The sequence below is a fragment of the Bacillus sp. FSL P4-0334 genome, from assembly GCF_038004825.1.
Classification (GTDB): domain Bacteria; phylum Bacillota; class Bacilli; order Bacillales; family Bacillaceae; genus Bacillus; species Bacillus velezensis.
On record NZ_JBBORX010000001.1, the window covers coordinates 2561155 to 2618825 of the forward strand.

The window sequence follows — 57671 nt, forward strand, 5'->3', positions numbered from 1 at the left end:
TGTTTCCTGAAGCGCTTGATATTGCTGAAGTCAAATCAAAAATGACTGAACATCCTGCTGAAGCGCCTTTTGTCATTGAATCAGCGAAAAACAGTGACGGAATGCTGTCGCTTCATTCATTGCCGGATGAGCTTTATGCAAAAAGAGAGAATTTTACGATCTCTCCTGAAGCGCTTGAGTCCGCGATTCAAGCCAGTGCGTTTTTTGTCAGCGGAGAAACCTTCCCGGAATTGATCGGAATGGGAGCGGCGGATGTCTATCACCCTCTCGCTCAAAATTTTTATGTCTATACTCAAAAAGAGAACCGGCAGAACAGCCGTGATGTAACGTGTCATATGACGTTTACAGATAAAAACGGAAGCATTCTGGCAGAGTGCAGAGATGTGAGATTCAGATATGGTCATGAAAAAGACACTGTTCAGACGGACGACGAACTCATTCGTCTCCTGCGTCAATTGGAAACCAATGATATTGATCAGAAGGCTGTATTGAAACAATTAATGGGGGAAGAATGATGAACGGAAAACGTGAACAACTCAGCGATATTCTTGATCTGATTCAAACAGGACAAATGTCGGCTGACGAAGGCTATGCCCGTGTGACATCCATTCAGAATCAAAAATCACGGGCATCGAACCATCCGCTTTTATATTACAAGCCGGAATGGACAGAATCGTTCATTCCGAGTAAGAAGAGCGTACCCTTGACGGGATTGCTCCTGATTTTTGCAGAAAATGAACGGCAAATACAAGAATTGAGCGGTTTGTTTAAGGACTGTACTCTCTTGTTTGTCATCCGCGGAAAAGAATTTGCTGTTTTACATGATGATGCGATTTGTATGAACCACGTGAAAAAAGACGATTATCTAAAGCTGTTCCGATACATTCATGATCATTATCAGCTGCCCGAAAAGATTCTTCACTTGTGGTCTGATTCTCAGGCTGACATGAGTAAGGGAGGTATACAGAAACAATTGGAAAACGGATTGTTTTCTCTTCTGTATATTACACAGGCGCTGATTGAACTAAAATGGAAAAAGATAATAAAGCTGACGCATATTTTTCAAACAGAGAATAAAGAACAACTGCCGCTGCATCATGCTCTCGGCGGATTGGTGAAAACCGTTCACCAGGAACACCCCAATTTTCACTATCAGATTATCAATATCACGCAATCAGAGGGTGAGGGAGCCGCTCTTCCAGCGATAGCGGATATATATCAGAGAGAGTGTGACGAAAAACGGGATATCCATTTTGAAGTGCGCTATGAAAACGGCAGACGTTTTACGAAAAGCTATAATAAAGCCGGCTCATTCGATTTAACCCAGCCGCTGAAACATCATGGGAATTATCTGATTACAGGAGGCCTGGGCGGTCTCGGTTATATTCTGGCAAAACATCTGTCGGAAAAATGGAAAGCGAATCTCATATTGACAGGGCGCTCTGATTTAACTGAAGAGCAGGAGAAAAAGATCGAATATTTAAGAAGTTCAGGTTCAACAGTTGAATATATCCGATCTGATGTTTCAAAACAAAGTGATGCTGAACGGATGTTTGCTTTTGCAAAAGAGCAGTTCGGCACCTTACATGGAGTATTTCACAGTGCCGGCGTACTCCGTGACTCTTTTATCTTAAGAAAGACAAAAGAAGAAATTGATCAAGTCACAGGTTCGAAAGTTTATGGCACGCTGTGGCTGGCGGAAGAAATCAAAAAAATGAAAGTTGAATTACTTGTCTTGTTTTCATCCACATCGGCAGTCTTCGGCTCAGCCGGCCAATGTGACTATGCTTTCGCCAATGCCTGTTTGGATCAGTATGCAGCAGTTATGACCGCAAAAGAGTCTGCCGAAAGGATAGTGTCAGTCAATTGGCCGCTATGGACTTCCGGCGGGATGAATATTGACGATGAAGGAATATCCTACATGAAACAGGAACTCGGTCTTGACCCGTTAGATGACAGTGACGGAATACAGGCTCTGGAGAACAGCTTGTGTCAATCATCTGAACAGCTGATTGCCCTGAAAGGCCGAAAAGAAAAGATTGAGGATGTGCTGAAGCGTGCCGGCACAATCAGCTTACATTCAGACCAGCAGAAAGATGCCGATTTGCAAAACGATGAATTAAGACAAAATATCATCAGTTATCTGAAAAATATAATGTCAGAGGAATTGAAATTACCGGTCTCACTCATAGATGAAAAACAATACCTGGAGAAATACGGCATTGATTCAGTAATGATCATGCGTCTGACCAAAAAGCTGGAGCAAAGTATCGGCAGATTGTCGAAAACATTATTTTTTGAATATCATTCAATATCTCAGTTAGCTGAATATTTCCTGAGTCATCACAGCGAACGAATGATGAAACTGCTGAAACCGGCCGGCACATCTGAACTTGTCTCATATCAAAAAAAGCAAAAAAGAAAACCAGTGGAAACAAAAGCGCCGGTACGCTCTGAAGGAGAAGGTTCAAAAGAGCACATTGCGGCCGATCCCCTTTCTGCTGATATAGCCATTATCGGTGTCAGCGGCAGATACCCGGGTGCGGAAAACATCAGGGAGTTCCAGAATGTGCTGATGAATGGACGGGATTGCGTAAGCGAAATTCCTGATGATCGGAAAGAAATGCTGGAGGGAAGCTGCTATAAGTGGGGAGGTTTTCTGAAAAATCCAGACCGGTTTGATCCTTTATTTTTCCGGATATCACCGAAAGAAGCGGCTTTTCTTGATCCTCAGGAACGTCTCTTTTTAGAGACAGTGTACAATACCATAGAGGATGCGGGTTATAAACCTTCAGATCTGACCCGCAAAAAGGTCGGAGTATTTGCAGGCGTCACATATGGAAGCTATCAATTTTTCGGCGTTGAAGAATCACTTAAAGGAAATGAACTGGCCGTCGGGTCTCCATTTTCTGCAATAGCAAACAGAATATCGTATTTCTTTAACTTTAAGGGGCCGAGTATGGCGGTTGATACAATGTGTTCATCCTCTCTTAACGCCATTCACTTAGCCTGTGAAAGTATACGAAGAGGAGAAAGCACACTTGCTGTTGCGGGCGGGGTCAATCTTACGCTTCATCCCAATAAATATACATTATTAAATCAAAGCCGCTTCTTTGCAAGTGATGGCCGATGCCGGACATTCGGCGAGGGCGGTGACGGTTATGTACCGGGAGAAGGAGTGGGATCCGTACTTTTAAAGCCGGCGGCGGAAGCGGTAAGGGACGGAGATCATATTTATGCGCTGATTAAAGCGACAGCGGTCAATCACGGAGGGAGAACAAACGGTTTTACGGTTCCTAATCCAAATGGTCAGTCTGAACTGATACAGGACGCGCTTCAGAAAGCTTGTATTGATCCTCGTACAATTAGTTATATTGAAGCTCACGGAACGGGAACTTCTCTTGGAGACCCGATTGAGATCACCGGGTTAACAAAAGCGTTTCGGGAATTTACGGAGCACACTCAATATTGTTCCATCGGTTCTGTCAAATCAAATATCGGCCATCTTGAGGCCGCAGCGGGAATTGCCGGTTTGACAAAGGTTCTTTTGCAAATGAAACTGAAAAAACTGTTTCCTTCCATACATGCGGAGACGTTGAATCCAAATATTGATTTTAAAGCCTCTCCCTTTTATGTACAGCGGTCATTGCAAGATTGGAAGAAACCGAAACTGCAGGAAAACGGAAAAACAGTAACTGTTCCGAGAAGAGCGGGGATCAGCTCATTCGGAGCGGGAGGAACGAATGTTCATATCATTATAGAAGAATATGAAGAAACAAACGTCTCAACAGAACATGTTGAGAACGAACCGCATATTGTCCTGTTATCTGCCAAAGACAATGAACGTCTTCTTGAGTATGCCGAAAACATGAGAGATTTTATCCAGCGTTCACTAAGTCCTGAAGTAAAGGATAAGCAGCCTGATATGAAAGAAAAGGTGTATGAAGTACTCAAACCGTTTGTTTCGGAATTGCTTCATATCCATCCGGAAGAAATTAATATTGCTGATCACCTGAGTGAATTTGGCGTAGGACCTTTGGAATTAAGCCGGATGGCGGATTTTATTAACGAAATGTTTCATATTGAACTCACGATGTATGAATTAACTGATTGCCCCTCCATTCAAGCGGTTACTGAATACTTATTGAAGGAATATGCCGGAGCGATAAGAAACCTGTTCCCGAATGAAGTGATGGAAGGCAGCCAATCGGAAAGCGTCGTTTTACGGGATCTGGCATACACTACACAATCGGGCAGAGAAGCGATGGAGGCCAGAGCGGCGATTATCGGTACCTCTCTTAAAGAAATGAAAGATAAATTATTTGAGTTTTGCCGCGGTGACAAGCAAGTTCCAGGCGTATATGTTCATCAGCAATCAGCAGATGCATTTGCTGAAAAAATGAAGGCGTTAACGGAAGGCAGAGCAGGTGAATTGTTTGTAAAGACCATTATTGAGAACGGTGAAGCGGAAAAGCTGGCTCAATTATGGGTTTGGGGGGCGGATATCGACTGGAAATCCGTTCATCAACATTTACAGCAGCCGGGTAAACGGATCTCAATTCCGACTTATCCGTTTGCAAAAGAACGTTATTGGGTTCCGTTCAGGACTGAGAAGACAGAGATCCCTCAGCATTCTTTTCAACATCACTTGCAAAAAAAATGGAGGGAAAATCCGTTTGTTAATCCATCCGAAACAAAAGAGTACGGACTGACAGTAGCATTTGTAAATCAAGACACAGAATCAATTGCCCGCACCATTTGTTCGGATATAGATCAGGAGAATCTGATTGTCATAAAACATCACTCTTCATTTATAAAACACTCTGATCAAATGTTTGAGTGTTCTTTATTAGATGAAAACCACGCATACGACGTTATCCGTGAGATCTTCTCGGGCGGTGAGCGGCAGGTCCAAAATATATTTGATTTCTCAGATATCGGAAACCAGAGTGACAATCAGAACGGCATCCCATATGGTAAATTCTTATTTATACAAGAAATAATTAAGCGGAGTAAAAAGGAAACACCATTATCCATTTTACAAATCACCAATGGCTTGCAGGTATTTAAAGCGGAAAAACCAAAGCTGACGGGTGCAGAATCAGCGGCTTTTCTGAAAGCCCTTTCTGCGGAATACGGCTTTGTTCATGTGAAAACAATAGATATAGACAGCATGAAAGAAACGCATGAGCTGAAACAAATCTTTGAGAATGAAAGGGCGCAATGTACCGGAGAGAATGAAGTATGCTACCGCAGCGGCGTCAGATATGTTCCGTATTTTGAAGAAGAAAGAATCCATACCGGCGCGCCTGTTTCATTTCCTGCGGATAAAGCCATCGTGATTACCGGCGGGACAGGGGGCATTGGCAGAGCAATAGCTGAAGATTTGGTGAAACGGGGAGTGAAAAAACTCGTGCTGACGGGTACGCGTCCATTACCTTTGCGAAGTGAATGGGATCATTTGCTGAAAGAGGGCAGACAGGACGAAAAGACAGTCAGCAATATAAAACTGTTTCAAAGTTTTGAAGAGAAAGGTGTCAACTATCTGTATTACAGCGGTTCTCTCACAAATGAAGAGAAGCTGCGTTCATTCTTTCACCAAGTAAGCCTTGAATTTAAAGATATAAGCGGTGTCATACACTGTGCCGGACTGCACAGCGGCGGAAATCCGGCCTTTATTCATAAAAGAATGAGTGAATTTAAGACGGTGTACGGGCCGAAAGTCACTGGACTTCAGAATTTGGAGCGGATTTTTAATAATAGGCCGCTGGATTTCTTTATTCTATTTTCATCAATTGCAGCACAGTCACCCAAACTGTCGAAAGGAATGACTGATTACGCGTCTGCAAACGCATATATGGACTATTTCGCGGTTTATCATTTTCAAAAGGGGAGAACGTATTTCACGTCCATCAATTGGCCGAGCTGGAAAGAAGTCGGAATGGGTACTGTGACGAGTCCTTTATATGATGAATTGGGATTGGACTCTCTTTCCACACGGGAAGGACTGGCGATTTTGTATCATGCACTGGAGAAAAAATCGGCCAATATCATTCCTATCGTGAAAAAAGGAACAGTGTTTCATGCAGACAGTCTCCTGAACATCAATAAAACCGGCGGAGCTTCGGTTCCAGTCCGAAGACAGGAGACTCCCGACACTTTTGATCATTCAGAAGGGCTTGTCAGTGAACTTTCTGCCGTATTTGCCGAGGAATTGAGCATTCCCCTTGAAAAGCTTAACCCAAATACGGATTTTCAGGAATACGGTGTGGATTCTATACTTCTTGTCAGCATTATACATCGAATAGAAGCAATGATTCAGAAAAAAATTGACCCTACTGTGCTTCTTGAACACAACACGGTTCATGGTCTTGCGGAATATATCGGTAAGACGGCGCCGCCGTTGAAGAAACAAATCGAACAGACTGATTCTCAAAGCAGCAATCAGCAAGATATGCAAGATATGCAGTCTGTGACGAGCCGAAATACAGAACCGCAGACGGCTTCCTCTGCAAAGATAGCTGTTATCGGAATCGGATGTAAGTTCCCTGGAGCGGCTGATAAAGAGGAATTTTGGGACAATCTGAGAAAAGGGAAGAATCATATTAAAGAAGTACCTGATTCCAGGTGGAATATAGAAGAAAATTACTCTCCGGTCAAACAAAAGGGAAAAAGCATCAGCAAATGGGGAGGATTTATCAATGGAATCGGCAGCTTCGATCCGGAGTATTTCCGCATGGAAGAGGAGAAAGCCATCCAAACGGACCCGCTGATAAGACATTTCTTAGAAACGAGTGTACAGACTGTACGGGATGCCGGTTATGAAGAAACGGAATTATCGGGAAAAAAAGTCGGCGTATTTGTCGGTTCCAGAATGGGCGGTTACGGTCACAAACTGCCGAAAGAAAGCAGCAGCCACATCGTCGGGCTTAGTCAAAACTTTATTGCTTCACATGTGTCGCATTTCTTTAATTTTCACGGTCCAAGCATGGTTTCTGATACCGCTTGTTCTTCTTCATTAGTCAGCATTCATTTAGCCTGCCAAAGCATAAAAAACGGTGATTCAGAGATGGCGCTGGCAGGAGGAGCGGATCTGCTTTTGGATGAAATTCCTTACCTGATGTTAACAGAAGGAGGAGCTCTTTCGCCGGACGGTCAGTGTTTTACTTTTGATGAAAGGGCAAACGGTTTTGTACCCGGAGAGGGTTTTGGCGCTGTTCTGTTAAAACCGCTGGAGAAAGCGAAAGCTGACGGTGATCGGATATACGGTATCATTGAAGCATCAGCTATTAATAACGACGGTGCGACAATGGGAATTACGACCCCCAATCCTAAGCTTCAAGAGCAGGTTATTCAAGATGCATTTGAAAAAGCCGATATCACTCCCGGATCAGTCAGCTACGTCGAAACTCACGGCACAGGCACGATGATTGGAGATCCGATTGAGCTTCAGGCTCTGACAAAAGTATTCCGAAGAGACACAAACAAAACGCAATTTTGCGGAGTAGGAAGTGTGAAAACCAATATCGGACACTTATTAAGCGCTGCCGGAGCGGCAAGTTTCATTAAAGTGATTTTATCAATATGGCATAAGGAAATCCCGCCTACATTGAATTGTGAAACGCCAAATCCGCGCTTTGAATTTGAAAAGTCGCCTTTTTATCCGAATACAGAGCTGAGAAGCTGGAAGGATGGAAAACGGAGGGCGGGCATCAGCGCTTTCGGTTTTGGCGGAACAAACGCCCACCTTTTGGTAAGCGGCCTGGATGATTCATATCATTCCGTCAGAACTCCGCTGCCGCCTGCTGAGTTTGTCAGAAAAGAGTACTGGCCGGATTCAAATCGGAAAAAACAAATCAAACAGAATAAAAAACGGCTTCTTGAAATTATTGATGAAACAGAGTAGCACCTGCTCTGTTTCTTTACTTTGTAAAAGAAGAAAGGTTGTCGAGTTGCATGAGGTTCAGCGTATTAGTCAAACATGACGATTATATTGTTTCAGACCATGTCCTTCATCAAGTGCGTACGATACCCGGCGTAACGTATCTGGATTTAATAACACGATTTTTAGCTGAGAAAGGGATATCACCCCGAAGTTTTGAAATCAAACATGTTTTATTCCGTGAACCTGTTGCGACGTCAGTCCATTTTGATAAAAAAGTCACCTTCCAGTTTACGAAACAAGAAAACGGCTGGCTTGTTGAAACAACAAGCAGGAAATGGGTCGCTGAAAAGGCGGAAGGTGAAGCGTCAGTCAACTTGCAGGCGGAAATCATAAGAAAAAATGCGATAAAAGAAAAGACAATTTCAATCGAAGAATTAAAGAAAGGGGCCGTCCGGACTTCGGATGCTGAATCCGCCTATCGTAATTTGCGCAGGGGCGGCCTGATTCATAAAGATTTTATGAAATTGGAAGGTACAGTATATGAAGGTGAAAATTATATTCTGGGAGAGGTCAGTTTAAGCGGACTTTCAAAAGAATATACAGATGACTTTTACATGCATCCCGCATTTTTGGATGGGTCTCTCAGCTTGTTGGGAATCCTTACATCAGACTTGCCGGATGAAGGAACAAATGCGTTTATCCCTATATATATTGAGACATTCCGGGCACTGCATAAAACAACTGGGTCTTGTTTTGTGTATATTAATAAAACCAGTATAACGCAGCCGCCTTCTAAAGACATTTTATATGCGGACATAGAAGTATACAGGCCTGATGGAGAGCTTGCTTTTTATTATGAGCGATTCGGTGTGAAAAGAGTCAGAAATGAAAAATCAATACAAAGGCTGGAGCATTCCCAAAAAGCTAAAGAGGTCGGCAGCGTAGCGAACAATAAAGAAATGATCAGAAATAATTTGATCCAAGAGATAGCCGGCATGATTGAAAAACCTGCTGAAACAGTGAAGAATGATATTTCCTTTTATGAGATGGGCTTGGATTCTAAACAATTATTAGACTTATCCAAAAAATTAGAACTGATGTTAGGTTCAAAGCTGTACCCGACTTTATTATTTGATTACTCCACAATCGGTGAATTGACGGAATTTCTGCAGGAGAAATACGGAGCTAACATTACAGACTCTATCTCTGATACAGTTCAGCACCAAGACAGTCATAAAACATTAACAGATGAGCTGTCATCCATTATTGGAGAGGTTACAAACACACCGCCAAATAAAGCGGACAAACACCAATCTTTTTACGAACTGGGTCTTGACTCAAAACAGCTGCTGCATATATCGAAAATGCTCGAGGAAAGATTGGATACACAATTGTATCCGACATTGCTTTTTGATTATAACAATATTCATGATTTAGCGGCTTATTTAGAAGAAAAATATGATGTGCGTAATACGCCGGCCGCAGCTTTTAAAGAAAAAACGCAAACGAAAGAGCCGTCTGAAAAGCCGGTGCTTGAATCTTTATATTTACAAAAAGAATGGATAGAATCGCCATTAAAGTCCGGAGAAGTACCTAAGGAAAATACACTGATTTTCGATTTCGACAGTTCATTGAGTGATGAAATCCGAAAGTACATCGGCAGTGAAAATGTTATTTATGCGGAAGCCGCCGCTGAATATGAAATGGTAAATGAAAAGCATTATAAATTTAATCCGGAGCAGTCTGCTCATTACTCCAGACTGTTAGAAGATATGAAAAAGTCCGGAGCATTTCCGGCGTCAATCATTCATTACCTGTCAAAAAAAGCTTATACTGAGGCAGCGTTAGATCTGACTCACAGCTTTTATTCAATTCTTTATTTGAGTAAAGCTTTGATCCATCAAAAAGTAAAAGAAAACATCAACATTCTGTACGTACATGACAAGGGTCAATATACAAATCCGGTTTACGCCGCGATTGGAGGCTTTTTTAAAACGCTGAATGCGGAGCAGCCGAATATAAAGTGTAAAACGGTTGAGATTTCTTCAAGACAAACCATTGAAAAAGCACCTTTGCTTCTCAATGAATTAAGTGCCGGACATCATCAGGCTGTGAAATATGACGGCGATCAAAAAAGGCGGGTGACAGCATACAAAGACGCTTCGCTGCAAACAGGACAAAAGGCCGCAAAGTTTGCAAAAAACGGGGTGTATCTCATCATCGGAGGATTAAGCGGCATCGGCTGGATTATTTCAGCGTTTCTTTATGCAAATCACGGAGCCAGCGTTATCATTGCCGGGCGATCGAAAATGACAGCAGACATGGAAGAAAAATTAGACAGCATCCGATATGACGGGGCAAGCATTTCTTATATCCAGGCTGACATGTCAGATAAGCAGCAGGTCATCAAGTTAGCGGAAAAAATTCGTGCTGATTTTTCCGAAATCAACGGGGTCATTTACAGTGCAGGCGTGTTAAAAGACTCTCTCATTATGAATAAAACAGACGCGGAAGCTCAAGCGGTGCTGCAATCAAAGGTCAATGGTGTGATTCATTTGGATGAAGCGCTCAGAGATATGCCTTTAGACTTTTTTGTTTTGTTTTCTTCCATCTCCTCAGAAATCGGAAGTCTGGGTCAAGCCGATTACGCTTACGCCAATCGTTTTCTGGAGCATTTTGCCGAGTGGAGGGAATGTATGAGAAAGGCGGGGGGAAGATCAGGAAAAACCATCGCTGTAAATTGGCCTTTCTGGAAAGACGGAGGCATGTCAGTTGATCCCGGCATTCAAGATATTATGAAAAGGGAGTACGGACTTCACCCATTAGAAAATACTGCCGGAATCAAAGCTTTTGAACACTCGCTTCTCGGCCGAGGCCACCAGCTGATCGTGTTATACGGAGAAAAAGAAAAAATACAAAACGATTTCAAGCCGTTATCCGCCCGTTCAGCACCGCCTCTGGTAAGAGATTCAGCGATTGCAGCCGATTTTGATGCTTCGTCAGTCGTTACGGAAGAAACCGAGAGTCCTTTCCGAATACTCGGCACGGCTTCCAATCGTCATCTCGACGATTATTTGCATTATTGGAGCAGACTGAAGAAAGGAGCCCTTCAGCACAATCAAAGCGATGCCGCAAAAAAACTCATCGCTTTTTACCAGACAGAAGAAACGGAAACCGTTCATTTTCTGGCAAACACAGAAAATGCCCGGCATATGGAAATATTGATGAGCGGTAAGGGTGAAACAATTTTACTGATTTGCGGTTTTGCTACCACTGCTTACATGTGGAAAGAACAAATGAAGGAGTGGGCAGATCAATTTAATGTAATTGTCATACACACACCGGGTTACGGGCTGAGTGAGGGGAGCGCCGATTTTACACTGAGCGGGCTGGCTCAGACTTTTATCGAAGTGCTGAACGAGATAGGGGTTGCTTGGCCGATCCACATTGCGGCAGCTTCTTGGGGAGGCATGATAGGGCAGAGGATAGCCTATGAATACCCTGAAAAAGTAAAAACGCTCATTCTTTCCGGAAGTTACACCGCATACGAAGAAGACCCTGAAAGCAGTGTCGAGGAAAAACTGAAAAATGATTTTATAGCTATAGGAAAGTCGCATGAATATGAAAGTTTATACAGTAATCAATTCTTAAATGCTTCTATTGAACGTTTTATGAAGATACATCAACAAGAAGGCTATTCTACGATCGGCTTTTTAAAAGACATTCATACAAGAACGCTTATCCTTACGGGTGAGAAGGAAAGCGTAGTTGATCAGAAAGAAACAAAAAGGCTGCGGAAACTGCTGAGCAATGCAGAATTAAAGAAAATTAAGGGAGCGGGGCATCTTCCGAACATCACACATCCGGAAGAATTTAATAAAGCGGTGTCAGAATTCATCAAGAAATCAGTAAGTAAGGGATGAAAACGATACATACAGTACAGGGGGAGAAAACAATGAAACAAACATTAAGCAATCCGGCATTTGATATGAAACAAATTAACGCTCTTAACGGCCATTATCAGACGATGATAGACAATGGAGATCTGCAATGTGCGAGTTATATGATGTCAAGAGGAGGTGAGGTTTTTGCAGCTGAGTCGTTAGGGGAATTTACCGGCGGACAAAAAGAAAAGCAAACATTTCAGCTTGATACAATCAGAGAAATCGGTTCTTTGACAAAAGTGTTTACCGCTGTAGCCGTCATGCAGCTCGTCGAAAAAGGTTTGCTCGATCTGAAAATGCCGGTCAAGCTCATTTTGCCAGCGTTTGATAAACCGGGTTTCGGAGAAATTAAAATTTTGCACCTTTTGACTCATACGGCGGGATTAAGTTTTGAGCTGGATATTCAAAAGGCTGAAGGCATTGACTTAACGAATGAGGAAGAATGGATAAACTATCTGGTTCGTACGCCTTTGGAGTACGGAGTGGATGAAGCATGGAACTATTCCAGAACCGGCTTTGTTATACTTGGCATCATTATTTCAAAAGTAACAGGCGTATCCTACGAACAGTATGTAACAAAGCATATTATTGAAGCGCTCGGATTAGAAAGAACGTATTTTTATGTGCCTGATGCTTTAAAAGAAGAAGTTTGTGTGATCAATGAGCACGAGTGCGTACAGCTGGAAAAAAGTCATCACCCGTATTTTCCGAATAAAGCGACAAGCGGTCTGTACTCTTCATTGCGAGATATTTGGAAGTTAGCTGAAATGTTTAGAAATAAAGGCAGATTGAAAGATAAGAAGCTGCTTGGAAGAAAAACAGTCGAAGCGATGCTGAGAAATCAAATAAAGCCCGGTCTTCCTTTTTACTTCTTCGGAGCGCCCAGAGAGGAAGGCGGCTTTGGTTTAGGCATTAATTTGTGGCCGGCCGGTGACCATTATTTCATGACAGAAGGCACCTTCTCACATCTTGGAATGGGGTGGTGCGGCATGTTTTCTGATCCAGCCGAAGATTTTACGTATGTATTTTTCACTCCGATTTCCGAGTTTCATCCTCATGCCGTGCTGACGCCGCTGAATATCGTGTGGGCGGGTATTGAATAATTAGACAAAAGCATCGTCCCGTCTGTTCGGCAGGCGGGACGATTGCTAACTGCCCGTTTTTATCCCGCGGCATCTTTTCAAAGCCCGCCCCTAAGTTAAATAACTTAATTTACACTTTGTAATTTTTTTTAATTATAGTACAGTAGAGCATTTTTATAATACAGTTTAAAGTCTTTTATAGTACAGTTTGGCGCAATATGATCTTAAGTTTTATAAGCGGTTTCAAAATGAGGTTATAAATGATTGACGGCTTTGTTTAATTACTGTAAACTATGGTTGTTGATCATATTGTACTAATAAAAAATCTTTTTTTATTAGTACAGTTTAAACGTCATTATCTTTGCTTAAGCGCTATGTGAATTTCTGAATGATTAATTTTAGAATTGCAGAGCATGATAAGACTGTTTTTAATACGGATGGCTAAACGGTATCCTAACCCTGTTAAATCAAAAGAAGAGGTGGTTTAAAAAATGGCTGCAAAGACAAAAACTTCAATTGTTGATAGCAAAAAACAATTTGATGCTATTCATAAGCAGTTTGAAACGTTCCAAATTTTAAATGCTGAAGGAGAAGTCGTAAATAAAGACGCAATGCCTGATCTTTCAGATGATCAGTTAAAGGAATTAATGAGAAGAATGGTGTATATCCGCATTTTAGACCAGCGTTCAATTTCTCTTTCCCGTCAAGGACGTTTAGGTTTCTATGCACCGACAGCGGGCCAGGAAGCTTCTCAAATTGCATCACACTTCGCGCTTGAACAGGACGATTTTATCCTTCCGGGTTATCGTGACGTTCCTCAGCTGATTTGGCACGGTCTTCCTTTACACCAGGCATTCCTGTTCTCAAGAGGCCATTTTAAAGGTAATCAGATGCCTGAGGGAGTAAATGCTTTATCACCTCAAATTATTATTGGTGCTCAAATTATCCAAACCGCAGGTGTAGCTTTAGGTCTTAAAAAGCGCGGTAAAAAAGCGGTAGCTATTACTTACACTGGTGACGGCGGAGCTTCTCAAGGTGACTTCTATGAAGGAATGAACTTTGCCGGAGCATTTAAAGCGCCAGCGATCTTCGTTGTTCAGAATAACCGCTATGCGATTTCAACTCCTGTAGAAAAGCAATCATCCGCACAGACAATTGCCCAAAAAGCAGTTGCCGTCGGTATTACAGGTGTTCAAGTAGACGGAATGGATGCACTTGCCGTTTACGCTGCAACCGCAGAAGCACGCCAGCGCGCAATTAACGGTGAAGGTCCGACTCTGATTGAAACTCTTACATTCCGTTACGGACCTCATACAATGTCCGGTGACGATCCGACTAAATATCGTACGAAAGAAATAGAAAATGAATGGGAGCAAAAAGACCCGCTCGTACGTTTCCGCAAGTTCTTGGAAAACAAAGGACTATGGTCTGAAGAAGAAGAGAACAAAGTGATTGAACAGGCCAAAGAAGAAATCAAACAAGCTATCAAAAAGGCTGACGGCGAATCAAAACCGAAAGTAACAGAGCTGATTGAGAATATGTTTGAAGAGCCGACGTTCAACTTGAAAGAACAACTTGAAATTTACAAAGCGAAGGAGTCGAAGTAAGCCATGGCGCAAATGACAATGATTCAAGCGATCACTGATGCGTTACGCACAGAACTGAAAAACAATGAAAACGTTCTGCTTTTCGGGGAAGATGTAGGCGTTGCCGGAGGCGTATTCCGTGCAACTGAAGGCCTTCAAAAAGAATTCGGTGAGGACCGCGTATTTGACACGCCGCTTGCTGAATCCGGTATCGGCGGTCTGGCTCTCGGTTTAGGCCTGCAAGATTACCGTCCTGTTATGGAAATCCAATTCTTCGGATTCGTATATGAAGTAATGGATTCAATCTCAGGACAAATGGCTCGTCTCCGCTACCGTTCCGGCGGACGCTGGACTTCTCCGGTGACAATCCGTTCTCCATTCGGCGGAGGGGTTCATACACCTGAACTTCACGCTGACAGTTTGGAAGGCCTTATCGCTCAGCAGCCGGGTATTAAAGTTGTTATCCCATCCACTCCTTACGATGCAAAAGGACTGTTGATTGCCTCTATCAGAGACAATGATCCGGTTGTTTTCTTAGAGCATATGAAACTTTACCGTTCTTTCCGTCAGGAAGTTCCTGAGGAGGAATACACAATTGAGCTAGGCAAAGCTGATGTGAAACGCGAAGGTACTGACCTTTCTATCATCACATACGGCGCGATGGTTCATGAGTCGCTTAAGGCTGCTGAAGAGCTTGAAAAAGAAGGCGTTTCTGCTGAAGTTATCGACCTTCGCACTGTAAGTCCGCTTGATATTGATACGATTATTGCTTCTGTTGAAAAAACAGGCCGCGTAATTGTCGTGCAAGAAGCTCAAAAACAAGCCGGCATCGCTGCCAACGTTGTAGCTGAAATCAATGACCGCGCGATTCTGAGCCTGGAAGCTCCGGTTCTGCGTGTTGCGGCGCCTGATACAGTATTTCCTTTCTCGCTTGCTGAGAGCGTATGGCTTCCAAACCATAAAGACGTTCTTGAAACTGCGAAAAAAGTTCTTGAATTTTAATCAGGCATCATAAAAGACGGTAAAGAGAGTCCTTTTCTCTTATATGAAGGAGTCTGTTTACTAGGTTCAATGCTTGCGAATGCATAACTAAAATTTGCTTAATCAACTAGGAGGTCGAAAACTGTGGCATTTGAATTTAAACTTCCGGATATCGGGGAAGGTATCCACGAAGGCGAAATCGTAAAATGGTTTGTTAAGCCGAACGACGAGGTAGAAGAAGACGATGTTCTGGCTGAAGTGCAAAATGATAAAGCAGTGGTAGAAATTCCTTCACCTGTTAAAGGAAAAGTATTAGAATTAAAAGTTGAAGAGGGAACAGTTGCAACTGTTGGACAAACGATTATTACGTTTGACGCACCTGGTTACGAAGATCTTCAATTTAAAGGAAGCCATGATTCAGGAGATGCGAAAACTGAAGCTCAAGTTCAGTCGTCTGCTGAAGCAGGGCAGGATATCTCTAAAGAAGAGACTCCTAAAGAGCCTGCAAAAGAAACCGGCGCAGGACAGCAGGACCAAGTGGAAGCTGATCCGAACAAACGCGTGATCGCGATGCCTTCCGTACGCAAATATGCCCGTGAAAAAGGCGTGGATATCCGTAAAGTAACAGGTTCAGGCAATAACGGACGTGTTGTAAAAGAAGATATCGACAGCTTTGCAAATGGAGGAGCGGCTCAAGAAGCGGCACCGCAAGAAACAGCTGCACCTCAGGAAACAGCTAAACCTGCAGCGGCTCAGGCTCCTGAAGGCGAATTCCCTGAAACACGCGAAAAAATGAGCGGTATCCGTAAAGCGATCGCGAAAGCAATGGTGAACTCTAAGCATACTGCACCGCACGTAACTCTTATGGATGAAGTTGACGTAACAAATCTTGTTGCTCACCGCAAACAGTTCAAACAAGTTGCTGCTGATCAAGGCATCAAGCTGACTTATCTGCCTTACGTCGTCAAAGCATTAACATCCGCTTTGAAAAAATTCCCTGTTTTAAACACATCTATTGATGATAAAACAGATGAAGTGATCCAAAAACATTACTTCAACATCGGAATTGCAGCGGATACCGAAAAAGGCCTGCTTGTGCCGGTAGTGAAAAATGCCGACCGTAAAGCCGTTTTCGAAATCTCTGATGAAATCAACAGCCTTGCAACAAAAGCGCGTGAAGGCAAGCTTGCACCTGCGGAAATGAAAGGCGCTTCTTGCACGATCACAAATATCGGTTCTGCCGGAGGCCAATGGTTCACACCGGTTATCAACCATCCAGAGGTTGCGATTCTCGGTATCGGCCGTATTGCTGAAAAAGCGATCGTCCGTGACGGTGAAATTGTAGCTGCTCCTGTCTTAGCTCTTTCTCTCAGCTTTGACCACCGTATGATTGACGGAGCAACTGCACAAAATGCGTTAAACCACATCAAGCGTTTACTGAACGATCCACAACTTATTTTAATGGAGGCGTAATGTTATGGTAGTAGGAGATTTCCCTATTGAAACAGATACTCTTGTGATTGGTGCGGGACCCGGCGGCTATGTAGCTGCCATCCGCGCTGCTCAGCTTGGACAAAAAGTAACAGTCGTTGAAAAAGCAACTCTTGGAGGCGTTTGTCTGAACGTCGGCTGTATTCCTTCAAAAGCGCTCATCAATGCAGGCCATCGTTACGAGAATGCAAAACATTCAGATGACATGGGAATCACTGCTGAGAACGTAACGGTTGACTTTACAAAAGTCCAAGAATGGAAAGCTTCTGTTGTAAATAAGCTTACCGGCGGTGTTGCAGGTCTTTTAAAAGGAAATAAAGTGGATGTTATAAAAGGGGAAGCTTATTTCGTAGACAGCAACTCTGTCCGTGTAATGGATGAGAACTCTGCGCAAACATACACATTTAAAAACGCAATCATTGCTACCGGTTCTCGCCCTATCGAATTGCCAAACTTCAAATATAGCGAACGCGTTCTGAACTCTACAGGCGCACTTGCGCTTAAAGAAATTCCGAAAAAGCTCGTTGTTATCGGCGGCGGATATATCGGTACTGAGCTTGGAACAGCGTATGCGAACTTCGGAACTGAATTGGTTATTTTAGAAGGCGGAGATGAAATTCTTCCTGGCTTCGAAAAACAAATGAGTTCTCTCGTTACCCGCAGACTGAAGAAAAAAGGCAACGTTGAAATCCATACAAGCGCCATGGCTAAAGGCGTTGAGGAAAGACCTGACGGCGTAACAGTTACATTCGAAGTAAAAGGCGAAGAAAAAACGGTTGATGCTGATTACGTATTAATCACTGTCGGACGCCGTCCGAACACTGATGAGCTCGGCCTTGAGCAAGTCGGTATCGAAATGACTGACCGCGGTGTCATTAAAACAGACAAGCAGTGCCGCACAAACGTACCGAACATTTACGCAATCGGTGACATCATTGACGGACCTCCATTGGCTCACAAAGCGTCTTACGAAGGTAAAATCGCTGCCGAAGCTATTTCAGGAGAGCCGGCTGAAATCGATTACCTCGGTATTCCGGCGGTTGTATTCTCTGAGCCTGAACTGGCTTCTGTCGGTTACACTGAAGCACAGGCGAAAGAAGAAGGCATTGAAGTCGTTGCAGCTAAGTTCCCGTTTGCAGCAAACGGACGTGCGCTGTCTCTTAACGAAACTGACGGCTTCATGAAGCTGATCACTCGTAAAGAAGACGGTCTTGTAATCGGTGCGCAAATTGCCGGCGCAAGCGCTTCTGACATGATTTCTGAATTGAGCCTGGCGATCGAAGGCGGAATGACTGCTGAAGATATCGCAATGACAATTCACGCTCACCCGACATTGGGCGAAATCACTATGGAAGCTGCCGAAGTAGCAATCGGAAGCCCGATCCATATCGTAAAATAATAATGTAACAAAGAAACAGCCCCCCTTTTGTAAAAGCGGGGGCTGTTTTTATTGTGCAAGCACATGCTGCATAGGTTTGATGATATCCTCTTTTTTCTTTACGGATCCCTCAATCTTCATGACCACATGCCGATGATTGATCACCATCAGCGCAGGGAACGTGTTGATTTCCTCTTCCCATCCCTTTCTGTTGTCATAAACCTTCATTTGATCGACATGATGGGGATATTTCTTTTCTAAATCAAGAATCGCATCGTAATAAGGCACTTCTTTATCTATATGATTTTCATCGGAAAAAAACAAGATTTGAGTGTGATGAATGCTGTCGATCCGGTTTTTTGTGAATGGACTGACAGTAGAAACCGAACAGCTTGACAGAACGAACAGCATCAAAAAAAAGGGAATCACCGTACGGTAGCGCATCTATCTTACTCCTCTGTTTTATATAATATATGGGTTCATCCATTTATAAGCCTATATCAAGTGTATCACGAGAGGTGAAAAACCTAAGGCTTGTTACTGAATTGTTATATAATTGAAACCGTTTTTAATGAAGAAATAATACGTGTGACAACTTGCGCAGCCGATGTGTAAAAAAGGCACATTGTTTTTCGTGAGAGCGCTGTTTTTTCGTTATACTGGGAGCAAAACCATATCAGGAGGGATTGTCATGTATAAAGCCGCTGCAGCTGTCATATGTATGTGCTTACTCGCCGGCTGCCAATCAAATGAAAAGATGCAAACAAACAAACCCCATTCTCAAGCCGCGGCCAATCATGCCAAACGGGAAAACCACCATACAAAAGAGGAAAAACAGAAAAAACAGAAGGCGGAGCCCCGTTACTATATCAATCCGAATAGCTTTTCTGTGGAAAAAATGGATGAACAGAAAGAGAAAAAACCGATCGCATTGGTAACGATCGATGACGCGCCTGATCAGCATGCCGCTGAGATTGCGGACAAACTGCACGATCTCAATGCGTCAGCGATCTTTTTTGTAAACGGACATTTTTTGAAAAAAGATGAAAATAAGAAAGCGCTTAAGCATATTCATGAGTTAGGTTTTATGATCGGTAATCATACAATGACTCATCAAAACTTAAAAGATCTTTCCGAACAAAAACAACGTGAAGAAATCATTGGCGTCAATAAAGCGGTTGAAAAGGTAATAGGAGAGAAACCCGCATTTTTCAGGGCGCCTTTCGGAAGCAATACGGACTACAGTGACAGACTTATAAAAAAAGAAGGTATGGTGAAAATGAACTGGACCTTCGGGTATGATTGGGATCAGAAATATCAATCCAAAAAAGCGCTTACCGATATCACACTGAGCAGTCCTTATCTGCGGGACGGGGCCAACATATTGATGCATGACCGGAAATGGACGGCGGAAGCCATGCCGGACATTGTAAAAGGATTGCGTCATAAAGGATATACTGTGATTGATCCTCGAGCTATAAAAAGACCGTAAAAAATAAATGTGTTATACAATTTATCAGTTGACATATTAAATGTGACATAATAATATAATAACAACAAGTGAAAATTAAGCGTTTTCAAATTCTGAGAAATGGGGAATGACAGATGGGTACAATTGTTTGCCAAGACTGTAACGAAGCGATTCATTACTTTGAGGATGAGAAGGTCACGACGTTATACGGAACATGCTGCGGACAATGCCAGTGTCATCTTGAAGAAGAGTAAAAAGCGTAAAAAGGCCCGAAACGATTTCGTTTCGGGCTTCTTTATGTTTATTGGATGGCTTTTTGCTCTTTGATGACTCTGATCATTTCAAGCGTTGCATCTTCGGGACCCTGCACAGGAAGGCCGGCGTCCAAGTTTTTAAAAATGTAGCTGATATTTTCTTCAGTAATGATCTCGCCCGGAATAAAGATCGGAATTCCCGGCGGGTACACCATGACAAACTCTGCGATGATCCGTCCCGCGGATTCTTTTAACGGAATGACTTCCGTATTTGCGTAAAACGCGTCTCTTGGCGTCATCGCTAACAGAGGAATTTCAGGAAGCAGAACTTCGGTTTGCTGATGAGCATAGTCATTGTCGGAAGCCTGCTTTGAAATGTCTGTAAGCGCGCTTACAAGACGGTCGGCATCTCCCGCTCTGTCGCCGGGGGTGAAAATACATAAAATATTATACAAATCGGACAGCTCGACTTCGATATTATATGATTCGCGGAGCCATTTTTCAACGTCATGACCCGTCAGGCCGAGGTTTTTGACCGAAATGATTAATTTAGTCGGATCATAACTGAATGCAGCTTTAGACCCTGTGATTTCTTCGCCGACACAGCGGATGCCTTCAATTTGATTGAGGCGTTTCCGTGTCTGATCCGCCAGCAGAATCGTATCTTCAAGAAGGTCGCGGCCTTCTGTAGCGAGGCGTTTTCTTGCGACATCCAGTGAAGCGAGAAGCAGATAGGATGTTGACGTTGTCGTCAGCATGCTTAAAATCGACTGTACTCTTTCTTTGGAAACAAGACCTTCTCTCACATTTAAAATGGAGCTCTGCGTCAGGGAGCCTCCCAATTTGTGCACGCTTGTGGCTGCCATATCAGCGCCCGCCTGCATGGCGGACAGAGGAAGCTTATCATGAAAATGAATATGCACGCCGTGCGCTTCATCGACAAGCACAGGCACATCGAAAGAATGCGCGAGCTTTACAATGCTGCTCAAGTCAGCTGCCACACCGAAGTACGTCGGATTTATGACAAGCAGGCCTTTTGCGTCAGGGTGCTCCGTCAAAGCCCGCTCGGCGGACTCAAGCGTAATGCCGTGAGAAATTCCGAGCTCATCGTCAATTTCCGGGTGAATAAAAATCGGCACCGCTCCGGAAAATACAATGGCCGACATAATGGATTTATGAACGTTTCTCGGGATGATGATTTTATCTCCGGGTCCGCATACGGCCATGACCATCGTCATAATGGCGCCGCTCGTCCCTTGTACGGAAAAGAAGGTATGGTCTGCGCCGAATGCTTCCGCGGCCAGATCCTGGGCTTCTTTAATGATGCCCTTTGGCGCATGTAAATCATCCAGAGGTTCGATATTAATTAAATCTATGCTTAACGCGTTTTCTCCGATAAATTGTCTGAATTCCGGATCCATTCCCGCGCCTTTTTTATGGCCCGGAATGTGGAATTGGACAGGCTGTCTGTCCGCGTGCTTTTTCAGTCCGCTGTACAGGGGTGTTTCATGTTGCGGCAATTGTTTTCCCACCTTTATCATAATACCTACGGATTAGTTTGTATTACATTCAGTTTTATTACCCGTTTTTTAAACGTAAAACAAATGAATTATATTATGAACTTGAAAGAAAGTAAAGAACAATTTATGATCTATGGAAGATGCTTATTTTGAGCATGATTATAAAGGAGTGAAGACATTTGGAATATCAATATCCGATGAATGAGGACTGGACGACAGAGGAGGCCGTGGATGTCATTGCTTTTTTTCAGCAGGTGGAAAACGCCTATGAAAAAGGAGCTGACCGAGACAGACTTCTGAATGCGTACCGCCGCTTTAAAGAAATCGTTCCCGGGAAAGCGGAAGAAAAGAAAATCTGCAGCCAATTTGAAGCTGACAGCACCTATTCCCCGTATCGGACTGTGAAACAGGCGAAACAATCAGATCAAGCGATTATCAAAATGTAGACAAAGCGAGCCGGCAATCGGCCCGCTTTTTATGTTATGAGACTTTCTGAGTCAGTGTGTATAAAAAGGAAAGCTTCCTAAAAGCATCTTCAATGGTTTGCAGGAATTCATTGTTGTTCATGTTGATCACGTCTTCTTTTTGCAGCTGAATGCCGCACAAAAGCTCTGCTTTTTTCACTGTCTGCAGGCGTTCAAATAATGTTTTCAGCTGCTCCTGATCCATGTCGGACTGCTTGTACGCCCCTGGCTTCGTATGATCCGGCGACCATACAAAATGACCGGGAATCTGTTTTGTGATGTCCTCCTGCTTCGCTTCCAGCAATCTGCCGTATTCCTCTTTTATCGGAGATTCATAAATGATGGCAAACCATACAAACATATGGGTGTCCCATAAACCGATCTGAAAGTGAGGGAGTTTCTTATACCCGCGTTTGCTGTTGGCAAAGGCAACCCAGCTGTCAGCCGGCGGGTTGACAGATCTTCTCGCGTGCTTGGCGACATGCGGGAACATTTCATCGCCTGTCAATGCTGACAATGTCGGTGCGAAATGCTCTCCTAACAAGGTCAGCTTCGGGCGGACTTGTTCTTTTAACACCTCCATGCGCGGATCTAAACCTTCTATTGTAAATGTATCGAAGTCTTCTTTTGTAAAACGCATCTGAGTCATCTTTTTCCTCCTTATCGTAAGTATTCATATTTTACCACAGCCGCCGCCGGCCGCAAAAACATTGAGAACGTTTGAGCCGAGAGGATTGGTGGTAAAAAACGAATAGGTAAACACACAATTTTAAGAATGTTGTTACAGCCGAATATAAGTTTCCATACGATATAAGAAGTATCATTAATAAATTGGAAAAATGGGATGCTTTTTTAACAAATGATCTCTGGAAGGGGCGAAAGACAATGAGGCAAGTGGTGAAGGAAGGATTCAGGGAGGAAAAAAATAACCGTGTAGCTGTCTGGAGACTAGAGGTTGATTATGAATTGGCAACCCTGTATGAGGCCATGCAAAAAGAGAATGCAGATCAAATCGATCTCAGCAAAAGAAAACTGGAACGTCTCAGAAAAGAATGGATTCGGCTTAACGGATAAAGAATAGTAAAAACGAACCGCAGGAAATGGTTCGTTTTTACGTGAGAAGGCATTTTTTTCATTTTCCTTGCTTTTTCATCGCCTTTATCAGTATGCTATAGAATAAGCTATACATAGAAAAGAGGTACACGGTATGACAAATTGGACGGAAATTGATGATATCGCAAAACAATGGGTAAAAGAAGCCGGAACGAGAATCAGACAATCCATGCAGGAAAGCTTGACGATTGAAACAAAATCAAATCCGAATGATTTAGTCACAAATATTGATAAAGAGACGGAGCGCTTTTTCATTGACCGTATACAGGGAACTTTTCCCGGACACCGGATTCTCGGAGAAGAAGGGCAGGGAGATAAGCTCCGCTCCCTTGACGGAATCGTCTGGATCATTGATCCGATTGACGGAACGATGAATTTTGTCCATCAAAAGCGGCATTTCGCGATCTCCATCGGCATCTTTGAAGACGGAAAAGGCAAAATCGGCTTAATTTATGATGTGATGCAGGACGAACTGTATCACGCATTCAGCGGAAAAGGGGCTTATCTGAACGACACGCCGCTTGCTCCTTTAAAAGAAGCTTCCATTGAAGAAGCCATTATTGCAATCAATGCCACATGGGTGACGGAAAACAGAAGGATTGACCCGAGTATTTTGGCGCCGCTCGTAAAACGGGTCAGAGGAACGCGTTCCTACGGTTCGGCGGCACTTGAGCTGGCCAGTGTTGCGGCCGGCCGCATTGACGCATACATTACGATGAGGCTCGCGCCGTGGGATTACGCTGCCGGCTGCGTGCTGCTGAACGAAGTCGGGGGCATTTACACGACCACAGACGGCGAACCGTTTACGTTTTTAGACAACCACAGCGTGCTTGCGGGCAATCCGGCAATACATAAAATTATCTTTGACGACTATTTACATGCTGACAGGTAGAGATTTTGAAGAAGAAGATCTCGGGTTTCTGGAGCAGCTGGCGGCTGCACACCCGGTGTGGAAAAACGAAGAGTTCGGAACAAAAAATGCGGCGGAGTTTATGCTTGCATACTCCATGTACAATGGAACGTGGCTCGTATGGGAGATTGACGGCGCTCCTGCCGCCGTCAGTTTTCATTTGGAATGGGCGCCTTCAAACGGAAAACCGTGGCTCGGAACCGTGGCCGTCGCTCCGGAGGCAAAAGAGAAAGGAATCGGACGCGCGGTCATTGAAAAGATTGCGGGCCGGCTGAGAGGGGAGCATAAAGCGATGTTTTCAGCCGTTCCCCTGGACAGGCAGGAATGGGTTTTGTTTTTAAGCCAATGCGGCTTTGAACAGCTTAAGCTTGAAAAAGACGATCGGGAAAAGACATATATGATCATGGTGAAGCCATTGTGAAATGTTTCAGATATAAAAAAGAGACCGGATTTCTCCGGTCTCTTTTCTTGTTTACAAGCCGACCGCATTCCAGGCCGCTTCTACGCTTGCAGCGTCTTGAGAGCCGTAAAGGTCCCGCGCTGATTGAATCAAAGCTGCTTTTGCATCTTTAAAGTTTGATGACGGAGTGAGATATACCGTTAGTGCGCGATAGTAAATCTGCTCCGCTTTTTTCACGCCGATTTTTGTAATCGTGTTGTAAGCGGCTTTGTTCGGAATTCCGCTGTTTGTATGCACGCCGCCGTAGTCGCCGGCATCAGTGTTCGGAAGGTTTTGATAATTTTTGTAATGGTCGGGCTGTCCGTATTTTGTCGGAGTGGATAAACTGCGGAGAGCCGGCTGGCTGACCGTAATATCTTCACCGATATCCCAGTCCTCAGTATCGTTGAAGTATCCGAATACATCAGAGAAGGATTCATTTAAAGCGCCCGGCTGATTTTCATAGTTCAGGTTGGCTGTTTCCTGTGTAACACCGTGTGTCATTTCATGGGCCGTTACGTCCATTGAACCGGAAAGAGGCGAGAAGAATGAGCCGTCACCGTCACCGTAAATCATTTGGTCGCCGATCCAGGCCGCGTTATTGTATTTGCTGCCGTAATGAACGGAAGATACGATTTTGCCGCCTTTATTGTCGTAACTGTTGCGTTTAAACGTCTGATAGAAATAATCATACACTTTGCCGAGATTGTAATGCGCATCAACAGCAGCGCGCTGAGAAGAAGTTGTGAACTGGTTGGTAGTGCTTGATACGAGCGTGCCCGGCAGGTTATACTGTCGGTTTTGCAGATCGTACGTAATAATTTGCGTTCCGGTAGGTTTAGAAAGATCACGCATTACATATTTGCCGCTTTCAGAAGAAATATTTAATGAGACCGTTTTTCCTTTAAGAGTCGTACCTGTTCCGGTTGCAGCGGCATGCTCCACTTTGTTTTGCTTTTTCAGGACTTTCCCTGTCTCCGCATCAACGGTTACTTCCCAGTTAGCTGGTTCTGGTTCGATGTAGCGGATGGTTACATCATAGGCGAGTCGGTATTTACCGTCTTTTGTGGCCGCTGCTTTCAGCTCGGCTTTGTTTTTGTTTGCAACGTTGCCGTTAGAGACGGCTTCAGGTGATTTGCCGATTGCTTTAAAAGCATGATCCAGCGCCTGATTTGCAGATAATTTTTTGCTGTTAGCCGTTTTGGCAGAAGCATCGTTGTTTAATTCACCGTTAATCGCATAGACATTGTTGGATTTATCGACGTGAATAATGACTTGCGAGTCTTTCACAGGCACACCGTTAACGACAGGCACATAACGGAAGTGCTTGTAGCCGAGATCATCGGTCGTGTGGTCAATCAGCTTCAGTCTCTCAGAAGGGTTGCCTTTGAAGACTTTGCCGTTTTGTTTCAAGTATTGCTTGATTGCTTTGTCACTGACTGAAGGCAACTCAGACTGCACCAAAGAATGCTTCGGCACAAAGTTCGTCAGGTTTTCTTTAAGCTGAGGATTCTCAGCGGCCTGAACACCCGGAAGACTGATAGTTAAACTCATAAAGGAAGCGGCGACAGCAACAGACAATTTCTTACCTAAACCCACAATAAATCCCCCTTTTTGAAAATAATGAAAACTTATATTGTTATAATAAACCAGCATTCTCTCATTCTGCAATATAAAACTAGACTCCGCTGATGAATTGATAGAATCGTCCCGGAAAGGCTTCCGGCGGCCAGCATCGGGGGATAAGCCGAGAGGCACGTGTTGAATCAGACATGAGTCGAATGATACGATTTATTCTGAAAAAAATGACAAATGAAGTCGGGAAAAATGATAGGGGAAAAATGTTCCAATCTGTAAAACTTTTTTTATAGCCGTTTGTCTAAACAGGTGAGGCCTTAATAAACGAAAAGGATTGTTTCAGATGTCAGAGATTTTCAGTCATTTTATTCAGCATTTCGACAGATATTTCAAGAGCTGTCTTACGAAGAGATTGCTGATGTTTTGGACTGGAGTCTTTCGAAGGTGAAGAGCACCCTGTACAGGGCGAGAATGCAGCTGAAACAGCACTTGGGGGAAAAAAGGAAGGACGGACAGATATGACTTGCTGTTTAGTGAGAGATTTACTCTCTTTATATATTGAAGGCGATTGTGAAACAGAAACGGAGCGATTTATTTCCCGTCATCTTGAATCATGCGGTAAGTGCGGGAGTTTATATCATATGATGAAGGAGCCGCTTGACCTCGGCAGCCCTGAGATGAAGGCGCCAGCCTGTTATGCAGAAGAAGAAAGGCGGTTTAAGGAACGGTATTACGGGAAGCTGCTGATAAAAGCAGCCTGTTTGTTCGGTGCTGTTTTCTTTATCATGCTGATCCTTAAACTGCTGATTTAAAAAAACGCCCGGCTGAATGACCGGGCGTTTTAATCCGTTTACTCAGCCGGATGAAAGGCTGTATAAATGCCTTCAAGCAATTCCTGGGGCAGTGAATTAAAGAATCCGGCACATAGCTTTGCTTCTTTTTTTCCTGCTCCTGCTTTTTCAGCAAGGTCCTGATCAAACGTATACACACCGTCTTCTTCAATCAGCGCAGATTGAAGGATATGAAGACTTTGGGAAAAAGCGGTGAACAGCTGATCAACGATAAGGGCCTCTTTTTCCGTAAAGCCGAGCTCCACCGCTTTTTCTTTATTAAATGTATATTCGCCGTCCGTTTTCTCGATACATTGGGAAAGGACGGTTAAAAATTCCGTTGAGCTGTCCCACAGCTTTTGAATGGTCTGTGCGGTTTCTTTATCTAATCCCAATTCAACCGCTTTTTTACCGTCAAAATAATAGACACCGTCTTTTTCGTAAATCGATTGGCTGATGATGTCTAAAAGCTTTGCCGCGTCTTCCGGTGTTTTCTCTGCGGAAGCCTCCAGGGCATGCGGTTCATTTGCCTGAATCGTTTTTGCGCCGGCAGAATCAAGCGGACTGAATGCAAGCAAGGCGGCTGAGGCGGTTGCGGCGGCAGTTACAGCGGTTTTCTTCAAAAAAGATGTTTTCATTTCGTTCTCTCCTTGTCATGTGTATTTGCTTACAGCCACAAGTATAAAAAGACAATGATGGAATTGAAATAGGAGGTATGGTATTTTCTGCATAACGATGCCGGACTATTTCAGACTGCATATTCTGAGGGAATCTGCTGATGTAACTAGAATGGGAGCTGTCATTTCCGGCTTCCTGACTAGGCGGCGGGGGAGATAAGCCTTACATCTGGAGCCTGTTTTGAGGATATAAAAAAGCCTGAATCTTTGATTCAGGCTTCATAAGATATTGTCTTTCCATGTTTACGGAATTTTGCAAAGGGTCATGCTTTTAATCAAGCAGTCCCTGTTCGCGCATTTTTTTCTTTACGGTGAAACCGCTTCCCATCATGGCGATAACAAGAACAATGCTTCCGATGATGCCCCATGCGCTTTTCTCAGCGATTGATACGCCGATCAGCATCATGCTGAAGACTGCTGCGAATGCAAATAATAATAAGAGCCAATTCAATTTTTTCATATTTCCATCCCCTTTAACGTCATACTTTCAGTTTACAGAAAAACGTAACGCTTTTAAAGAGGATGTGTGGTATAATATGAAAGTTATCTAATTTTTTTAGGAGATGAAAATGTGAAACTTCGAAACGATCTTCGCAACATCGCGATTATTGCCCACGTTGACCATGGGAAAACGACTTTGGTAGACCAATTGCTTCACCAAGCCGGAACATTCCGTGCCAACGAAAATATTGCCGAACGCGCAATGGATTCAAACGATCTTGAACGTGAACGCGGTATTACAATTCTTGCGAAAAATACTGCGATTAACTATAAAGATACACGCATTAATATTTTGGACACTCCGGGACACGCCGACTTCGGCGGAGAGGTAGAACGGATTATGAAAATGGTTGACGGCGTTCTGTTAGTCGTTGACGCATATGAAGGCTGCATGCCGCAAACCCGTTTCGTACTGAAAAAAGCCCTTGAGCAGAACTTAAATCCGGTTGTCGTCGTAAACAAAATCGACCGTGATTTCGCCCGCCCGGAAGAAGTCATTGATGAAGTGCTTGATTTGTTCATCGAGCTTGACGCAAACGAACAACAGCTTGAGTTCCCTGTCGTCTACGCTTCTGCGATTAACGGAACGGCAAGTCTGGATCCGAAAAAGCAGGACGAAAATATGGAATCACTGTATGAAACGATTCTTGAACATGTCCCTGCCCCGGTAGATAACGCCGAAGAGCCTCTTCAATTCCAAGTGGCGCTGCTTGATTACAATGATTATGTCGGCCGTATCGGTATCGGACGCGTTTTCCGCGGCACGATGAAAGTGGGTCAGCAGGTTTCATTGATGAAACTTGACGGAACGGTAAAATCATTCCGCGTAACGAAAATCTTCGGTTTCCAAGGATTGAAACGCGTGGAAATTGAAGAAGCGAGAGCGGGAGACCTCGTTGCCGTTTCGGGCATGGAAGACATCAACGTCGGTGAAACGGTTTGTCCGGCTGACCACCATGAGCCGCTGCCGGTTCTGCGCATTGATGAGCCTACGCTCCAAATGACATTTGTCGTAAACAACAGCCCGTTTGCAGGCCGTGAAGGCAAATATGTCACAGCCCGCAAAATTGAAGAGCGTCTGAACGCGCAGCTTCAAACAGACGTCAGTCTTCGTGTCGAACCGACTGCATCACCTGACGCATGGGTTGTTTCAGGACGCGGTGAGCTTCACCTGTCCATTTTAATTGAAAACATGCGCCGTGAAGGCTATGAGCTTCAAGTGTCTAAACCTGAAGTTATCATTAAGGAAATCGACGGCGTAAGCTGCGAGCCTGTTGAGCGCGTGCAGATTGACGTGCCTGAAGAGCATACCGGTTCTGTTATGGAATCAATGGGTGCGAGAAAAGGCGAAATGCTTGATATGATTAATAACGGAAACGGCCAGGTCCGCCTGATCTTTACCGTACCTTCACGCGGACTCATCGGCTATTCTACTGAGTTTCTGTCACTGACACGCGGTTTCGGTATCCTGAACCACACGTTTGACAGCTATCAGCCGATGCAAAAAGGCCAAGTCGGAGGCCGACGTCAGGGTGTGCTCGTTTCCATGGAAAACGGAAAAGCGACATCTTACGGAATTCAAGGTATTGAAGACCGCGGCGTCATCTTCGTTGAGCCCGGAACAGAAGTATATGAAGGCATGATTGTCGGCGAACATAACCGTGACAATGACCTTGTCGTCAATGTCAGCAAAATGAAACAGCAGACAAACGTCCGTTCCGCTACGAAGGATCAAACGACTACGATTAAGAAAGCGCGCATTATGTCGCTTGAAGAATCACTCGAGTACTTAAACGAAGATGAATACTGTGAAGTAACGCCGGAATCCATCCGTTTAAGAAAGAAAATCCTGAATAAAAACGAACGTGAAAAAGCGGCGAAAAAGAAAAAAACAGCAGGAATGTCTTAATCACTTGCAGAATTTGAAAAGGTAGAACCCGAACGGAAAAGGGGAGGGGGATCCTTTTGAATGAAGTAAGTGAACGGCTGTCGTTCTTTGCGGCTCTTTACCAAGTGGATGAGCATCCGCTGACGGGAATGTGGCTGTTATACGGAACGATCGTCGTGCTTTCGGTGATTGTATTTAAACTCGGTTTTGCCAAACGGCTGCCGGTGTTGAAGGCTGCGGCAGTTTATCTCTTTCTCGTGCTCGGCTGCACCGTGCTGACTTTTTTCGGTGTGTTTCTGCCGGTCGGAGAAGGGCTTGTTGTCGCCGCCTTGATTTTGATCGTTTACAAAATCCGTCTGCACCAGTCCAAAAAGAGCCAGTCAGCTAAACCGCAATAAAAAAATGACCTTGCCTTCCGGCGGGTCATTTTTTATTCGGTTTATTTTTTCAGTTTATCTTTTTTCGCTTTTTGTCCGGGATGAAAGGAAAAGTGTCCGGTATTCAGCCGCGCCTCCGTTTTGACTTTGATTCGGTCATGGCATTCCCGGCACATATATGTATGAATCGGACGATTGCGGAGGCGTTTGGCTGTCAGTGTTTCATCATCAATTTGTTCGATTTTGTCGCAAATGGAACATTTTACTCTCATTGATTTTCACCTCTTTCACTATGACAAGCATTATAACATGGATGCCCCTCCTGCCAAAGGGAAAGAAAGCAGCGCCCTTCCTTTGGAGCGGGCGCTGCTTTTTACCGGCGGTTTTTCATATGATGATCCGATTGATCGTTCTGTTCGTTCTGCAGCTTGTTCTGGTCTCTTTGATTCAGCTGATCATCATTCGATTGAGTCGGTGATTCTTTTTCATTGTCGGTCACATCATTCGGGACTTCCGGCATGACACGGCCGACGATGGCGGCAAGTTCGTCCAAAATGCCTGAAACGGGGCGGCCGGCCTTAATGTCGCTGCCCATGCCTCTCAGACGGGAAACCGTATCAGGATCAGCCACGACAACGGCATTGGCGCCGTAAGGATCGTTTTTTAACGCCTGGGCAACCGTGTATTTAATGCTCTCCACTTTGCTTCTTTCTAAATTGTCATCCACATCGATACCGACAACGGAGTATCTTCCGAGTACAACCGCAGTGGCATCTGAAATGCCGGGGATTTTTTCGGTTACCTCGACGAGATGCTTAGCGATGTCTGTCCGGCCGGGATTTTCAGCTGTCTCAGGAGCCGTATTTTTCACATGGATCGGTTTTGCATCGCGCTGATCGGCTGATTCGTTCTGAATATTGCGGCCGCGGCCGTCCTGTACAGCAGTGCAGCCGGTAAGGATAAACAAGGCTTGTATGATAATGAAAAGAATTCGCACGTCAGATTTCCTCCTTGAATGCTTTCATTTATTTTATTGTTGAATTAACCTTCTATCTTTATGCACCAAATCATATATTTTAGCAGGCATCCCCGTTATTCGCGGAAAGAGAAGCACACGATGGGCTTTGATCCTTATTTCAGGAGGCTGAGACTTGAGTAAAATTTATGTGTTAGATACGAATGTACTTTTGCAGGATCCTAACGCCATTTTTTCCTTTGAAGAAAACGAAGTTGTCATCCCCGCCGTCGTGCTGGAAGAGGTCGATTCAAAAAAGCGGTATATGGACGAGGTCGGGAGAAATGCGAGGCACGTATCTAAGCTGATAGACGGGCTCAGGGAGAAAGGAAGGCTGCACGAGAAAGTTCCGCTTGAAAGCGGAGGAACGCTCAGAATTGAACTGAACCACCGGTCGTTTCACCAGCTCCAAGAAATTTTTATCGAAAAAACGAATGATAACCGCATTTTGGCGGTGGCAAAAAATTTAAGCCTTGAGGAGGAAACGAAAGAAAACGGCCGCCTCGTCATCCTGGTCAGCAAAGATGTGCTTGTCAGGGTAAAGGCGGATGCCATCGGGCTTTTGGCGGAGGACTTTTTAAACGACAGAGTCGTTGACCATGATGAAATATATAGCGGGTACAAAGATATATTTATGAATAAAGAGCGGTTTGCCTCGTTTTATAAAGACAAACAAATTTCAGTCAAGGAGCTTCAGCAGCATCAGGTTTATCCGAATCAATTTGTGCTGATGAAAGATGAATTAGGAGGATCTTCGTCTGCGGTCGGCATGACAGATAAGAAAGGCGAGACCGTAAAAAGACTCGTTTTCGATGATGAGCACGTATGGGGTATCAGGCCGAAGAACGTCCAGCAGACAATGGCGCTTGAACTCCTGCTGAGGGAAGATATCCCGCTTGTCACCCTGATCGGAAAAGCGGGAACGGGAAAAACCTTGCTTGCTCTCGCGGCAGGGCTTCTGCAGACGGAGGATCTCGGTATTTATAAAAAACTGATCGTCGCGCGTCCCATCGTCCCGGTGGGAAAGGATATCGGATATTTGCCTGGCGAAAAAGAGGAAAAGCTCAAGCCGTGGATGCAGCCGATCTTTGATAATCTTGAATTTTTATTCAATGCGAAAAAGCCGGGTGAACTTGAAGCGATTTTGGCAGGAATCGGATCGATTCAGGTGGAGGCGCTGACATACATTCGGGGGAGAAGCATTCCGGATCAGTTTATTATTATTGATGAGGCTCAGAATTTGACGAGGCACGAGGTCAAAACGCTTTTGACTCGGGTGGGAGAGGGCAGCAAAATTGTCCTGATGGGCGATCCGGAGCAAATAGATCACCCATACTTAGACAGTTTAAACAACGGACTTGCTTATGTTGTAGAACGGTTTAAAGAACAAACCGTCTCCGGCAGCGTGAAGCTTGTGAAAGGTGAGAGATCCGGCCTTGCACAGCTTGCCGCCGATTTGTTATAAAACTTCGATTTCTGTGACGCCCGTTATCGGTTTTTCAAAGTCGCCGTCCACGTAAAAATGGACCGGGCCGCCGTCTTGAAGGGGTTTCCCCGCATCGCTGAAATGCGCGATTGCGTCCATCGCCTTTTCTAGCGGCACTTCGGTTCTTTCTGATTTTGAAATAAATGCGCACAGGACAGCGCTTTCTTTCGGCTCGGCATTTGCTAAAACAGCGCCGAGCTTCATGGCGAAGCTGCCGTTCATCAGTCTTTCTTTTTCATAACGTTTTTCGCTTTTTAAAGTCGGCGGCGAAATGCGCCCTTCTCTGATCACTCGTTCCGGATCAAGCGTATGCTCCTGGGTTTCTGCAGAGCCGTCCGGATGAACGGGCTGATTTTTTTCAAACGGAAACTTGCGGTCATCGAAAATCCAGACACTCGGATCAATTGTAATCGGATATATAACATTGCCTTTTACCTGAATAACGCTCATGGTGAAGCCCCCCTTTACTTAAAGTATAAAAGTTTTCGCATGAATTGTCACTTTGCGTCGCAAATTAGATGTATACAACGGCAGCGAAGTGAGGATGATCGACATGGTATGCCGGCATTACCAAGAGCTGGACGCATTAGTTCAGGAAGCGAAAAAAAGGACCGAAGAAGGCAAAGTGGCAGACTATATTCCGGCTCTGGCTGAATCTGAACAAGACAGCCTTTCGGTCACGATTTATCATGCGGAAAATACATGTCTGACGGCAGGAGACGCCGACCGGACATTTACGCTGCAGAGCATTTCGAAAGTGCTTTCTCTGGCGCTCGTACTGATGGATTACGGAAAGGAAAAGGTGTTCAGCTGCGTGGGTCAGGAGCCGACCGGCGACCCGTTTAATTCCATGATTAAGCTTGAAACAGTGAATCCGGGCAAGCCTTTAAATCCGATGATTAATGCGGGAGCTCTCATCGTTACGGGTTTCATTAAAGGGCATTCGCCGAAAGACCGCCTGGATTACCTGCTCGGATTCATCAGAAGACTTGCGAATAATCAGGACATTACATATTGCAGACATGTCGCGGAATCGGAATTCAGTTCATCCATGATTAATCGGGCCATGTGTTATTACATGAAGCAGTATGACATTTTTAAAGGCGATGTTGAAGAGGTCATGGATTTGTATACAAAACAGTGCGCGATTAAGATGAGCAGTCTGGATTTAGCCAAAATCGGCTGCGTATTCGCCCTTGACGGCAAGCATCCGGAAACCGGGGAGCAGGTCATTAAAAAAGATGTGGCGAGAATCTGCAAGACGTTTATGGTGACATGCGGCATGTACAATGCGAGCGGGGAATTCGCGATTAAGGTCGGCATTCCCGCTAAAAGCGGCGTTTCGGGAGGGATCATGGGCATTTCGCCGTACAACTTCGGAATCGGTATATTCGGCCCGGCGCTTGATGAAAAAGGCAACAGCATCGCGGGTGTGAAGCTTTTGGAAATCATGTCTGAGAAATACAGGCTGAGTATTTTTTGAAACATTTTTTATCATAACATCTGCTTAAATCCTCTTGCAATTTCATCTGATACCCTTTATGATAAATAGAAGAATTAGGTACTCGCCTGGGGAACGGAGGGATACTTTTGGCTTCAGAGATTATAGTTGACCATCAGCAGAAAGCATTCGAGCTGTTGAAGTTAGATGCTGAGAAGATTTTGAAGCTGATCCGAGTACAAATGGATAACTTAACGATGCCTCAATGTCCTCTGTATGAAGAGGTCTTGGATACTCAGATGTTCGGACTGTCGAGGGAAATCGATTTTGCTGTCCGCCTGGGATTAGTTGACGAAAACGACGGCAAAGAGCTGCTGGACAGACTTGAAAGAGAACTGTCTGCTTTGCATGACGCGTTTACAGGAAAATAAATGATCAAACTCAAACTATTCAACGGTTTGGGTTTTTTTATAACCGTAAACCGTTTTTTTTGCATCTTCTTTTCGTAAGACGGTCTCTTAATCTGCATTTCATCCGAAAAACTATAAAGAAACTGCGTAAAATGTTTATGAATTATAGTAAAATATAATACGCAATAGGTATTAAACGTAAGCTTTAAGCAGGAAAGAGGATGTTATGTTTAAAAGAATGTTAAAATCTTACGATTATTCATTGATATGCGCTATCATTCTGCTGTGCAGTTTCGGATTGGTAATGGTATACAGCTCAAGCATGATTACCGCCGTTATGCGTTACGGCGTGAGCAGCGACTATTTCTTTAAACGGCAGCTGTTCGCCGTCATCGCGGGGTTTGTGCTGTTTATCATCGCGGCCGTTTTTCCGTACAAAGTGTTCGCCCATCAAAAGATTCAGAAATTCATACTGCTTGCGTCAGTGGCTGCGCTTTGCGCGCTGTTTGTTTTCGGACATGTTGCCGGAAACGCGCAAAGCTGGTTTAAAATTGGCGGAATGGCCATTCAGCCGGGGGAATTTGTCAAGCTGACCCTGATACTGTACCTTGCCGCGGTATACGCAAAGAAACAAAGCTATATTGATCAGCTTTTGACGGGGGTTGCGCCGCCGGTGATCGTCACCGTAGTCATTTGTGCGCTTATTGCCATTCAGCCTGACTTCGGAACGGCGATGATTATCGGCCTGATCGCGTTTTGCGTCATTATGTGTTCGGGATTCAGCGGAAGGACCCTGCTCAGGCTGGTGCTCATGGCGGGAATCGTATTGCTCCTTGTCAGCCCGATCATCTATCTGAAATGGGACGATATTTTGACACCCGGGCGTATGAGCCGGTTTGAAAGCCTTGAAAATCCATTTAAATACGCCAGCACATCAGGCCTGCAGATTATAAATTCGTATTATGCGATCGGCTCAGGCGGTTTTTTCGGTCTCGGTCTTGGAGAAGGCATTCAAAAATACGGTTATCTGCCTGAATCGCATACAGACTTTATTATGGCGGTTATTTCAGAGGAGCTCGGCATTTTCGGCGTCCTGTTTGTCATTGTGCTGCTGGCTTTTGTCGTGTTAAAAGGTTTTTATATTGCGAGAAAATGTGAAGATCCGTTCGGGAGCCTTTTGGCAATCGGGATATCCAGCATGATTGCGATACAGACCTTTATCAATCTCGGCGGTGTCAGCGGTTTAATTCCGATCACAGGTGTTCCGCTGCCGTTTATCAGCTACGGGGGCTCATCAATGTTTTTGTTATTAACGAGCGCCGGTATATTGGTGAATGTCAGCATGCATGTCAAGTACTCAGAAAAGAAGAAAAAGAGGGAGCCCGTTCCGTCTAAGGGGGTAAAAAGACGGCAGACGGAAAAATCTGTGTATCTCTAAAAAACAAGTGTATACACAGGGAGGATATTCCTTTATTATAAACTACATATTTATTAGGCCAAGGGGGAGAAAAGTTTGTCACAACAATCCATCCAAAAAGTGTTAGTAGCAAACAGGGGAGAAATTGCGATCCGGATTTTCCGGGCGTGCACAGAATTGAACATCAGAACGGTAGCCGTTTATTCAAAAGAAGATTCGGGCTCCTATCATCGCTATAAAGCGGATGAAGCTTATCTAGTGGGAGAAGGCAAAAAACCGATTGACGCGTATCTTGATATTGAAGGGATTATTGAGATCGCAAAAAGAAACGGCGTAGATGCCATTCATCCGGGCTACGGATTTCTCTCTGAAAATATCCGATTTGCGAGACGCTGTGAAGAAGAGGGCATCGTATTTATCGGACCGACGTCAGCGCATTTGGATATGTTCGGAGATAAGGTAAAGGCGAGGGAGCGGGCAGAAAAAGCCGGCATCCCCGTTATTCCGGGGAGTGACGGACCGGCTGAAACATTAAAAGATGTCGAACAATTCGCAAAAGTCCACGGATTTCCGTTTATTATTAAAGCATCGCTCGGAGGCGGAGGCCGCGGAATGAGAATCGTCCGAAGCGAAAGCGAATTGAAAGAATCGTTTGAGCGGGCCAAATCAGAAGCGAAAGCCGCATTCGGAAACGATGAAGTGTATGTTGAAAAACTGATCGAAAATCCTAAGCATATTGAAGTTCAGGTGATCGGAGATAAAGAAGGCAATGTCGTCCATCTGTATGAGCGGGACTGTTCCGTTCAGAGACGCCATCAAAAGGTCATTGAGGTGGCGCCGAGTGTATCTTTGCAGCCTGAATTAAGGGACGAAATCTGTGAAGCGGCTGTGGCGCTTGCGAAAAATGTCGGCTATATCAACGCGGGGACCGTGGAATTTCTCGTAGCGGGCGGTGAATTTTACTTTATTGAAGTGAACCCGCGCGTACAAGTGGAGCATACGATTACGGAAATGATAACGGGGGTTGATATCGTTCAGACGCAAATCCTCGTCGCGCAGGGCCACGGACTGCACAGCCGTGCCGTCAATATCCCTGAGCAGAAAGACATTTTTACAAACGGGTATGCGATACAATCACGTGTGACCACTGAAGATCCGCTGAATGACTTTATGCCTGACACGGGTAAAATTATGGCTTACCGCTCAGGCGGCGGCTTCGGCGTCCGCCTTGATACGGGAAACAGCTTCCAGGGCGCCGTCATCACGCCTTATTATGATTCACTGCTCGTCAAGCTGTCGACATGGGCGCTGACGTTTGAACAGGCATCAGCGAAAATGGTCCGCAACCTGCAGGAATTCAGGATCAGGGGCATTAAGACCAATATTCCGTTTCTTGAAAACGTGGCAAAGCATGAAAAATTCCTGACGGGCCAATATGACACATCGTTTATCGACACAACGCCTGAGCTGTTTGTTTTCCCAAAACAGAAGGACCGCGGAACAAAAATGCTTTCCTATATCGGCAATGTCACGGTGAACGGTTTTCCGGGAATCGGGAAAAAAGAAAAACCTGCATTTGATAAGCCTCAGACCGTTACGTTAGGTATCGGGGAAAAGCCGGCAAGCGGTACGAAACAGATCCTTGATGAAAGAGGCGCTGAGGGGCTTGCAGACTGGGTGAAAGAGCAAAAATCCGTGCTCCTGACCGATACAACGTTCAGGGATGCCCATCAGTCCCTGCTTGCAACCCGGATCAGATCCAATGATTTGAAAAAAATCGCGAATCCTACGGCTGCCCTGTGGCCTGAACTGTTCAGCCTTGAAATGTGGGGAGGCGCGACATTTGATGTAGCGTACCGTTTCTTAAAAGAAGACCCTTGGAAGCGCCTTGAAGATCTTCGCAAGGAAGTGCCGAACACATTGTTCCAGATGCTGCTTCGTTCATCAAATGCCGTCGGTTATACAAACTATCCGGACAATGTCATCCAAAAATTTGTCCGGCAGTCAGCGGAGTCAGGTATTGACGTATTCCGGATCTTTGACAGCCTGAACTGGGTAAAAGGGATGACGCTGGCCATCGATGCCGTCCGTGAAACCGGAAAAGTGGCGGAGGCTGCGATTTGTTACACGGGAGATATTCTTGATAAGACCCGGACGAAATATGATTTGCAATATTATCTTTCTATGGCGAAAGAGCTTGAGGCGTCTGGTGCGCACATTCTCGGCATTAAAGACATGGCTGGTCTTTTGAAACCTCAAGCCGCATACGAACTTGTCTCAGCGCTGAAGGAAACGATTGATATTCCCGTTCATCTTCACACGCATGATACGAGCGGCAATGGCGTCTTTCTCTATGCCAAAGCTGTTGAAGCGGGTGTGGACATCGTGGATGTCGCCGTCAGCTCAATGGCGGGTCTGACTTCACAGCCGAGCGCAAGCGGATTTTATCATGCCCTTGAAGGAAACAGCCGCCGTCCTGAAATGGATGTCCGGCAGGTGGAAAGACTGTCGCAATACTGGGAATCCGTCCGTCAGTATTACAGTGAATTTGAAAGCGGGATGAAGTCTCCGCATACTGAGATTTATAATCATGAAATGCCGGGCGGCCAGTACAGCAATCTGCAGCAGCAGGCAAAAGGAGTCGGCCTCGGTGATCGCTGGAATGAGGTGAAAGACATGTACAGCGTCGTCAACCGCATGTTCGGCGACGTCGTGAAAGTAACACCTTCTTCCAAAGTCGTCGGAGATATGGCGCTTTACATGGTGCAAAACAATTTAACAGAACAAGATGTTTATGATAAAGGCGAAACGCTTGATTTTCCGGATTCAGTCGTTGAGCTCTTTAAAGGGCAGATCGGCCAGCCGCACGGCGGATTTCCGGAAAAACTGCAAAAGCTCGTTCTGAAAGGGCAGACGCCGATCACGGTAAGACCGGGTGAGCTGCTTGAACCGGTATCTTTTGAAGGCATTAAAGAAGAATGGAAAGAAACACATCATATGGAATTGAGTGATCAGGACGCAATCGCGTATGCTCTTTATCCGAAGGTGTTTACTGAATATGTTAAAACGGCGGAACGCTTCGGTGATATTTCCGTATTAGACACACCGACTTTCTTCTACGGCATGACACTCGGTGAAGAAATCGAAGTGGAAATCGAGCGCGGAAAAACGCTGATCGTGAAGCTTGTATCTATCGGTGAACCGCAGCCAGATGCGACACGTGTCGTTTATTTCGAATTGAACGGCCAGCCGCGCGAGGTGGTCATTAAAGATGAAAGCATTAAATCATCCGTACAGGAAAAATTAAAAGCAGATCGGACAAACCCAAGCCACATTGCGGCATCCATGCCGGGAACCGTCATTAAATTGTTAACGGAAACCGGGGCAAAGGTGAATAAAGGCGATCATCTGATGATTAATGAAGCGATGAAAATGGAGACGACGGTACAGGCGCCGTTCTCCGGGACGATACAGCAGATTCATGTGAAAAACGGTGAACCGATTCAGACAGGCGATTTACTGATCGAAATTGAAAAAGCGTAAAAAATGAACCTAAAAAAACCTGATCCGCCCCCGTGTGCGATCAGGTTTTTTAGATGTAAAAAGGCCGAAGCTCTAATGCTTCGGCCTTTTCATGTGCCTCAGATGTACCGCTGTTTTGATTCATAGCGGAATCGGGCGATTAATAATAAGAAATAGCATAAGACGCCGAACAGGCCGGCAATAAAGAGCGAATGGGCAAGTGCAAAGCCGGTGGCCATTTCTGAATAAACAACCATGATTCCGGAGAGCGCCTGTAATACAACAAAGGCAAGAGCCGCTATCCAGCCCCCAAGAATCTGTTTTTGGTCTTTGTAGGAGCGCACCGCATGTGCAAAAGCGACAAGAATCCATACGAACAGAAGCAGCGCTGCCGTTCTGTGGCCCATCTGCACCCATTCCTGAAAATGGGACGGAAGCCCGTGATTCAGCCTGCTGCAAAGCGGAACGTCAGGGCAGGCAAGGCTTGATTTCGTATGGCGCACATAAGCTCCCGTATAAACGACGATATACGTGTAAATCGAAAGGCCGATCATATGAAACTGCATTTTCCTGCCGATTCTGAGCGGCTTGACGAGCTTTTTGTCTGATTTATCAGCTTCGAATATGAGCAGCGTCAAAATCAGAACAGAAGCGAAAGAAATCAGCGATATGCCGAAATGAAGCGCCATAACGAGCGCATTTGATCCGAAAACAACCGCTAATGCGCCGAGAAGCGCCTGTAAAAATAAAAAGATAATGGACATAATGGCGAGAAAGGTTGTTTCACGGAAAACAGGCGTGACTTTTCTCCATGCCCAAAAAGCGAGACTCAGCACGAGAACGATTGAGACACCGCTTGCGAGTCTGTGGCTCCATTCAATGATAGAAGCGGCGTTAAGCTCCGGGAAAAACCGGCCGTGGCAAAGCGGCCACTGCCTTCCGCATCCGAGACCCGATCCTGTCTTTGTGACAAGAGCGCCGCCGATCAGCACGACGAGCATAACGAATGTCGTCAGCACGCCGAGCGCTTTCAAAGCTTTATTCATTTTACATTCACCTTCTTAACAAACTGGACAAAATGATATACGTACCAAGTGTAAGCGAATATGTGTTTTGTGGCAATTCTCAATTCTGTTTGTTCACAAAAATATAATAGAATCAGGACTTCTTAGATAATGGGGTTGATTATTCCAGATGGGTCTGATAGAAATAAAGTAACCGCTTTATTATGAAACCGGCGGATTTGGTAAAATTCATAAAAAGTTCACAAATAAATTCCTGTTTCTCGTTTAATATTTAAGAGGATGTTTTTTTACAGGTCATTATCTTGTATGATAGAGTTGCAGGTCTTAAAAAACCTGCTTTAGGTTTGTAAGGGAGGTTTACGTTATGGCTAATTCCAGAATTTTAAACGATACAGCTATAGACGGACAGATTGAAGAGACGACGGCATGGAAGGATTTCCTTTCGCTTATCAAAATAGGAATCGTCAATTCGAATTTAATTACGACTTTTACCGGCATGTGGCTTGCGTTACATATATCCGGTCTGAGTTTTTTAGGCAATTTAAACACCGTGCTTCTTACATTAATAGGATCTTCTTTGATCATCGCCGGTTCTTGTGCGGTTAACAACTATTACGACCGTGATATTGATCATTTAATGGAACGCACGAAAGTAAGACCGACGGTAACCGGAAAGATTCAGCCGAATCAAGCGCTGTGGTCAGGAATTTTACTCATTGCTTTAGGACTTATCATGCTTTTGATGACCACCGTGATGGCAGCAGTCATCGGTTTTATCGGCGTGTTTACGTACGTTGTTCTTTATACAATGTGGACGAAACGCCGTTATACGATTAATACGGTTGTCGGAAGTGTATCAGGCGCCGTGCCGCCGTTAATCGGCTGGACAGCGGTTGAAGGGCACATCGGTGTTGTCGCGTGGGTTTTATTCATGATTTTATTCATCTGGCAGATTCCGCACTTTTTAGCGCTTGCGATTAAGAAGACGGAAGATTACAGAGCAGCGAATATTCCGATGCTTCCGGTAGTGCACGGCTTTGAAGTGACGAAAAGACAGATTATCGTCTGGGTCGCATGCCTGCTGCCGCTTCCGTTTTTCCTCGGCAGTCTCGGTCTTCCGATCGTCATTCTCGGCACTTTGCTGAATGTCGGATGGCTTGTTCTCGGACTGATGGGATTCCGCATGAAAAACATCATGAAGTGGGCAACTCTTATGTTTGTCTATTCGCTTAATTACATGACCATTTATTTTGTAGCGATGGTGGTCTTTACGCTGTTTTAATTGAATAATGAGCTTGTTTGATCACCAAAACAAACAATGACAACTAGTAAACGCCGCCTTGACCTTTTGTTTAATCAGGCGGCTTTGCTTTTATACATAGATGGAATTTTAAGTAAAAAATCTCATATTTTAAGAAATGAGGAAAAGAAGTATTTCAGCTGGAAGCAGATTTACTGCTTGTGCATCTCGTACTGATTCAAAAAAGGGGTTGGGTGAAATGTTAAAGCGTTGGCGTCTTTTATCATTATTAGCCTTAGTGCCGCTTTTATTGAGCGGCTGTGGAAAACCGTTTCTGTCCACACTCAAGCCTGCCGGCGAAGTGGCTGATAAACAATATGATCTGACGGTGCTCAGCACACTTATCATGGTTGTCGTCGTTGCGGTCGTAGCAGTTATTTTCTTTTACGTCATTGTGAGATTCAGACGGTCGCGTATAGGGGAAGACACGATACCGAAACAGGTGGAGGGGAACCGTTTTTTAGAAATCACCTGGACCGTTATTCCGATCCTGCTTCTGATTATTCTTGTCATTCCGGTTGTCATCGATACATTGGCGCTGGCGGATACGTCGCCGATGGATAAGAAAAACCGTAAAGCAGAGGATGCGCTCGTGATTAATGTAAGGGCGAATTTATACTGGTGGGAATTCGAGTATCCTGATTACGGGTTTGTGACAAGTCAGGAGCTGATCGTTCCCACAGATGAACGCGTCTATTTCAAGCTGAAGTCCTCAGATGTGAAACACTCTTTCTGGATTCCGTCAGCCGGGGGAAAAATCGATACGAATACGGATAATGACAATACTTTCTTTCTGACCTTCGATTCTAAACGCAGCAAAGAAGCGGGAGAATATTTCTTCGGGAAATGCGCAGAGCTGTGCGGACCTTCACATGCGCTGATGGATTTCAAAGTGAAACCGCTGCCGTCAAAAGAATTTAAACAATGGACGAAAGCGATGAAAAATTATAAGCATACAACAGATTCCGGTTTAGCCGCGCAAGGAGAAGAGCTGTTTAAGGAAAAAAACTGCCTGAGCTGTCATGCGGTTGAGCCCAATGATAAACGGGCTGAAGCGGCAAGAACGGCTCCGAACCTCGCTACCTTCGGTGAACGGGTCAAAGTGGCCGGCATTAAGGATGCGAATAAAGAGAATATAAAAGCCTGGCTGAAAAATCCGGACAGCATTAAACCGGGCAATAAAATGACAGGCACTTATCCGAAGCTCTCGGACGCTGAAACGGATGCGCTGTATGAATATTTAAAAGGGCTAAAAGCGGAGAACAAGTGAGGACAGGGAGATATCAGGGGGGAGGTCGTAAATGATGAATACGCTTACAGGACAGCAAAGAAAAAGCTCTTTGCTTTGGGATTATTTGACGACGGTTGACCATAAGAAAATCGCGATTTTATATATGATCGCCGGGGGATTTTTCTTCGTCGTCGGCGGACTTGAGGCCATGCTTATCAGGATTCAGCTCTTGAGGCCGGGGAACGATTTTATGGGTGCTCAGCAGTTTAATGAAATTATGACGATGCACGGCACGACAATGATCTTCCTGGCGGCGATGCCGCTGTTATTCGGGCTGATGAACGCGGTTGTGCCGCTTCAGATCGGGGCGCGTGACGTATCGTTCCCATTTCTGAATGCGCTAGGATTTTGGCTGTTTTTCTTCGGAGGCATCTTTTTGAATCTGAGCTGGTTTTTAGGAGGCGCTCCTGATGCAGGCTGGACGTCGTACGCGTCGCTTGCGCTGAATTCGAAAGGGCACGGCATAGACTTTTTCGTGCTCGGCCTGCAAATATCAGGCTTAGGTACGCTCATTGCGGGGATCAACTTTCTCGCCACGATTATTAATATGAGGGCGCCGGGTTTGACGTATATGAGACTGCCGCTGTTTACGTGGACGACATTTGTGGCGTCGGCACTCATTTTATTCGCATTTCCTCCGCTCACCGTCGGTTTGGCGCTGATGATGCTGGATCGTTTGTTCGGAACGAATTTCTTTAATCCTGAATTGGGCGGCAATACGATAATCTGGGAGCATCTGTTTTGGATTTTCGGGCATCCGGAAGTATACATTTTAATCCTTCCAGCCTTTGGGATTTTTTCAGAAATCATTCCCGTATTTGTGAGGAAACGTCTGTTCGGTTATTCGTCTATGGTCTTCGCGATCGTGCTGATCGGCTTTCTCGGGTTCATGGTTTGGGTTCACCATATGTTTACGACGGGACTCGGACCGATCGCTAATGCGATATTTGCGGTTGCGACGATGGCGATCGCGGTGCCTACGGGCATTAAAATTTTCAACTGGCTTTTGACCATCTGGGGAGGAAATGTCAAATTCACGACGCCTATGCTGTATGCCGTCGCCTTTATTCCTTCTTTCGTACTCGGAGGAGTCACGGGTGTCATGCTGGCGGCCGCAGCGGCAGATTATCAGTTCCACGATACGTATTTTGTCGTAGCGCATTTCCACTATGTCATTATCGGCGGCGTTGTGTTCGGCATCCTGGCGGGGGTGCATTTCTGGTGGCCGAAAATGTTCGGGAAGGTGCTTCATGAAACGATGGGGAAAATTTCGTTCGTCTTATTTTTTATCGGGTTTCATCTTACCTTCTTCATTCAGCATTTCCTCGGTTTGATGGGAATGCCGCGGCGCGTTTACACATATCTGCCCGGCCAGGGGCTTGATACCGGCAACCTGATCAGTTCAATCGGCGCGTTTTTCATGGCGGGCGCGGCTGCTTTACTCGTCGTCAATATTATTTATACCTCAATAAAGGGGAAATACGTCGGGAACGACCCGTGGCTGGACGGTCGTACGCTTGAATGGGCGGTCTCTTCGCCGCCGCCGGAATATAATTTTAAACAGCTTCCGTTTGTCCGGGGACTTGACCCGCTGTGGATTGAAAAGCAGGCCGGAAATGAAGGGATGGCGCCTGCAGAGCCTGTAGAGGACATTCATATGCCGAACGGCTCCATCATGCCGTTTATCATATCTTTCGGGCTGTTTGTCGCAGCGTTCGGGTTTTTATACCACTCCGATTATTCATGGGGGCTTCCGGTTATCTTCATAGGGCTCGGCATCACATTCTTTACCATGCTGCTTCGCTCTGTGGTCGATGATTACGGCTATCATATTCACAAAGAAGATCTGCCGAATGATGATAAAGGGGTGAAGGCGTAATGCAGCTGCAGGAAAAAATGACGGCTGAAACCTTTCCGGCTTCTCCTGAAAAAGCAACGCTGGAGGGGAAAAATAAGTTTTTGGGATTTTGGCTGTTTCTCGGCGGGGAAACGGTTCTGTTCGCCTCGCTATTTGCAACATTCCTTGCTTTACGGGAATCTAAAGCCGGAGGGCCGTCAACGGCTGAGATGTTTGAGCTGCCGATCGTATTTATCGCGACGATGCTTCTTTTAACGAGCAGCTTAACGAGTGTGTATGCGATGTATCATATGAAAAATTTCTCCTTTAAAAAAATGCAGGTGTGGCTTTTGGTTACCGTTTTATTGGGAGCAGGATTTTTAGGGGTAGAAATCTATGAATTTATGCATTACACTCACGAATTCGGCTTTACCATTACAAGCTCTGCGCTCGGCTCAGCGTTTTACACGCTCGTCGGCACACACGGAGCACACGTGGCGTTCGGGCTGTTGTGGATCAGCGCGCTGATGATCCGGAATGCAAAAAGAGGGCTCAGCCTTTATAATGCGCCGAAATATTATGTGGCCAGCTTATATTGGCATTTTATCGATGTCGTGTGGGTCTTTATCTTTACCGTTGTATATTTGATGGGGATGGTGGGATAACGATGGACGATAACAAAAACAGAGGGACTGTCAGTACGGATCTCGAATATCGAAAAAAGAAAAATGCCGAGGAGATGAAATATCAGGTCATATCCTTCGGTTTGATGATCGGCCTTACGCTTGTCGCGTTTTTGACGGTGGCTGCTGACGGCATTGCCGGATGGTTTACGATGCCGTTTCTGATCCTGCTTGCGGTCATCCAGGTCATCTTTCAGCTGTTTTACTTTATGCATATGAGCCAGAAGGGGCATGAAGCGCCGTCATTATTTCTGTATTCGGGAATATTTGTCGCGTTTATCACCGTGCTTGCATTTGTCACGATTATTTGGTGGTAATCGGGGCGGCGGGGAGTGAGAGATTTGATTAATTTGGAAATGTTCGGGTTTCGCGCAATGTGGAGCCCATATCTGTTTTGTATAACTGCCGTGATAACAGGTGTTTACTTTTACTGGTGCAGCCGGCATAAAGGACGTGTGTCCGCTAAGGAGAAGGTGCTGTTTGTGCTTTCCGCGCTATTTTTTTACGCGGCTGCGGGAAGTCCGGTTGATTTATTGGGCCATGTGATGTTCAGCGCCCATATGACGCAGATGGCGGTTCTGTTTTTAGTCGTACCGCCGCTGTTGATTTCCGGAATTCCCGGCTGGGCATGGAAAAAACTGATCTTCCGTCCTGTCGTAAAGCCGCTGTTTTCGTTCTTTTCAATGCCGCTTATCGCATTAGTGCTGTTTAACGGTATTTTTTCACTGTATCACATCCCGTTTATATTTGATTTCGTCAAAACGGATTCGCTGTATCACACGCTGATGAACGGACTCATCTTTGTAACGGCGTTTTTTATGTGGTGGCCGCTTGTGCATAAGGTGGACGGTCTGCCCCGTCTCAGCGGTTTAATGAAGCTGGGGTATATTATGGCAGACGGGATTCTGTTAACGCCGGCCTGCGCGCTCATTATGTTCAGCGGGGCGCCCATGTATGCCACGTATACAGATCCGGCGGCTTGGGCCGAAGCAATGAAGCTTTGCGTTCCTTTAGATTTGCTGGAGGAGATCCCTTTATCCGGACCGGAGATGTTTAACACGCTCCCTCCTCTGGAAGATCAGCAGCTTGGGGCAGTACTGATGAAAATCATTCAAGAGGCGGTCTACGGAACATATTTGGCTGTCATCTTTTTTCAGTGGGTCAGAACGGAACGGGAAAAAGATACGCTGTCAGAGCCGCCGTATATCGAGCATACCGTCTCATGAAAAAAAGTACAGCAGAATATGCTGTACTTTTTTATTACATTTGCACTGTTTTTAATGACTCTTCCAATTCAAGCAGTAAAGCTTTGCTTTCAGCGACGACATGTTCCGGAAATTCTTCAGCGCTGCCGTATTCTACGCCGTGCGGATAATAATGCTTTCCTAAAAGAGGGGCCTTCAGCTGAATCACGGCCCGGCTGCCGCCGACATCGCCCTCTTTTGCCGTTCCTTGAATCCGCAGATAAAATGTCCCCTCAGGTACTGAAAACTTTTTGTCGTAAGTCACTCTTTCATAATCCCATTGTCCAGCCAGAATGAGCCCTTTACCTTCCATCAGATCATTCAAGCGGCTGAGCTCCGCTGTTACCCCTTCAAGACCGCTGTTTTCAAACTTCAAACCTTCCCCCTCCTTTTAAAAATGCCCTTTCCTGACAATCATAGTATGAAAGCGTTACACTTTCAATGATTCATACGGTGAAAGTATGCAAAATGAAAAATTTGACGACAATAGTAGCAGAAAAAAGGAGGAATTCCGCAATGACAAAGATCAATAAGCTCATGACGTCAGACTTGCAATATTGTACAGTATTAGATAATGTATATGAAGCTGCGGTGAAGATGAAAGACGCAGATGTCGGCGCCATTCCGATAGTGGATGAAGACGGCGCCACACTTGTCGGGATCGTGACAGACAGAGATCTCGTATTACGGGGAATTGCTTCAAAAAAGCCGAACTCTCAAAAAATAACCGACGCAATGACAGAGCGGGTTATCAGTGCAGAGGAAGACGCCTCTGTGGAGGAGGTGCTCCATTTGATGGCTGAACATCAGCTCAGAAGAATTCCCGTCACAAGGGATAAAAAACTGGTCGGCATTGTTACGCTCGGCGATCTTTCGTTGGCCGAGCAATCAAATGAGCAAGCAGGCCGAGTGCTGTCTGACATTTCTGAAGACGGCGGTCCGGAGGGGTTTATCCATTAAACATAAATCACGGACGATGCAAATAGGCTGTACTGTATAAGAGTAAACAAAAACAGAACGGTTTGAACATATGGGGGTGAGAGGTTGAAAAATATCGCAAGGGCTCTCGTTATCCTTTTGCTTATTTACGGAGCGTATGTTCTGTTTATACAATATGGATCGGCTCCTCAGAAAAAGACGGATCAGGAGGAGCCTCAGGTTTCCAATGAAGAAGAGAGCGGAAAACGGCTGAAAATGCCGTCATCCGGACTGCTTTCTCTCATGGGGAAATCTGCCGCCGATGTGAAAAAGAAACTTGGGGAACCGTCCCGGAAAGATCCTTCTGCCTACGATTACGAGTGGTGGGTGTACAACCAGGGGAAAGACCAATACGTACAAGTCGGTATTTTGAATGATAAAGCCGTGACTTTATACGCTTCGGGAAGCGGCATCAACGCAAAACCGTTTAAGATCGGCGAATCGACTGGCGAAGTTTTTAAAACGACGCAGGTTTCTCCTTTTGTCAATGTGACTGACAAGGGAAACACGTATCGGTTCGAGTTTTCTGAAGAAGATATCAATACCCGTCCCACCGTCAAGATAGGCGGAATGTATGTTCAGCTGTACATGGACAAATTTGACGGGAATCTGTCAAGCATCAGGGCATTTGATGCGGAAACACTTGTGAAACAAAGGCCGTATGAAGTCATGTACAGAGGAAAGCTGACAGAACCCGAGCCTGTTTCTGATAAAAAATGGAACGATATTGAACGAGCGAGTGAACAGCAGATTCTCGATATTACAAATGTCATCCGCGTAAAACACGGACTTGCAAGGCTGAAATGGGACGAAGGCGCCGCAAAAGTGGCATTCGGCCACAGCAAGGACATGAAGGATAACAAGTATTTCTCTCACGTCTCAAAGAAATACGGGACTCTGAAGGACCGCTTGGAAAAAGGCGATGTGAAATACCGGGAGGCCGGTGAAAATATTGCCTACAACTATGTGGACGGTCCTGCAGCCGTGGAGGGCTGGCTGAACAGCGAAGGCCACAGAAAGGCGCTGTTAAGCCCGGATTATACGCACCTCGGTGTCGGCGTTGATCAGAAGTATTATACGCAAAACTTCATTAAGCCTTGGCAGTAAAAAACCGCAGAGGGGCGCGTCCCCCGCGGTTTTTTTATGTTTTTTCGCGAGCGGTGCTCCAGGCGAAAAAAACAATTTTTATATATACCTGCTTTTTTTCTCAATTTAGGCGAACATTAAGGCGCATGAACCGATACATTATAGCAGGCAAAACTTTTCGGAGGGGGTGAGAATTGTGGCGAATCAGCAATCACGGCAATCAATCGATGATTTTAAACAATTCGTAAAAAAGCATCCCAAACTGATCCAAAATGTTCGCAAGGAACAAAGAAGCTGGCAGGAAGTCTATGAAAATTGGGTTCTTCTGGGCGAGGATGATCCGATATGGGACCCTTTTAAAGACGAGGCCGTTCAGCCTTCTTCCGACGCGGAAACCAAACAGGAACCAGCTGAAAAAAACGATTTCGTTTCAAAAATGGTCACTGCCGTCAAAAAGATGGATATCAACCAAATGAATGAGCAGATCAATAAAATGAGCCAATCCATTTCATCATTGCAAAGCCTTTTAAGCCAATTTTCGGGGAGCAGCACGAAGCAGCCCCGGCAAGGCTCCGGACAACATCCTTTTTCGTTCAGAAAGGATTAAAGAAGGGGATCGTGTATGCGAAAAGAGGTTCAGGAATTCATATCCGCAGATGAGGAACGGAAACGGTTTATACGGCAGCGTCCCGTCTGGTACCGCAGACTTGCGAGAAAACCGGACGATCTCAATTCCTTTCAGCTTGACATGATGAATTTTTATGAAAAGACGATACCGCATCGGGTAAGCCAATTCTCAAACGGGATTCAAATGGCGCAGATGATGATGCAGATGGTTCACGCCATGCGTTCACAGGATTAAAAAGCGTTTAAACGCCGCATTTTCCAATTGGGTGGTTTCATGGTAAACTAGCAACTGGAGGTGCGTATTTATGTATGCAACAATTGAGTCCGTCAAGCTTCAAAGTGAAGCGGAGCAGCTTGCCGGCATGATTCTGCAGTCTGAGACGGCTGAAAATTACCGCGATTGTTACAAGCGTCTCCGTGAAGATGAAGAGGCAGGGCGGATCATTCGTTCTTTTATGAGCGTTAAAGAGCAGTATGAGGATGTGCAGCGCTTTGGCAAATACCATCCTGATTATAGAGAGATTTCCCGCAAAATGAGAGAAATGAAACGGGAACTGGATTTAAACGATAAGGTGGCCGAATTTAAAAAAGCGGAGACTGAGCTTCAGTCGCTGCTTGACGAGATCAGCATTGAACTCGGAACGGCCGTCTCGGAGCATGTAAAAGTTCCGACGGGGAATCCTTATTTTGACGGCCTGTCATCCTGCGGCGGCGGGTGCGGTTCCGGCGGCGGCTGCGGATGCAAAGTTTCCTGACGAGACGACCGTCTCGTCTTTTACATAAAATGAACAGAAAGTCAGGCGGGTGATCATGATGGAAAATAAGCGCCAAGGCATAATCGTATATCTGCATTCCTTAAAACACAGCAAAATGCTGAGAAAATTCGGCAACGTTCATTATGTTTCCAAGCGGCTGAAATACGTTGTGCTGTATTGCGATATGGACCTAATCGAAAAAACAATGGAAAAGATTTCTTCTTATTCATATGTGAAGAAGGTAGAGCCTTCTTATAAACCTTTTTTAAAGCTGGAATTTGAATCAAAGCTTGATAAAGCGAAAGAGTACGATTATAAAATCGGCATATAAAAAAATCCCCGCAGATACCTGCGGGGTCCTTCTATTCCTTAACAAGTTAAGGAGAAGGAAAAGGGAGAGGAGAAACCGGAGGAAGAACTTATGGGGAAACGTAAGTCTTCTCCGCGGTTGGCAACAACATCATTCATTGATGCTGTTACACGTAGTCTTGACAGGAATGTGAATATGTATACACGTTTTTCACGTTCATTGTTTGAAAGAATGCTTTATGATAAGATAGGGATTGTTTTGATACATAACGGCTCAGCCGATGAGAAACATCAAAGTTTTCAGAAAAAGTGGTGTGAATAATGAGAGTAATTTCCGGTTCAAGAAAAGGACGAGCCTTAAAGGCTGTGCCGGGCACATCAACAAGGCCGACGACGGATAAAGTAAAAGAGTCTATTTTTAATATGATCGGCCCGTATTTTGACGGAGGAACGGGGCTGGATTTGTTTGCGGGGAGCGGCGGTCTCGGGATTGAAGCGCTGTCGCGCGGATTTGACCGCTGTATCTTTGTGGATCGTGATTTCAAAGCCATCCAAACGGTAAAAGCGAATATCAAAGCGCTTGATCTGCTGTCTTCAGCGGAAGTATACCGCAATGATGCAGAGCGGGCCCTCTATGCCGCGGCGAAACGGGAAAAAGGTTTTGACGGAATTTTCTTAGATCCTCCGTATAAGGAACAAAAGCTGAAAGCGCTTATCGAAATGATTGATGAGCAGAACATGCTGAATGAAGACGGTTTTGTCGTAGCCGAGCATGATAAAGCCGTTGCGCTTCCTGAAGCCGTCGGCGCGCTTTCTGTAACAAGAAGGGAAATTTACGGGCTTACAGGAGTGACGATATACCGAAATAGGGGGTAATGATGTGGCAAGTATAGCTGTATGTCCCGGAAGTTTTGATCCCGTTACCTACGGACATCTGGACATTATCAGACGGGGGGCAAACGTGTTTGAGCAGGTGTACGTATGCGTGCTCAATAATTCTTCTAAGCAGCCGCTGTTTACAGTTGAGGAACGATGTGAGCTGTTAAGAGAAGTGACAAAAGACATACCGAATGTTACGGTCGAGACGTCACAGGGACTGTTAATCGACTATGCGAAAAAAAAGCGGGCGAAGGCGATTATCAGGGGGCTCAGAGCCGTTTCTGACTTCGAATATGAGATGCAGGGGACTTCCGTCAACCGCGTGCTCGACGAATCAATAGAAACTTTTTTTATGATGACGAACAATCAGTACTCTTTTTTAAGTTCAAGCATCGTAAAAGAAGTCGCAAAATATAACGGGCCTGTTTCAGAGTTTGTTCCTCCGGAAGTTGAACAGGCGCTGATGCAGAAATTTAAAGGATGAGAAGCGCTGATTGGCGTCTCATCCTTTTTTTGTCCGTGCTGACAGCCTGTAACAATAAATCAATGCGTATACGGCGAGAGCTGTCAGCGTGATGGCGGGACCGGTTTCAACAAGTGTATTCCAGCCGCTGACGGCAGCAGATCCTGCGTCCTGATCGCGGAAAGGGAGGAATACGGACTGGTAAGGTTCGTCCAATGCAAGGTAAAGCGGCTTCCACAGTAAGAGAATAAAGAGTGCGGCATAAATGCCCTGAAGGATACGCGCCGCGAAAAACGGTTTAAAGCGGATATCTGTTTCCGATAAAATGCCGGCTACCTGGGCCTGTACGGAAAGGCCGCTGAACCCGAGAATAAAACTCACAATCATGGCTTTCGGCAGCAAGGCGGCATCAGCTTCACTGACCAGCTTGCTCCCAAGTGTAATTTCAAACATTCCGCTGATAAGAGGGATGTCCAGATTTGCCGGAAGATGAAAAAGCGAAAGCAGCACGTTTGTAAATACAGAAAGCACATCCATGACTTGTACGATTGATAATAACCGGCTGAAAACCGAAAACAATATAATAAAACCGCCCACCATCAGCAAGGTTTGTACAGAAGAGGTGACGGCGTCGCCCAAAATTTTTCCGAGCGGCCGTTTTTCCGAAAGCCGCGCCTTGTGGAGGGCCAGAAATGCTTCCTTCAGAGAAGGGAGAGCGATCGTCTTTTTACCGGTATACGCCGCTTCTTCTTTCCGTCCGTATGAACGCATCGTCAGGCCGACGGCGATGTTTCCGAGATAGTGAGCCGATGCCAGCAGAATGCCGAGAGACGCGTTATGAAAAAAGCCGACTGCCACAGCAGCGAATATAAATAACGGATTGGATGAATTGGTAAAAGAGACGAGGCGTTCAGCCTCTACTCTGGAGATTTGTTTATCCTGGCGCAGCCGTGCAGTCAGCTTCGCGCCGGCCGGATTGCCTGAAGCCATGCCCATAGCCAGTACAAATCCGCCGACCCCCGGCACTCTGAAAATGGGACGCATAAAGGGTTCGAGTAAAAGGCCGACAAACTTGACAATGCCGAATCCGATTAAAAGCTCAGATAGAATAAAAAACGGAAGCAATGAAGGAAAAACTACCTCCCACCACATGGAAAGACCGGTTTTGGAGGCTTCGAATGAGGCCTGAGGGTGTGAAATAACCGTAGCCGTCAAAAAAATGAAAAACAATGAAATCAAAAATGTATGAAACTTAGACAAATTCATTCTTACCTCCCCGATGCTAAAATTGCACACTGACATTTATATCATGATAAAATATAGAACAGACCTTAAAGGCGGCCGGGCAAGTACCTATTTGTCATCCTGTACTAATATACGAGCATAGGGGTTCAATTTAGACCATAGAATTCATGTATAGGATGTCTATTAGGGGGTTCGTCGCGTTGGCCAAACCTACAATCGGGTTAGCGTTAGGTTCGGGAGGGGCAAGAGGCATCGCTCATCTCGGAGTGTTATCCAGTTTACATAAGCATCAGATTCCAATTGATATGATTGCCGGCAGCAGCATGGGAGCATTAGTCGGAAGCTTTTATGCGGCCGGGCATGACGTGGCCACGATGAAAAAAGTCGCTAAAGCATTTAAGCGGCGGCTGTACGCGGATTATACGATGCCGAAGCTCGGATTTTTAAAAGGAGACCGCATCAGGCAGCTCGTTCATGCCTATACGTACGGCAAGCCGATAGAAGAACTGCGGATCCCGCTCGGCATCGTGGCCTGCGACCTTCAGACCGGCGAAAAACTCGTTTTTACGAAAGGTTCAGTGTCCGAAGCCGTCCGCGCGAGCATCAGCATACCGGGCGTTTTCGTCCCGCAAAAAATGAACGGACGTATGTTAGTCGACGGCGCGGTGGTCGACAGAATCCCGGTTTCCGCCGTAAAAGATATGGGTGCTGATATCGTCATCGCCTCTGACGTATCCCGGGTGAAAAAAACGGAAAAGGCGGCACATATTTTTGATGTAATCATGCAAAGTATGGATATACTGCAAAATGAATTGGTCCGTCACCAGACCATTGCCGCAGACGTCATGATCCGCCCTTCTCTTGAATCATTCAGCTCAAGTTCTTTTGCCAACATTGATCATATGATCACAGCGGGCGAAGAAGCCGCAGACCGGATGATCGGCCGGATTAAACAAGAAATAGAGAACTGGGAGGGCTAACTCATATGAAAGCAAAACATTTTCGCTGGGTGTTTATCATCCTGATCTTATTAATCGCTGTTACATTTATTAAGCTTCCGTATTACATCACACAGCCGGGAGAAGCATCAGAGCTGAGACCGCTGATTAAGGTGGACGGAGGCTATCCTGAAAAAGGAAGCCTTTCCTTGATGACTGTCAAAGTAGGCCCCGCCAATCCGTATACATATCTTTGGGCGAAAGTGCATCCTTACGAAGAAATCGTCCCTGATGAAAGCATAAAAGAAGAGGGCGAATCGGACTCGGATTATATGAAGCGCCAGCTGCAAATGATGAAAAGCTCCCAAGAAAACGCGGTCATTGCCGCTTATCAAAAAGCCGGGAAACAGGTGAAATACTCATTTAACGGCATTTATGCCAGTTCAGTCGTCTCTGACATGCCGGCAAAAGGAAAAATAGAGGTCGGTGATAAAATCATCAGCGCGGACGGGAAAACATACGAATCCGCTGAAAAGCTGATTGATTATATCAGCAGCAAAAAAGCGGGGGAAAAAGTAACGTTTCACATTGAACGGGACACGAAAGAAAAGACCGTTGACATTGTGCTGAAATCATTCCCGGACGACCCGAAAAGAGCGGGAATCGGTGTCGCATTATATACGGACCGGAACGTGAAAGTGAAGCCGGATCTTCATTTCAGCATTGAAAACATCGGCGGGCCTTCTGCGGGTCTCATGATGTCTTTAGAAATTTACAACCAGCTGACAAAACCTGACGAAACAAAAGGCTATAATATAGCCGGAACAGGGACAATCGACGTGGACGGCAAAGTCGGACCGATCGGCGGAATCGATCAGAAAGTCGTCGCCGCAGACAAAGCGGGAAAAGATATTTTCTTTGCGCCGAATCAAAACGGAGCTGAAAATTCTGATTACAAAAATGCGGTAAAAACGGCGAAAGCAATCAAGTCCGATATGAAAATCGTCCCTGTCGACACCATGCAGGACGCACTTGACTATTTGGATCAGCTGAAAGTAAAAAGCACCTGATACAGACAGGTGCTTTTTTTACGCATTCAAAAAACACTTTTCGTCTTCATCATAGCGGATCGGCGCTTGTGAAAATTCCTGTTTCTCAAACAATGTGCGTTCAGGTTCGTTTATCGGCAGGCTGTAAACCCGTCCCGCCAGTATGTCCAGATCCAGAGCGGGATGAGAGAAAGAAGAGAGCTTGCTGACGAGAGGTGCGGTAAGCTCTTTTTTCTTTGCCGACAGGTACGCCTGTCCTTTTTTCGTCATTCCGAGAAGACGGATATAAGGAGCGCTTGAAGGCTGCAAGAGCCGATGCATGTCTTCTTTTTTCGTCCGTGTCAGAATGTGCGTGTTCATCCGCTGCAGCCTCGTCCACGTGTATCGTTTTGTTTTCAATCGTTCCATCATTTCGCGATAGGATCGGGCTTGTCTGATGGTGCGCAGAATTCTGTGCTCAAGGCCTTCTTCCACTTCATAGATTCGGCTCAATTCTTCAGCGGAAAGAGTGCTGAGGCTGTATTTTACATATGAAAAATAGTCTTCCGTGCTGTGCCATATGCCGTATGAATTTCTGTATGCCTCCAGCTCACGCGCAGACGCTTCCGGGAGAAAGCTCCTTACGGCCGCCGTTCCTTTTTCTATCAGCGCTTTCCGGATGCTTGTTGCGCTGGCTATCCGGCTGTTATCTCCGGGAAGCTCGGCGTCATGATATTGGGAAGCGATTCTGGCTGTCGTATAAGGCTTCATAGCGGAACCGGAGGTGTGTATCGCTCTAACGTAGTGAAAACCGAGAATATTGTTCGGCTTGGACAAATCGAGCATGTCCCGCCCTTTGAATATGTGTGAAAAAGCTTTTGAGGCGGCGGCCGGATAGCTGAGACCCTTTTTCAGCTCCTCTTTCAGAATCAGGCTGCAGTCATCTTCCTTTCGGCTGAACGCTTCAGACGCTTCAATAAAGGGTTCGATCCGCCCGTTTTCGCTGCCGAAAAACAAGCTGCTGCATCCTAAATGATGAAGAAGCGAAACGCTGCCGCGCGCGAATAATTCCGCTTTTTGTACGGCATATATATAAGGGAGCTCAATGACGATATCCACGCCGTTTTCCAGCGCCATTTTTGTCCGGCCCCACTTTGAGACGGCGGCCGGTTCCCCGCGCTGCAAAAAAGGGCCGCTCATCACCGCCGCCGCGACGCTGCTGTCCGTTTTGATTTTTGCTTGTTCCGCATGATAGCGGTGTCCGTTATGAAAGGGATTATATTCAACAACCAGGCCGACTGCTTTCATATTTGTCCCGCCTTTCTTGCTATGTTTTGCTTCGTGTGGTACATTTGCAAATGAAGTGCATATTTTAGTCCGTTTCGTTTAGTGTATGCATAGCCTATCCGGCTGTCAACGATTGCATGACGGCGGCATTATGCTGTAAAGAAAAAATATTGACAAAAACATTCTGAAAAGCTATAATCATGTTTGTTGCTTTCCTGAGGTGATACAAATGAAATGGACGATTTATCAGCTTCATCAAATGGCGAAAAAGAGCTTTGAATTTGATGAAACAGTTGAGTTAAATGAGCTGACAAAATTGAATTCTGACATCCGCCGCATTTCTCCCGTCCGGGTGAAGGGCCGCGCGGAGATTGAATCCAAGCAAGTTTCGTTTGACTTTACGATTTCAGGCGAAATGGTTTTGCCGTGCTCAAGAACTTTAGTTGATGTGCCGTATCCATTTACAATCGCGACAAAAGAACTGTTTAGATTTCATAAGTCGGATGATATAGAAGATGAGGACGTTCATTTTGCTGAAGACGATACCGTCGACTTAACTCCGATCATAAAAGAAGAGATTCTTTTAGAAATTCCTATGCAAGTCTTTTGTGAAACTGAACAAAAAGAAGGAGCCGCTCCCCAAGTGGGGAAAGATTGGCAAGTGATTTCTGAGGAAGACAAGAAAAATCAAATCGACCCCAGACTTGCGGATCTGAAAAAGCTCTTAACACAAGATGATGAATCTTAACTCTTTAAGGAGGTGGGAATAATGGCTGTACCTTTTAGAAGAACTTCTAAAATGAAAAAAAGATTGCGCCGTACACATTTCAAACTAAATGTACCTGGTATGACAGAATGCCCGTCATGCGGAGAGATGAAATTGTCTCACCGTGTATGTAAAGCATGCGGATCATACAACGGCAAAGACATAAATGTTAAAAGCAATTAATGTATGAAGAAAAGCGCGGGAATCTCGGTTCCTGCGCTTTTCTTTTTTTTGCCCCTCCAGCCTGCTCCCGCCGAAAAAATTGTGAGC

The 57671-nt window shown here is 45.2% G+C and carries 54 protein-coding genes and 1 pseudogene (1 of these 55 running past the window's edge); 42 read left to right on the forward strand and 13 right to left on the reverse strand.

The features are described from left to right. The 8 genes from NSQ37_RS13195 to lpdA all read left to right on the forward strand — a co-directional run. Positions 1-515: the final stretch of a type I polyketide synthase gene (locus NSQ37_RS13195; RefSeq protein ID WP_341123943.1), read on the forward strand. 5197 nt of this gene lie to the left of the window's left edge; 515 of the gene's 5712 nt are visible here — the last part of the coding sequence; its start codon lies beyond the left edge, outside the window; the stop codon is at positions 513-515. Continuing rightward, positions 515-7906, forward strand: a complete 7392-nt coding sequence (locus tag NSQ37_RS13200) for a type I polyketide synthase (protein ID WP_341123944.1) — start codon at positions 515-517, stop codon at positions 7904-7906. Before NSQ37_RS13195 ends, NSQ37_RS13200 begins: the two co-directional genes overlap by 1 nt. A gap of 50 nt (positions 7907-7956) precedes the next feature. Beyond that, entirely contained in the window at positions 7957-11808 is a 3852-nt protein-coding gene (locus NSQ37_RS13205; protein ID WP_341123945.1) for an alpha/beta fold hydrolase, read from the forward strand. Between the two features lie 32 nt (positions 11809-11840). Beyond that, entirely contained in the window at positions 11841-12932 is a 1092-nt protein-coding gene (locus tag NSQ37_RS13210; RefSeq protein WP_082997962.1) for a serine hydrolase domain-containing protein, read from the forward strand. Between the two features lie 470 nt (positions 12933-13402). Next, a complete protein-coding gene (gene pdhA / locus NSQ37_RS13215; protein WP_007611171.1) occupies positions 13403-14518 on the forward strand; it encodes a pyruvate dehydrogenase (acetyl-transferring) E1 component subunit alpha in 1116 nt (371 codons plus the stop codon). Between the two features lie 3 nt (positions 14519-14521). Next, complete coding sequence (pdhB, locus tag NSQ37_RS13220; protein ID WP_059367064.1) at positions 14522-15499, forward strand: pyruvate dehydrogenase complex E1 component subunit beta; 978 nt, start codon at positions 14522-14524, stop codon at positions 15497-15499. A 123-nt stretch (positions 15500-15622) separates the two neighbouring features. Next, complete coding sequence (gene pdhC, locus NSQ37_RS13225) at positions 15623-16951, forward strand: pyruvate dehydrogenase complex dihydrolipoyllysine-residue acetyltransferase (RefSeq protein ID WP_012117474.1); 1329 nt, start codon at positions 15623-15625, stop codon at positions 16949-16951. 4 nt (positions 16952-16955) lie between these two features. After that, entirely contained in the window at positions 16956-18368 is a 1413-nt protein-coding gene (gene lpdA / locus NSQ37_RS13230) for a dihydrolipoyl dehydrogenase (protein WP_007409663.1), read from the forward strand. Between the two features lie 48 nt (positions 18369-18416). On the opposite strand, the gene NSQ37_RS13235 is transcribed toward lpdA, so the two are convergent. Continuing rightward, positions 18417-18791 carry a hypothetical protein gene (locus tag NSQ37_RS13235; protein WP_007409664.1) on the reverse strand — a complete coding sequence of 125 codons (375 nt, stop codon included), beginning with the start codon at positions 18789-18791 and terminating at the stop codon, positions 18417-18419. A 247-nt stretch (positions 18792-19038) separates the two neighbouring features. Between NSQ37_RS13235 and NSQ37_RS13240 the strand changes: the two genes are divergently transcribed. Then, positions 19039-19839 carry a polysaccharide deacetylase family protein gene (locus NSQ37_RS13240; RefSeq protein ID WP_094032414.1) on the forward strand — a complete coding sequence of 267 codons (801 nt, stop codon included), beginning with the start codon at positions 19039-19041 and terminating at the stop codon, positions 19837-19839. Between the two features lie 113 nt (positions 19840-19952). Beyond that, entirely contained in the window at positions 19953-20072 is a 120-nt protein-coding gene (locus NSQ37_RS13245; protein ID WP_003154518.1) for a GapA-binding peptide SR1P, read from the forward strand. Positions 20073-20119: 47 nt separating this feature from the next. On the opposite strand, the gene NSQ37_RS13250 is transcribed toward NSQ37_RS13245, so the two are convergent. Beyond that, a complete protein-coding gene (locus tag NSQ37_RS13250) occupies positions 20120-21592 on the reverse strand; it encodes an aminotransferase class I/II-fold pyridoxal phosphate-dependent enzyme (protein WP_076424075.1) in 1473 nt (490 codons plus the stop codon). 179 nt (positions 21593-21771) lie between these two features. Between NSQ37_RS13250 and NSQ37_RS13255 the strand changes: the two genes are divergently transcribed. Further along, a complete protein-coding gene (locus NSQ37_RS13255; protein ID WP_007409667.1) occupies positions 21772-22038 on the forward strand; it encodes a UPF0223 family protein in 267 nt (88 codons plus the stop codon). 34 nt (positions 22039-22072) lie between these two features. Here the strand turns inward: NSQ37_RS13255 and NSQ37_RS13260 are convergent, their stop codons facing one another. After that, a complete protein-coding gene (locus NSQ37_RS13260) occupies positions 22073-22705 on the reverse strand; it encodes a DUF1054 domain-containing protein (RefSeq protein WP_007409668.1) in 633 nt (210 codons plus the stop codon). Between the two features lie 236 nt (positions 22706-22941). Here NSQ37_RS13260 and NSQ37_RS13265 point away from each other — a divergent pair, with 236 nt between their 5' ends. The 3 genes from NSQ37_RS13265 to NSQ37_RS13275 all read left to right on the forward strand — a co-directional run bounded on the left by NSQ37_RS13265 (position 22942) and on the right by NSQ37_RS13275 (position 24500). Further along, positions 22942-23130 (forward strand): hypothetical protein, encoded by a 189-nt coding sequence (locus NSQ37_RS13265; protein WP_007409669.1) that lies wholly within the window; start codon positions 22942-22944, stop codon positions 23128-23130. 133 nt (positions 23131-23263) lie between these two features. Next, positions 23264-24061, forward strand: coding sequence for an inositol-1-monophosphatase (gene suhB, locus NSQ37_RS13270; protein WP_007409670.1), 798 nt, complete (start codon positions 23264-23266; stop codon positions 24059-24061). Then, positions 24048-24500, forward strand: coding sequence for a GNAT family N-acetyltransferase (locus NSQ37_RS13275; RefSeq protein WP_007409671.1), 453 nt, complete (start codon positions 24048-24050; stop codon positions 24498-24500). Before suhB ends, NSQ37_RS13275 begins: the two co-directional genes overlap by 14 nt. A 51-nt stretch (positions 24501-24551) precedes the next feature. Here the strand turns inward: NSQ37_RS13275 and NSQ37_RS13280 are convergent, their stop codons facing one another. Continuing rightward, positions 24552-26117 carry a M4 family metallopeptidase gene (locus NSQ37_RS13280; RefSeq protein WP_007409672.1) on the reverse strand — a complete coding sequence of 522 codons (1566 nt, stop codon included), beginning with the start codon at positions 26115-26117 and terminating at the stop codon, positions 24552-24554. 366 nt (positions 26118-26483) lie between these two features. Between NSQ37_RS13280 and NSQ37_RS13285 the strand changes: the two are divergent. Further along, positions 26484-26618 (forward strand): annotated as a pseudogene (locus NSQ37_RS13285) (RNA polymerase sigma factor); the annotation flags it as partial. Next, positions 26615-26908 (forward strand): anti-sigma factor family protein, encoded by a 294-nt coding sequence (locus NSQ37_RS13290; protein WP_144463967.1) that lies wholly within the window; start codon positions 26615-26617, stop codon positions 26906-26908. The pseudogene NSQ37_RS13285 and the gene NSQ37_RS13290, both read left to right, overlap by 4 nt. A 38-nt stretch (positions 26909-26946) precedes the next feature. On the opposite strand, the gene NSQ37_RS13295 is transcribed toward NSQ37_RS13290, so the two are convergent. Together NSQ37_RS13295 and NSQ37_RS13300 are read right to left on the reverse strand one after the other, a co-directional pair. Next, the gene (locus tag NSQ37_RS13295; RefSeq protein WP_253613002.1) at positions 26947-27564 is read right to left on the reverse strand and encodes a hypothetical protein; all 618 of its coding nucleotides are present in this window, start codon (positions 27562-27564) and stop codon (positions 26947-26949) included. A 310-nt stretch (positions 27565-27874) separates the two neighbouring features. Next, positions 27875-28063 (reverse strand): YlaF family protein, encoded by a 189-nt coding sequence (locus NSQ37_RS13300; RefSeq protein WP_003154504.1) that lies wholly within the window; start codon positions 28061-28063, stop codon positions 27875-27877. A 111-nt stretch (positions 28064-28174) separates the two neighbouring features. Here NSQ37_RS13300 and typA point away from each other — a divergent pair, with 111 nt between their 5' ends. Continuing rightward, positions 28175-30013, forward strand: coding sequence for a translational GTPase TypA (gene typA / locus NSQ37_RS13305; RefSeq protein ID WP_007409675.1), 1839 nt, complete (start codon positions 28175-28177; stop codon positions 30011-30013). Between the two features lie 56 nt (positions 30014-30069). Further along, positions 30070-30390 carry a YlaH-like family protein gene (locus tag NSQ37_RS13310; protein WP_007611192.1) on the forward strand — a complete coding sequence of 107 codons (321 nt, stop codon included), beginning with the start codon at positions 30070-30072 and terminating at the stop codon, positions 30388-30390. Positions 30391-30431: 41 nt separating this feature from the next. Here NSQ37_RS13310 and NSQ37_RS13315 read toward each other — a convergent pair whose 3' ends face one another. Together NSQ37_RS13315 and NSQ37_RS13320 are read right to left on the reverse strand one after the other, a co-directional pair. After that, complete coding sequence (locus NSQ37_RS13315; RefSeq protein ID WP_007409677.1) at positions 30432-30641, reverse strand: YlaI family protein; 210 nt, start codon at positions 30639-30641, stop codon at positions 30432-30434. Between the two features lie 101 nt (positions 30642-30742). Further along, entirely contained in the window at positions 30743-31366 is a 624-nt protein-coding gene (locus NSQ37_RS13320; protein ID WP_012117484.1) for a YhcN/YlaJ family sporulation lipoprotein, read from the reverse strand. Positions 31367-31520: 154 nt separating this feature from the next. Between NSQ37_RS13320 and NSQ37_RS13325 the strand changes: the two genes are divergently transcribed. Continuing rightward, positions 31521-32849, forward strand: a complete 1329-nt coding sequence (locus tag NSQ37_RS13325; RefSeq protein WP_015417407.1) for a PhoH family protein — start codon at positions 31521-31523, stop codon at positions 32847-32849. On the opposite strand, the gene NSQ37_RS13330 is transcribed toward NSQ37_RS13325, so the two are convergent. Further along, positions 32844-33320 (reverse strand): peptidyl-prolyl cis-trans isomerase, encoded by a 477-nt coding sequence (locus NSQ37_RS13330; RefSeq protein WP_144664975.1) that lies wholly within the window; start codon positions 33318-33320, stop codon positions 32844-32846. The genes NSQ37_RS13325 and NSQ37_RS13330 overlap by 6 nt on opposite strands. A 103-nt stretch (positions 33321-33423) precedes the next feature. Between NSQ37_RS13330 and glsA the strand changes: the two genes are divergently transcribed. The 4 genes from glsA to pyc all read left to right on the forward strand — a co-directional run bounded on the left by glsA (position 33424) and on the right by pyc (position 39681). Next, a complete protein-coding gene (gene glsA / locus NSQ37_RS13335) occupies positions 33424-34353 on the forward strand; it encodes a glutaminase A (protein ID WP_015239797.1) in 930 nt (309 codons plus the stop codon). Between the two features lie 107 nt (positions 34354-34460). Next, positions 34461-34742, forward strand: a complete 282-nt coding sequence (locus tag NSQ37_RS13340; RefSeq protein WP_003154494.1) for a YlaN family protein — start codon at positions 34461-34463, stop codon at positions 34740-34742. A 205-nt stretch (positions 34743-34947) separates the two neighbouring features. Then, the gene (locus tag NSQ37_RS13345) at positions 34948-36159 is read left to right on the forward strand and encodes an FtsW/RodA/SpoVE family cell cycle protein (RefSeq protein ID WP_053104324.1); all 1212 of its coding nucleotides are present in this window, start codon (positions 34948-34950) and stop codon (positions 36157-36159) included. Positions 36160-36234: 75 nt separating this feature from the next. Continuing rightward, complete coding sequence (pyc, locus tag NSQ37_RS13350) at positions 36235-39681, forward strand: pyruvate carboxylase (RefSeq protein ID WP_108724987.1); 3447 nt, start codon at positions 36235-36237, stop codon at positions 39679-39681. A 98-nt stretch (positions 39682-39779) separates the two neighbouring features. Here the strand turns inward: pyc and ctaA are convergent, their stop codons facing one another. After that, complete coding sequence (gene ctaA, locus NSQ37_RS13355; protein WP_007409684.1) at positions 39780-40706, reverse strand: heme A synthase CtaA; 927 nt, start codon at positions 40704-40706, stop codon at positions 39780-39782. A gap of 343 nt (positions 40707-41049) precedes the next feature. Between ctaA and cyoE the strand changes: the two genes are divergently transcribed. The 6 genes from cyoE (at position 41050) to ctaG (ending at position 47022) form a co-directional block, all read left to right on the forward strand. Further along, entirely contained in the window at positions 41050-41967 is a 918-nt protein-coding gene (gene cyoE / locus NSQ37_RS13360) for a heme o synthase (protein ID WP_003154486.1), read from the forward strand. A gap of 217 nt (positions 41968-42184) precedes the next feature. Then, positions 42185-43255, forward strand: coding sequence for a cytochrome c oxidase subunit II (gene coxB, locus NSQ37_RS13365; protein WP_003154484.1), 1071 nt, complete (start codon positions 42185-42187; stop codon positions 43253-43255). 31 nt (positions 43256-43286) lie between these two features. Further along, positions 43287-45155 carry a cytochrome c oxidase subunit I gene (gene ctaD / locus NSQ37_RS13370; RefSeq protein WP_341123946.1) on the forward strand — a complete coding sequence of 623 codons (1869 nt, stop codon included), beginning with the start codon at positions 43287-43289 and terminating at the stop codon, positions 45153-45155. Beyond that, positions 45155-45778, forward strand: a complete 624-nt coding sequence (gene ctaE / locus NSQ37_RS13375) for a cytochrome c oxidase subunit III (RefSeq protein WP_003154482.1) — start codon at positions 45155-45157, stop codon at positions 45776-45778. Before ctaD ends, ctaE begins: the two co-directional genes overlap by 1 nt. A gap of 2 nt (positions 45779-45780) precedes the next feature. Beyond that, positions 45781-46113, forward strand: coding sequence for a cytochrome c oxidase subunit IVB (ctaF, locus tag NSQ37_RS13380; protein ID WP_007409686.1), 333 nt, complete (start codon positions 45781-45783; stop codon positions 46111-46113). A gap of 24 nt (positions 46114-46137) precedes the next feature. Continuing rightward, a complete protein-coding gene (ctaG, locus tag NSQ37_RS13385) occupies positions 46138-47022 on the forward strand; it encodes a cytochrome c oxidase assembly factor CtaG (RefSeq protein WP_020953993.1) in 885 nt (294 codons plus the stop codon). A gap of 34 nt (positions 47023-47056) precedes the next feature. On the opposite strand, the gene NSQ37_RS13390 is transcribed toward ctaG, so the two are convergent. Beyond that, the gene (locus NSQ37_RS13390; RefSeq protein ID WP_007409688.1) at positions 47057-47416 is read right to left on the reverse strand and encodes a YugN family protein; all 360 of its coding nucleotides are present in this window, start codon (positions 47414-47416) and stop codon (positions 47057-47059) included. 140 nt (positions 47417-47556) lie between these two features. On the opposite strand from NSQ37_RS13390, the gene NSQ37_RS13395 reads away from it, so the two are divergent. The 9 genes from NSQ37_RS13395 (at position 47557) to coaD (ending at position 52158) form a co-directional block, all read left to right on the forward strand. Next, positions 47557-48000: a CBS domain-containing protein gene (locus tag NSQ37_RS13395; protein ID WP_032871405.1), complete on the forward strand. Its 444-nt coding sequence runs from the start codon at positions 47557-47559 to the stop codon at positions 47998-48000. 84 nt (positions 48001-48084) lie between these two features. Then, a complete protein-coding gene (locus tag NSQ37_RS13400) occupies positions 48085-49125 on the forward strand; it encodes a CAP domain-containing protein (protein ID WP_007409690.1) in 1041 nt (346 codons plus the stop codon). A 175-nt stretch (positions 49126-49300) separates the two neighbouring features. Continuing rightward, complete coding sequence (locus NSQ37_RS13405) at positions 49301-49711, forward strand: YlbD family protein (protein WP_007409691.1); 411 nt, start codon at positions 49301-49303, stop codon at positions 49709-49711. 15 nt (positions 49712-49726) lie between these two features. Continuing rightward, positions 49727-49966 carry a YlbE-like family protein gene (locus NSQ37_RS13410; protein ID WP_003154475.1) on the forward strand — a complete coding sequence of 80 codons (240 nt, stop codon included), beginning with the start codon at positions 49727-49729 and terminating at the stop codon, positions 49964-49966. Between the two features lie 70 nt (positions 49967-50036). Then, a complete protein-coding gene (locus NSQ37_RS13415; protein WP_003154472.1) occupies positions 50037-50486 on the forward strand; it encodes a YlbF family regulator in 450 nt (149 codons plus the stop codon). 58 nt (positions 50487-50544) lie between these two features. After that, a complete protein-coding gene (locus NSQ37_RS13420; protein WP_014417705.1) occupies positions 50545-50817 on the forward strand; it encodes a YlbG family protein in 273 nt (90 codons plus the stop codon). Positions 50818-50907: 90 nt separating this feature from the next. Continuing rightward, on the forward strand, positions 50908-51117 hold the full coding sequence (locus tag NSQ37_RS13425) for a hypothetical protein (protein ID WP_007409692.1): 210 nt from the start codon (positions 50908-50910) through the stop codon (positions 51115-51117). Further along, positions 51117-51671, forward strand: a complete 555-nt coding sequence (gene rsmD / locus NSQ37_RS13430) for a 16S rRNA (guanine(966)-N(2))-methyltransferase RsmD (RefSeq protein ID WP_007409693.1) — start codon at positions 51117-51119, stop codon at positions 51669-51671. Before NSQ37_RS13425 ends, rsmD begins: the two co-directional genes overlap by 1 nt. A 4-nt stretch (positions 51672-51675) precedes the next feature. Further along, positions 51676-52158 carry a pantetheine-phosphate adenylyltransferase gene (gene coaD, locus NSQ37_RS13435; protein ID WP_007409694.1) on the forward strand — a complete coding sequence of 161 codons (483 nt, stop codon included), beginning with the start codon at positions 51676-51678 and terminating at the stop codon, positions 52156-52158. Positions 52159-52176: 18 nt separating this feature from the next. On the opposite strand, the gene ylbJ is transcribed toward coaD, so the two are convergent. Next, positions 52177-53403 carry a sporulation integral membrane protein YlbJ gene (gene ylbJ / locus NSQ37_RS13440; protein WP_341123947.1) on the reverse strand — a complete coding sequence of 409 codons (1227 nt, stop codon included), beginning with the start codon at positions 53401-53403 and terminating at the stop codon, positions 52177-52179. A gap of 179 nt (positions 53404-53582) precedes the next feature. On the opposite strand from ylbJ, the gene NSQ37_RS13445 reads away from it, so the two are divergent. Together NSQ37_RS13445 and NSQ37_RS13450 are read left to right on the forward strand one after the other, a co-directional pair. Further along, the gene (locus tag NSQ37_RS13445; protein WP_007409696.1) at positions 53583-54362 is read left to right on the forward strand and encodes a patatin family protein; all 780 of its coding nucleotides are present in this window, start codon (positions 53583-53585) and stop codon (positions 54360-54362) included. Between the two features lie 5 nt (positions 54363-54367). Beyond that, positions 54368-55390, forward strand: a complete 1023-nt coding sequence (locus NSQ37_RS13450; RefSeq protein ID WP_007409697.1) for a SepM family pheromone-processing serine protease — start codon at positions 54368-54370, stop codon at positions 55388-55390. A gap of 18 nt (positions 55391-55408) precedes the next feature. On the opposite strand, the gene NSQ37_RS13455 is transcribed toward NSQ37_RS13450, so the two are convergent. Further along, complete coding sequence (locus tag NSQ37_RS13455; protein ID WP_020955779.1) at positions 55409-56656, reverse strand: nucleotidyltransferase; 1248 nt, start codon at positions 56654-56656, stop codon at positions 55409-55411. Between the two features lie 208 nt (positions 56657-56864). Here NSQ37_RS13455 and NSQ37_RS13460 point away from each other — a divergent pair, with 208 nt between their 5' ends. Further along, the gene (locus NSQ37_RS13460; RefSeq protein ID WP_007409699.1) at positions 56865-57383 is read left to right on the forward strand and encodes a YceD family protein; all 519 of its coding nucleotides are present in this window, start codon (positions 56865-56867) and stop codon (positions 57381-57383) included. 21 nt (positions 57384-57404) lie between these two features. Then, positions 57405-57584, forward strand: coding sequence for a 50S ribosomal protein L32 (gene rpmF, locus NSQ37_RS13465; protein ID WP_003154457.1), 180 nt, complete (start codon positions 57405-57407; stop codon positions 57582-57584). The last annotated feature ends 87 nt before the right edge of the window (positions 57585-57671 follow it).

What these genes read in the sequence shown, in the direction of transcription:
- NSQ37_RS13200 (WP_341123944.1), top strand. Translation starts at nt 515, where the DNA reads ATGAACGGAAAACGTGAACAACTCAGCGATATTCTTGATCTGATTCAA.
- glsA (WP_015239797.1), top strand. Translation starts at nt 33,424, where the DNA reads ATGGTATGCCGGCATTACCAAGAGCTGGACGCATTAGTTCAGGAAGCG.
- NSQ37_RS13290 (WP_144463967.1), top strand. Translation starts at nt 26,615, where the DNA reads ATGACTTGCTGTTTAGTGAGAGATTTACTCTCTTTATATATTGAAGGC.
- NSQ37_RS13460 (WP_007409699.1), top strand. Translation starts at nt 56,865, where the DNA reads ATGAAATGGACGATTTATCAGCTTCATCAAATGGCGAAAAAGAGCTTT.
- NSQ37_RS13275 (WP_007409671.1), top strand. Translation starts at nt 24,048, where the DNA reads ATGCTGACAGGTAGAGATTTTGAAGAAGAAGATCTCGGGTTTCTGGAG.
- ylbJ (WP_341123947.1), bottom strand. Translation starts at nt 53,403, where the DNA reads ATGAATTTGTCTAAGTTTCATACATTTTTGATTTCATTGTTTTTCATT.
- NSQ37_RS13210 (WP_082997962.1), top strand. Translation starts at nt 11,841, where the DNA reads ATGAAACAAACATTAAGCAATCCGGCATTTGATATGAAACAAATTAAC.
- pdhA (WP_007611171.1), top strand. Translation starts at nt 13,403, where the DNA reads ATGGCTGCAAAGACAAAAACTTCAATTGTTGATAGCAAAAAACAATTT.
- pdhB (WP_059367064.1), top strand. Translation starts at nt 14,522, where the DNA reads ATGGCGCAAATGACAATGATTCAAGCGATCACTGATGCGTTACGCACA.
- NSQ37_RS13235 (WP_007409664.1), bottom strand. Translation starts at nt 18,791, where the DNA reads ATGCGCTACCGTACGGTGATTCCCTTTTTTTTGATGCTGTTCGTTCTG.
- cyoE (WP_003154486.1), top strand. Translation starts at nt 41,050, where the DNA reads ATGGCTAATTCCAGAATTTTAAACGATACAGCTATAGACGGACAGATT.
- NSQ37_RS13410 (WP_003154475.1), top strand. Translation starts at nt 49,727, where the DNA reads ATGCGAAAAGAGGTTCAGGAATTCATATCCGCAGATGAGGAACGGAAA.
- coxB (WP_003154484.1), top strand. Translation starts at nt 42,185, where the DNA reads ATGTTAAAGCGTTGGCGTCTTTTATCATTATTAGCCTTAGTGCCGCTT.
- NSQ37_RS13265 (WP_007409669.1), top strand. Translation starts at nt 22,942, where the DNA reads ATGAGGCAAGTGGTGAAGGAAGGATTCAGGGAGGAAAAAAATAACCGT.
- NSQ37_RS13420 (WP_014417705.1), top strand. Translation starts at nt 50,545, where the DNA reads ATGGAAAATAAGCGCCAAGGCATAATCGTATATCTGCATTCCTTAAAA.
- rsmD (WP_007409693.1), top strand. Translation starts at nt 51,117, where the DNA reads ATGAGAGTAATTTCCGGTTCAAGAAAAGGACGAGCCTTAAAGGCTGTG.
- suhB (WP_007409670.1), top strand. Translation starts at nt 23,264, where the DNA reads ATGACAAATTGGACGGAAATTGATGATATCGCAAAACAATGGGTAAAA.
- NSQ37_RS13395 (WP_032871405.1), top strand. Translation starts at nt 47,557, where the DNA reads ATGACAAAGATCAATAAGCTCATGACGTCAGACTTGCAATATTGTACA.
- NSQ37_RS13295 (WP_253613002.1), bottom strand. Translation starts at nt 27,564, where the DNA reads ATGAAAACATCTTTTTTGAAGAAAACCGCTGTAACTGCCGCCGCAACC.
- ctaA (WP_007409684.1), bottom strand. Translation starts at nt 40,706, where the DNA reads ATGAATAAAGCTTTGAAAGCGCTCGGCGTGCTGACGACATTCGTTATG.
- NSQ37_RS13415 (WP_003154472.1), top strand. Translation starts at nt 50,037, where the DNA reads ATGTATGCAACAATTGAGTCCGTCAAGCTTCAAAGTGAAGCGGAGCAG.
- NSQ37_RS13450 (WP_007409697.1), top strand. Translation starts at nt 54,368, where the DNA reads ATGAAAGCAAAACATTTTCGCTGGGTGTTTATCATCCTGATCTTATTA.
- NSQ37_RS13425 (WP_007409692.1), top strand. Translation starts at nt 50,908, where the DNA reads ATGGGGAAACGTAAGTCTTCTCCGCGGTTGGCAACAACATCATTCATT.
- NSQ37_RS13455 (WP_020955779.1), bottom strand. Translation starts at nt 56,656, where the DNA reads ATGAAAGCAGTCGGCCTGGTTGTTGAATATAATCCCTTTCATAACGGA.
- ctaF (WP_007409686.1), top strand. Translation starts at nt 45,781, where the DNA reads ATGGACGATAACAAAAACAGAGGGACTGTCAGTACGGATCTCGAATAT.
- NSQ37_RS13345 (WP_053104324.1), top strand. Translation starts at nt 34,948, where the DNA reads ATGTTTAAAAGAATGTTAAAATCTTACGATTATTCATTGATATGCGCT.
- ctaE (WP_003154482.1), top strand. Translation starts at nt 45,155, where the DNA reads ATGCAGCTGCAGGAAAAAATGACGGCTGAAACCTTTCCGGCTTCTCCT.
- NSQ37_RS13330 (WP_144664975.1), bottom strand. Translation starts at nt 33,320, where the DNA reads ATGAGCGTTATTCAGGTAAAAGGCAATGTTATATATCCGATTACAATT.
- NSQ37_RS13300 (WP_003154504.1), bottom strand. Translation starts at nt 28,063, where the DNA reads ATGAAAAAATTGAATTGGCTCTTATTATTATTTGCATTCGCAGCAGTC.
- lpdA (WP_007409663.1), top strand. Translation starts at nt 16,956, where the DNA reads ATGGTAGTAGGAGATTTCCCTATTGAAACAGATACTCTTGTGATTGGT.
- NSQ37_RS13240 (WP_094032414.1), top strand. Translation starts at nt 19,039, where the DNA reads ATGTATAAAGCCGCTGCAGCTGTCATATGTATGTGCTTACTCGCCGGC.
- rpmF (WP_003154457.1), top strand. Translation starts at nt 57,405, where the DNA reads ATGGCTGTACCTTTTAGAAGAACTTCTAAAATGAAAAAAAGATTGCGC.
- NSQ37_RS13260 (WP_007409668.1), bottom strand. Translation starts at nt 22,705, where the DNA reads ATGACTCAGATGCGTTTTACAAAAGAAGACTTCGATACATTTACAATA.
- NSQ37_RS13315 (WP_007409677.1), bottom strand. Translation starts at nt 30,641, where the DNA reads ATGAGAGTAAAATGTTCCATTTGCGACAAAATCGAACAAATTGATGAT.
- NSQ37_RS13245 (WP_003154518.1), top strand. Translation starts at nt 19,953, where the DNA reads ATGGGTACAATTGTTTGCCAAGACTGTAACGAAGCGATTCATTACTTT.
- NSQ37_RS13205 (WP_341123945.1), top strand. Translation starts at nt 7,957, where the DNA reads ATGAGGTTCAGCGTATTAGTCAAACATGACGATTATATTGTTTCAGAC.
- ctaD (WP_341123946.1), top strand. Translation starts at nt 43,287, where the DNA reads ATGATGAATACGCTTACAGGACAGCAAAGAAAAAGCTCTTTGCTTTGG.